61 protein-coding genes, 1 tRNA gene and 1 pseudogene (1 of these 63 cut by a window edge) are annotated in these 54770 nt (G+C 56.9%); 19 read left to right on the plus strand and 44 right to left on the minus strand.

All coding sequences use genetic code 11. The features are described from left to right. The 5 genes from tsf to ACR0JX_RS03695 form a co-directional block, all read right to left on the minus strand. Positions 1 to 288: the 5' portion of a translation elongation factor Ts gene (tsf, locus tag ACR0JX_RS03675; protein WP_480541479.1), read on the minus strand. It extends 588 nt beyond the left edge of the window; only the first 288 of its 876 coding nucleotides appear in the window; it begins with the start codon at positions 286 to 288; its stop codon lies off the left edge, out of view. A 76-nt stretch (positions 289 to 364) separates the two neighbouring features. Further along, positions 365 to 1165 (minus strand): 30S ribosomal protein S2, encoded by an 801-nt coding sequence (rpsB, locus tag ACR0JX_RS03680; protein ID WP_480541481.1) that lies wholly within the window; start codon positions 1163 to 1165, stop codon positions 365 to 367. 166 nt (positions 1166 to 1331) lie between these two features. After that, complete coding sequence (gene olsA / locus ACR0JX_RS03685; protein WP_480541483.1) at positions 1332 to 2207, minus strand: lyso-ornithine lipid O-acyltransferase; 876 nt, start codon at positions 2205 to 2207, stop codon at positions 1332 to 1334. Continuing rightward, a complete protein-coding gene (gene olsB, locus ACR0JX_RS03690) occupies positions 2173 to 2928 on the minus strand; it encodes an L-ornithine N(alpha)-acyltransferase (protein ID WP_480541485.1) in 756 nt (251 codons plus the stop codon). The genes olsA and olsB overlap by 35 nt, the downstream gene beginning before the upstream one ends. A gap of 100 nt (positions 2929 to 3028) precedes the next feature. Continuing rightward, positions 3029 to 3211, minus strand: coding sequence for a DUF3553 domain-containing protein (locus ACR0JX_RS03695; RefSeq protein ID WP_480541487.1), 183 nt, complete (start codon positions 3209 to 3211; stop codon positions 3029 to 3031). A gap of 43 nt (positions 3212 to 3254) precedes the next feature. Here ACR0JX_RS03695 and ACR0JX_RS03700 point away from each other — a divergent pair, with 43 nt between their 5' ends. Continuing rightward, positions 3255 to 3851: a histidine phosphotransferase family protein gene (locus ACR0JX_RS03700; protein ID WP_480541489.1), complete on the plus strand. Its 597-nt coding sequence runs from the start codon at positions 3255 to 3257 to the stop codon at positions 3849 to 3851. Here the strand turns inward: ACR0JX_RS03700 and ACR0JX_RS03705 are convergent. The 9 genes from ACR0JX_RS03705 to ACR0JX_RS03745 form a co-directional block, all read right to left on the minus strand. Then, positions 3848 to 5110: a glutamate-5-semialdehyde dehydrogenase gene (locus ACR0JX_RS03705; RefSeq protein WP_480541491.1), complete on the minus strand. Its 1263-nt coding sequence runs from the start codon at positions 5108 to 5110 to the stop codon at positions 3848 to 3850. The two genes, ACR0JX_RS03700 and ACR0JX_RS03705, sit on opposite strands and share 4 nt — an antisense overlap. 21 nt (positions 5111 to 5131) lie before the next feature. Then, positions 5132 to 6238 (minus strand): glutamate 5-kinase, encoded by a 1107-nt coding sequence (gene proB, locus ACR0JX_RS03710; protein ID WP_480541493.1) that lies wholly within the window; start codon positions 6236 to 6238, stop codon positions 5132 to 5134. Further along, on the minus strand, positions 6226 to 7260 hold the full coding sequence (gene obgE, locus ACR0JX_RS03715) for a GTPase ObgE (protein WP_480541495.1): 1035 nt from the start codon (positions 7258 to 7260) through the stop codon (positions 6226 to 6228). The genes proB and obgE overlap by 13 nt, the downstream gene beginning before the upstream one ends. Positions 7261 to 7297: 37 nt before the next feature. Next, entirely contained in the window at positions 7298 to 7834 is a 537-nt protein-coding gene (locus tag ACR0JX_RS03720) for a GNAT family N-acetyltransferase (RefSeq protein ID WP_480541497.1), read from the minus strand. Then, a complete protein-coding gene (locus ACR0JX_RS03725; RefSeq protein ID WP_480541499.1) occupies positions 7831 to 8439 on the minus strand; it encodes a LysE family translocator in 609 nt (202 codons plus the stop codon). The genes ACR0JX_RS03720 and ACR0JX_RS03725 overlap by 4 nt, the downstream gene beginning before the upstream one ends. A 93-nt stretch (positions 8440 to 8532) precedes the next feature. Further along, entirely contained in the window at positions 8533 to 8802 is a 270-nt protein-coding gene (rpmA, locus tag ACR0JX_RS03730) for a 50S ribosomal protein L27 (RefSeq protein ID WP_039535512.1), read from the minus strand. A gap of 11 nt (positions 8803 to 8813) precedes the next feature. Next, positions 8814 to 9473, minus strand: a complete 660-nt coding sequence (locus ACR0JX_RS03735) for a 50S ribosomal protein L21 (RefSeq protein ID WP_480541501.1) — start codon at positions 9471 to 9473, stop codon at positions 8814 to 8816. Between the two features lie 208 nt (positions 9474 to 9681). Further along, entirely contained in the window at positions 9682 to 10482 is an 801-nt protein-coding gene (locus tag ACR0JX_RS03740; RefSeq protein ID WP_480541503.1) for a DUF2059 domain-containing protein, read from the minus strand. Continuing rightward, on the minus strand, positions 10482 to 11324 hold the full coding sequence (locus ACR0JX_RS03745) for a DUF2059 domain-containing protein (protein WP_480541505.1): 843 nt from the start codon (positions 11322 to 11324) through the stop codon (positions 10482 to 10484). The genes ACR0JX_RS03740 and ACR0JX_RS03745 overlap by 1 nt, the downstream gene beginning before the upstream one ends. Positions 11325 to 11447: 123 nt before the next feature. Between ACR0JX_RS03745 and ACR0JX_RS03750 the strand changes: the two genes are divergently transcribed. From ACR0JX_RS03750 to ACR0JX_RS03790, 9 genes are all read left to right on the plus strand, one after another. Beyond that, positions 11448 to 11537: transfer RNA gene (locus tag ACR0JX_RS03750), tRNA-Ser, on the plus strand. A gap of 217 nt (positions 11538 to 11754) precedes the next feature. Continuing rightward, positions 11755 to 12300 (plus strand): hypothetical protein, encoded by a 546-nt coding sequence (locus ACR0JX_RS03755; protein ID WP_480541507.1) that lies wholly within the window; start codon positions 11755 to 11757, stop codon positions 12298 to 12300. Positions 12301 to 12496: 196 nt separating this feature from the next. Beyond that, the gene (locus ACR0JX_RS03760) at positions 12497 to 13525 is read left to right on the plus strand and encodes an alcohol dehydrogenase catalytic domain-containing protein (RefSeq protein WP_480541509.1); all 1029 of its coding nucleotides are present in this window, start codon (positions 12497 to 12499) and stop codon (positions 13523 to 13525) included. Positions 13526 to 13563: 38 nt separating this feature from the next. Then, positions 13564 to 14439: a branched-chain amino acid ABC transporter permease gene (locus tag ACR0JX_RS03765; RefSeq protein WP_480541511.1), complete on the plus strand. Its 876-nt coding sequence runs from the start codon at positions 13564 to 13566 to the stop codon at positions 14437 to 14439. A 3-nt stretch (positions 14440 to 14442) separates the two neighbouring features. Beyond that, positions 14443 to 15540, plus strand: a complete 1098-nt coding sequence (locus ACR0JX_RS03770; protein WP_480541513.1) for a branched-chain amino acid ABC transporter permease — start codon at positions 14443 to 14445, stop codon at positions 15538 to 15540. Further along, entirely contained in the window at positions 15537 to 16301 is a 765-nt protein-coding gene (locus ACR0JX_RS03775; RefSeq protein ID WP_480541515.1) for an ABC transporter ATP-binding protein, read from the plus strand. The genes ACR0JX_RS03770 and ACR0JX_RS03775 overlap by 4 nt, the downstream gene beginning before the upstream one ends. Beyond that, a complete protein-coding gene (locus tag ACR0JX_RS03780; protein WP_480541517.1) occupies positions 16298 to 17071 on the plus strand; it encodes an ABC transporter ATP-binding protein in 774 nt (257 codons plus the stop codon). The genes ACR0JX_RS03775 and ACR0JX_RS03780 overlap by 4 nt, the downstream gene beginning before the upstream one ends. A 5-nt stretch (positions 17072 to 17076) precedes the next feature. Further along, a complete protein-coding gene (locus ACR0JX_RS03785) occupies positions 17077 to 18963 on the plus strand; it encodes an AMP-dependent synthetase/ligase (protein WP_480541519.1) in 1887 nt (628 codons plus the stop codon). A 26-nt stretch (positions 18964 to 18989) separates the two neighbouring features. Beyond that, on the plus strand, positions 18990 to 20150 hold the full coding sequence (locus ACR0JX_RS03790) for an ABC transporter substrate-binding protein (protein WP_480541521.1): 1161 nt from the start codon (positions 18990 to 18992) through the stop codon (positions 20148 to 20150). 38 nt (positions 20151 to 20188) lie between these two features. On the opposite strand, the gene ACR0JX_RS03795 is transcribed toward ACR0JX_RS03790, so the two are convergent. The 5 genes from ACR0JX_RS03795 to ACR0JX_RS03815 form a co-directional block, all read right to left on the minus strand. Then, entirely contained in the window at positions 20189 to 20908 is a 720-nt protein-coding gene (locus ACR0JX_RS03795; RefSeq protein ID WP_480541523.1) for a class I SAM-dependent methyltransferase, read from the minus strand. A 212-nt stretch (positions 20909 to 21120) separates the two neighbouring features. After that, positions 21121 to 21606, minus strand: a complete 486-nt coding sequence (gene rpsI, locus ACR0JX_RS03800; protein WP_010440030.1) for a 30S ribosomal protein S9 — start codon at positions 21604 to 21606, stop codon at positions 21121 to 21123. Between the two features lie 6 nt (positions 21607 to 21612). Further along, positions 21613 to 22071 (minus strand): 50S ribosomal protein L13, encoded by a 459-nt coding sequence (rplM, locus tag ACR0JX_RS03805; protein WP_039536983.1) that lies wholly within the window; start codon positions 22069 to 22071, stop codon positions 21613 to 21615. A 152-nt stretch (positions 22072 to 22223) separates the two neighbouring features. Continuing rightward, a complete protein-coding gene (locus ACR0JX_RS03810) occupies positions 22224 to 22745 on the minus strand; it encodes a GNAT family N-acetyltransferase (protein ID WP_480541525.1) in 522 nt (173 codons plus the stop codon). 13 nt (positions 22746 to 22758) lie between these two features. After that, positions 22759 to 24162, minus strand: a complete 1404-nt coding sequence (locus ACR0JX_RS03815) for an aminotransferase-like domain-containing protein (RefSeq protein WP_480541527.1) — start codon at positions 24160 to 24162, stop codon at positions 22759 to 22761. Positions 24163 to 24261: 99 nt separating this feature from the next. Between ACR0JX_RS03815 and ACR0JX_RS03820 the strand changes: the two genes are divergently transcribed. Further along, the gene (locus ACR0JX_RS03820; protein ID WP_170536815.1) at positions 24262 to 24489 is read left to right on the plus strand and encodes a YjiS-like domain-containing protein; all 228 of its coding nucleotides are present in this window, start codon (positions 24262 to 24264) and stop codon (positions 24487 to 24489) included. A gap of 61 nt (positions 24490 to 24550) precedes the next feature. Here the strand turns inward: ACR0JX_RS03820 and ACR0JX_RS03825 are convergent, their stop codons facing one another. Beyond that, a complete protein-coding gene (locus tag ACR0JX_RS03825; protein WP_480541529.1) occupies positions 24551 to 24994 on the minus strand; it encodes a PaaI family thioesterase in 444 nt (147 codons plus the stop codon). Between the two features lie 49 nt (positions 24995 to 25043). Between ACR0JX_RS03825 and ACR0JX_RS03830 the strand changes: the two are divergent. The 4 genes and pseudogenes from ACR0JX_RS03830 to gluQRS all read left to right on the plus strand — a co-directional run. Beyond that, a pseudogene (locus ACR0JX_RS03830) lies at positions 25044 to 25838 on the plus strand (enoyl-CoA hydratase); the annotation flags it as partial. Positions 25839 to 26095: 257 nt separating this feature from the next. Next, positions 26096 to 27436 (plus strand): methylenetetrahydrofolate--tRNA-(uracil(54)-C(5))-methyltransferase (FADH(2)-oxidizing) TrmFO, encoded by a 1341-nt coding sequence (trmFO, locus tag ACR0JX_RS03835; RefSeq protein WP_480541531.1) that lies wholly within the window; start codon positions 26096 to 26098, stop codon positions 27434 to 27436. A gap of 37 nt (positions 27437 to 27473) precedes the next feature. Beyond that, positions 27474 to 28088 carry a class I SAM-dependent DNA methyltransferase gene (locus ACR0JX_RS03840; protein WP_480541533.1) on the plus strand — a complete coding sequence of 205 codons (615 nt, stop codon included), beginning with the start codon at positions 27474 to 27476 and terminating at the stop codon, positions 28086 to 28088. Continuing rightward, the gene (gene gluQRS, locus ACR0JX_RS03845) at positions 28085 to 28966 is read left to right on the plus strand and encodes a tRNA glutamyl-Q(34) synthetase GluQRS (protein ID WP_480541535.1); all 882 of its coding nucleotides are present in this window, start codon (positions 28085 to 28087) and stop codon (positions 28964 to 28966) included. The genes ACR0JX_RS03840 and gluQRS overlap by 4 nt, the downstream gene beginning before the upstream one ends. Positions 28967 to 29020: 54 nt before the next feature. On the opposite strand, the gene hisI is transcribed toward gluQRS, so the two are convergent. Then, positions 29021 to 29410 (minus strand): phosphoribosyl-AMP cyclohydrolase, encoded by a 390-nt coding sequence (hisI, locus tag ACR0JX_RS03850; RefSeq protein ID WP_480541537.1) that lies wholly within the window; start codon positions 29408 to 29410, stop codon positions 29021 to 29023. Positions 29411 to 29458: 48 nt separating this feature from the next. Between hisI and ACR0JX_RS03855 the strand changes: the two genes are divergently transcribed. Continuing rightward, positions 29459 to 29911 (plus strand): iron-sulfur cluster assembly scaffold protein, encoded by a 453-nt coding sequence (locus ACR0JX_RS03855; RefSeq protein WP_480541539.1) that lies wholly within the window; start codon positions 29459 to 29461, stop codon positions 29909 to 29911. Positions 29912 to 29971: 60 nt separating this feature from the next. Beyond that, positions 29972 to 30610, plus strand: a complete 639-nt coding sequence (locus ACR0JX_RS03860; protein WP_480541541.1) for a MarC family protein — start codon at positions 29972 to 29974, stop codon at positions 30608 to 30610. A gap of 186 nt (positions 30611 to 30796) precedes the next feature. Here the strand turns inward: ACR0JX_RS03860 and ACR0JX_RS03865 are convergent, their stop codons facing one another. The 5 genes from ACR0JX_RS03865 to sciP form a co-directional block, all read right to left on the minus strand. Beyond that, the gene (locus ACR0JX_RS03865) at positions 30797 to 30919 is read right to left on the minus strand and encodes a hypothetical protein (protein WP_353007504.1); all 123 of its coding nucleotides are present in this window, start codon (positions 30917 to 30919) and stop codon (positions 30797 to 30799) included. A gap of 112 nt (positions 30920 to 31031) precedes the next feature. Next, positions 31032 to 33122: an ATP-dependent DNA helicase RecG gene (gene recG / locus ACR0JX_RS03870; RefSeq protein WP_480541543.1), complete on the minus strand. Its 2091-nt coding sequence runs from the start codon at positions 33120 to 33122 to the stop codon at positions 31032 to 31034. Next, on the minus strand, positions 33119 to 35245 hold the full coding sequence (gene ligA, locus ACR0JX_RS03875; protein WP_480541545.1) for an NAD-dependent DNA ligase LigA: 2127 nt from the start codon (positions 35243 to 35245) through the stop codon (positions 33119 to 33121). Before ligA ends, recG begins: the two co-directional genes overlap by 4 nt. Positions 35246 to 35368: 123 nt before the next feature. Further along, positions 35369 to 36085: a response regulator transcription factor CtrA gene (gene ctrA, locus ACR0JX_RS03880; RefSeq protein ID WP_480541547.1), complete on the minus strand. Its 717-nt coding sequence runs from the start codon at positions 36083 to 36085 to the stop codon at positions 35369 to 35371. Positions 36086 to 36170: 85 nt separating this feature from the next. Next, entirely contained in the window at positions 36171 to 36464 is a 294-nt protein-coding gene (gene sciP, locus ACR0JX_RS03885) for a CtrA inhibitor SciP (RefSeq protein ID WP_480541548.1), read from the minus strand. A 128-nt stretch (positions 36465 to 36592) separates the two neighbouring features. Between sciP and mnmA the strand changes: the two genes are divergently transcribed. Continuing rightward, positions 36593 to 37738 (plus strand): tRNA 2-thiouridine(34) synthase MnmA, encoded by a 1146-nt coding sequence (mnmA, locus tag ACR0JX_RS03890; RefSeq protein WP_480541550.1) that lies wholly within the window; start codon positions 36593 to 36595, stop codon positions 37736 to 37738. Here the strand turns inward: mnmA and ACR0JX_RS03895 are convergent. From ACR0JX_RS03895 to ACR0JX_RS03980, 18 genes are all read right to left on the minus strand, one after another. Continuing rightward, complete coding sequence (locus ACR0JX_RS03895; protein ID WP_480541552.1) at positions 37735 to 38316, minus strand: cadmium resistance transporter; 582 nt, start codon at positions 38314 to 38316, stop codon at positions 37735 to 37737. The genes mnmA and ACR0JX_RS03895 overlap by 4 nt on opposite strands. Continuing rightward, a complete protein-coding gene (gene lpxB / locus ACR0JX_RS03900; protein ID WP_480541554.1) occupies positions 38316 to 39473 on the minus strand; it encodes a lipid-A-disaccharide synthase in 1158 nt (385 codons plus the stop codon). The genes ACR0JX_RS03895 and lpxB overlap by 1 nt, the downstream gene beginning before the upstream one ends. Beyond that, positions 39473 to 40267 (minus strand): LpxI family protein, encoded by a 795-nt coding sequence (locus ACR0JX_RS03905; RefSeq protein ID WP_480541556.1) that lies wholly within the window; start codon positions 40265 to 40267, stop codon positions 39473 to 39475. Before ACR0JX_RS03905 ends, lpxB begins: the two co-directional genes overlap by 1 nt. A gap of 4 nt (positions 40268 to 40271) precedes the next feature. Continuing rightward, positions 40272 to 41057: an acyl-ACP--UDP-N-acetylglucosamine O-acyltransferase gene (gene lpxA, locus ACR0JX_RS03910; protein WP_480541558.1), complete on the minus strand. Its 786-nt coding sequence runs from the start codon at positions 41055 to 41057 to the stop codon at positions 40272 to 40274. Then, positions 41054 to 41527, minus strand: a complete 474-nt coding sequence (fabZ, locus tag ACR0JX_RS03915) for a 3-hydroxyacyl-ACP dehydratase FabZ (RefSeq protein ID WP_480498222.1) — start codon at positions 41525 to 41527, stop codon at positions 41054 to 41056. The genes lpxA and fabZ overlap by 4 nt, the downstream gene beginning before the upstream one ends. A gap of 77 nt (positions 41528 to 41604) precedes the next feature. After that, the gene (locus tag ACR0JX_RS03920) at positions 41605 to 42087 is read right to left on the minus strand and encodes an OmpH/Skp family outer membrane protein (RefSeq protein WP_480541560.1); all 483 of its coding nucleotides are present in this window, start codon (positions 42085 to 42087) and stop codon (positions 41605 to 41607) included. Between the two features lie 108 nt (positions 42088 to 42195). Next, positions 42196 to 44556, minus strand: a complete 2361-nt coding sequence (gene bamA, locus ACR0JX_RS03925; RefSeq protein ID WP_480541562.1) for an outer membrane protein assembly factor BamA — start codon at positions 44554 to 44556, stop codon at positions 42196 to 42198. A gap of 127 nt (positions 44557 to 44683) precedes the next feature. Continuing rightward, entirely contained in the window at positions 44684 to 44812 is a 129-nt protein-coding gene (locus tag ACR0JX_RS03930; protein ID WP_480541564.1) for a hypothetical protein, read from the minus strand. Between the two features lie 79 nt (positions 44813 to 44891). Next, positions 44892 to 46244: an RIP metalloprotease RseP gene (gene rseP / locus ACR0JX_RS03935; RefSeq protein ID WP_480541566.1), complete on the minus strand. Its 1353-nt coding sequence runs from the start codon at positions 46242 to 46244 to the stop codon at positions 44892 to 44894. 4 nt (positions 46245 to 46248) lie between these two features. Beyond that, positions 46249 to 47421, minus strand: coding sequence for a 1-deoxy-D-xylulose-5-phosphate reductoisomerase (gene dxr, locus ACR0JX_RS03940; protein WP_480541568.1), 1173 nt, complete (start codon positions 47419 to 47421; stop codon positions 46249 to 46251). Beyond that, positions 47421 to 48218, minus strand: coding sequence for a phosphatidate cytidylyltransferase (locus tag ACR0JX_RS03945; protein ID WP_353007471.1), 798 nt, complete (start codon positions 48216 to 48218; stop codon positions 47421 to 47423). The genes dxr and ACR0JX_RS03945 overlap by 1 nt, the downstream gene beginning before the upstream one ends. Further along, positions 48215 to 48946 carry an isoprenyl transferase gene (locus ACR0JX_RS03950; RefSeq protein WP_353007469.1) on the minus strand — a complete coding sequence of 244 codons (732 nt, stop codon included), beginning with the start codon at positions 48944 to 48946 and terminating at the stop codon, positions 48215 to 48217. The genes ACR0JX_RS03945 and ACR0JX_RS03950 overlap by 4 nt, the downstream gene beginning before the upstream one ends. A 9-nt stretch (positions 48947 to 48955) precedes the next feature. Then, entirely contained in the window at positions 48956 to 49519 is a 564-nt protein-coding gene (gene frr / locus ACR0JX_RS03955) for a ribosome recycling factor (protein ID WP_170536861.1), read from the minus strand. A 178-nt stretch (positions 49520 to 49697) separates the two neighbouring features. Further along, entirely contained in the window at positions 49698 to 50693 is a 996-nt protein-coding gene (acuI, locus tag ACR0JX_RS03960) for an acryloyl-CoA reductase (RefSeq protein ID WP_480541570.1), read from the minus strand. A 105-nt stretch (positions 50694 to 50798) separates the two neighbouring features. After that, entirely contained in the window at positions 50799 to 51902 is a 1104-nt protein-coding gene (locus ACR0JX_RS03965; protein WP_480541572.1) for a dimethylsulfoniopropionate demethylase, read from the minus strand. After that, on the minus strand, positions 51903 to 52430 hold the full coding sequence (locus ACR0JX_RS03970; RefSeq protein ID WP_480541574.1) for a DinB family protein: 528 nt from the start codon (positions 52428 to 52430) through the stop codon (positions 51903 to 51905). Further along, positions 52430 to 53134, minus strand: a complete 705-nt coding sequence (locus ACR0JX_RS03975; RefSeq protein WP_480541576.1) for a DUF1326 domain-containing protein — start codon at positions 53132 to 53134, stop codon at positions 52430 to 52432. Before ACR0JX_RS03975 ends, ACR0JX_RS03970 begins: the two co-directional genes overlap by 1 nt. Before the next feature lie 4 nt (positions 53135 to 53138). After that, positions 53139 to 53930, minus strand: coding sequence for a DUF2182 domain-containing protein (locus ACR0JX_RS03980; protein WP_480541578.1), 792 nt, complete (start codon positions 53928 to 53930; stop codon positions 53139 to 53141). A gap of 86 nt (positions 53931 to 54016) precedes the next feature. On the opposite strand from ACR0JX_RS03980, the gene ACR0JX_RS03985 reads away from it, so the two are divergent. Then, complete coding sequence (locus ACR0JX_RS03985) at positions 54017 to 54748, plus strand: FadR/GntR family transcriptional regulator (RefSeq protein ID WP_480541580.1); 732 nt, start codon at positions 54017 to 54019, stop codon at positions 54746 to 54748. Positions 54749 to 54770: the final 22 nt, after the last annotated feature.

A 54770-nucleotide genomic window follows, 5' to 3' on the forward strand; every position in this document is an offset into this window, starting at 1 on the left:
TGCGATCTTGCCGACCATTTCCTGGAATTCAGCGTTTTTCGCAACGAAGTCGGTTTCCGAGTTCACTTCGACTGCAACACCGGTGCCGCTGTTGACGTGAACAGCAACCAGACCTTCTGCTGCGGTACGGCCCGATTTCTTCGCCGCTTTGGCCAGACCTTTGGTGCGCAGCCAGTCAACGGCCTCGTCCATGTTGCCGCCGGTTTCGGTCAGCGCTTTTTTTGCGTCCATCATGCCTGCGCCGGTCGAGTCGCGCAGTTCTTTAACCATTGCTGCTGTGATTGCCATCTTTAGGCTCTCCTCAATTCAAACGGATTTGGGGCAGGTCTACCCTGCCCCATATGTCAGTAACGTGACGGGCAGCTTACGCTTCGGCTTTGGCTTCCGGCGCGGCTTCTTCCGTAGGCGCTTCTTCGGCAACGGCTTCTTCAACCGGAGCTTCTTCGAACGCACCCAGGTCAACGCCTGCTGCACCCATCTGAGCGGTCATACCGTCCAGAGCGGCACGTGCGGCCAGATCGCAGTACAGAGCGATGGCGCGCGCTGCGTCGTCGTTGCCAGGGATGATGTAGTCTACACCGTCAGGCGAGCAGTTGGTATCGACAACAGCCACAACCGGGATTCCCAGCTTGTTGGCTTCGGCGATGGCCAGTGCTTCTTTCTTGACGTCGATGACGAACAGCAGATCAGGAACGCCACCCATCTCACGGATACCGCCTAGCGAAGCTTGCAGCTTGGCCTGGTCACGTTCCATGCCCAGACGCTCTTTCTTGGTCAGGCCTTCTGCGCCCGATTCCATTGCTTCGTCAATCTGGTTCAGACGGTTGATCGACTGCGAAACGGTTTTCCAGTTGGTCAGCGTGCCGCCCAGCCAGCGGTGGTTCATGAAATACTGAGCCGACTTTTCGGCTGCCTCAGCGATCGGTTGAGCCGCCTGGCGCTTGGTGCCAACGAACAGGACACGGCCGCCTTTTGCAACGGTGTCACGAACAGCCTGCAGCGCCTGATCCAGCATTGGAACGGTCTGGGTCAGGTCCATGATGTGGATGCCATTGCGCGAGCCGTAGATGAACGGGCCCATGCGGGGATTCCAACGCTGTGTCTGGTGACCAAAGTGAACGCCAGCTTCCAACAGCTGACGCATGGTGAACTCGGGAAGAGCCATGCTATTTTCCTTTTCCGGTTTACGCCTGGGCGGGGGTGAAAGAAGCGGATGCTCCAACCGGCGGGCCTGATAAGGATGTCTCCCTCAAAAAGCCCAAACCCCGCCTGCGGGTTTGAATGGCGCGCGTATACGGCAGGTTTTGGGGTAGTGCAAGCGTCAAATGCCCTTATTTTTCAAGCCGCGCCAAGCTGTGTGCGTGACGAACGGCTTGCTCACACCAGGCCGCCAGCGCTTTGCGGTTTTCAAAGTCGCGGACCTTGGCTGGTGCGTGGTAAATCAACTCGACCGCTCCCTGTCGCCGCGCACCCAATGTCTTGAGCAGATGCGGACCGAACTCCATATCTCCCCACCAGCCATAAAAGCGGGCTGGTTGTCCATCTGGCGCGTGGAACACCGCTGTAACGGGCTGTACATACATGAAATCGCGCAACTCTTCTGTAAAGAACGCGGCGAAAAGCGTTGTTTTAAATGGCAAAACCCGCAACCCGTCGGTCGAGGTGCCTTCTGGAAAAAACAACAGCTTATGTCCGGCTTTCAGCCTATCTTCGAAAATCTTGGTCTGTTCTTTTGCTTTTTTGGGGTTCCGCTCGATAAAGACCGTGCCCGTTGCCCGCGCCAGCCAGCCAATGCCGGGCCAACGCGCCACTTCGGCTTTTGAGACAAAATAAATCCGCTTACGTGCATTGAGGGCAAAAATATCCAGCCACGAAGTATGGTTGGCCACAACAGCCCCGCAATGCTGCATTAACGCACCCGATGTCGTGAACGTAATTCCGAGGATGCGAAAGGCGTTGCGGCAGACGAATTGGGTGATGAATGGCGTGACCGGGCGGTGTAGTCCATAAAGTGGCCGTTCAACAAGGCGCACCAGCAGCAAGATGATCAGCCCGCCAAAGACCAGAACGGCCAAGGGCACGCCGCGAAGCAGGACCAGAACCCAGCCAACCGGCCCCAACTCAATCGGGTCCGGCGCGTCTTCGCTGTTCCAGAGGGGATCGCTCACCGCGTTACGCTCCACCGTAGATGCGCCTTTGGCGTTCATTCATGCGCGCGGTGTCGAGGATCAGGCAAACATCCGTCGTGTTAAAGTTGTGGTCGATAAATGCCCCCTCGCCCACAAAACCGCCCAACCGCAGATAGGCTTTGATCAGCGCCGGCACCTGAACCATTGCGGCGCGGCGATCCAGATCCTGAGGCGCGACAAGATCCATGGATTGGAACACATCCGCCTGCGCCCGCACGCGCAGATCAGGCGGAGCAAGGTGGTTGTGATGCAGCATCGCCAAGGGCTGGGCCAAGGCGGCCACATCCGTGCCGTGAAAGCTGGCCACACCAAACAGAACTTCGATCTGGCGCTCTGCGACATAACCGGCCAGCCCGTTCCAAAGATGATACATCGCCGAGCCGCCGCGATAATCTTTGTGCAGGCAGGATCGACCTAGCTCCAACAGCCGGCGTCCGCTGTTTTTCAGCACGCTCAGATCATATTCATCTTCGGAGTAAAATTGCCCGATATCTGCTGCCCGTTCCCCAGGCAACATCCTGTAAACGCCGATGATTTCCCCGGTGCCGTCGTCATAAGCCAGCATATGGTCGAAATACGGATCGAACCTGTCTTTCTCGAGCCCGGCTTCGTGATCTACCAGGTCACCACCACCGCCCAGTTCACTCACAAAGACGTCATAGCGCAGCTTCTGTGCGGCGCGCAGCTCAGCCTCGGTCTCGGCGAGCTTTACTGTAAAGGTGGGGCCAGTATCTGGCATAAGGTGATCCGTTCTCGTTTAGGGGCTGATACCGCAGTCTTTCGACCAGGCGCAACTGTTGCACCTTTGGTCAGGGTTGTTAACCTTTCCTAAACCAGTTTCACGGATCAAAGACGGGCATCAGGGCGATGCGCGTTCCATTGATTACCACTTTCCCCTGCTCGCGGAAGTTTACGGTGATCTTGCCTGCGATGTTGGACTGTACCTGTCCGACACCCCATTCGGGGAAATCCGGGTGGCGAACAAACATGCCCGGTGCAAGAATAGCATTCATGTCTGTCATGCGGGTCCCTTGTATCCTGCGGCAGATACAGCAGGAGGTACGCATGGGCGCATCAGACGTCAACCTGGCCGAATTGATCGGATCGAGGATCTGTCACGATCTGATCAGCCCGATCGGCGCAATCACCAACGGGTTGGAACTGCTCGAGATGGTGGGCGCGGTTCAAGGCCCCGAGATGGAATTGATCTCGGGCAGCGTCGGCAGCGCTGGTGCGCGCATCCGGTTTTTTCGCGTGGCCTTTGGTGCGGCCAGCGATCAGCCCTTGGGCAAGACCGAAATAGCAGAGCTGCTGAACGATATCGAACGTGCCGGGCGCGTTCGGGTCAGGTGGAACCTGACGGAGCCGGTGCCGCGCAATCAGGTTAAGCTGGCCTTTCTGGCACTGATGTGCTGCGAAAGCGCGATGCCTTTGGGGGGTGAAGTCGAAATCTCAACCATTGGCTCGGGCTGTCAGGTTGTCGGAACCGCTGATAAACTGAATGTTGACAGCGACTTGTGGAAAAGTGTCGCCACAGGACACCCCTTGGGCAAAATCACGCCTGCACAGGTGCAATTTGCACTATTGCCCGAATCGGCAGCAACGATGGGACGGCGGGTCGCGGTCGAAACCAGTTCGACCCGTGTAGCGCTGAGGTTTTAGCTCCGGACCGTGCCGTTGCCGCGCACCAGATACTGAAAACTAGTCAGCTGTGCCGCACCTACCGGGCCACGCGCATGCATCTTGCCGGTTGCGATCCCAATCTCTGCGCCCATCCCAAACTCGCCACCATCGGCAAACTGGGTCGAGGCGTTGTGCATCAGGATCGCACTGTCGAGCCGCTCAAAGAAACGCGATGCCGCCTGATTATCCTCGGTCATGATGCAATCGGTATGGTTCGAGCCAAACTGCTGGATATGCGCGATGGCGGCATCAATATCGGCTACCGGTTTGGCGGCAATGATGCTGTCTAGAAACTCTTTGCCCCAATCATCGGCCGTCGCCTGGAGCGTTCCATCAACGGCCAACGCGCCCTCGGCATGGACTTCGACGCCTGCGGCGATCAGAGCAGCGATCAGGTCACGCCCCAGAGTTTCGGCAATATCCTGATGGATCAAAAGGCATTCCGCCGCACCGCAGATACCTGTGCGTCGAGTTTTGGCGTTCAGCACCACCTCAAGCGTTTTCTGCGGATCAGCGGCTTTGTCGACATAGATGTGAACAATACCTTCCAGGTGCGCAAAGACAGGCACACGCGCCTCACGTTGCACCAACCCGACCAGCCCTTTGCCCCCGCGCGGCACGATAACGTCCACATATTCGGTCATGGTCAGCAATTCCTGAACCGCAGCACGATCACGGGTCGGAACGAGTTGAATGGCATCTTCCGGCAGGTTTGCCGCTTTCAGACCTTCGATCAGACAGACATGGATCGCAGTCGACGAATGGAACCCTTCAGAACCGCCGCGCAAAATCACCGCATTGCCGGATTTCAGACAGAGCGCGCCTGCATCTGCAGTCACGTTCGGGCGGCTTTCATAGATCACCCCGATCACACCCAAAGGCGTGCAGACCCGCTGGATATGCAGGCCCGAAGGCATATCCCATTCGGTCATCACCTCACCCACAGGGTCAGTCTGTTCTGCAACGGTGCGCAGCCCATCGACCATGCCCTGAATGCGGGTCTCGTCCAGCATCAGGCGGTCCATCATTGCGGGGCTGAGGCCTTTATTGCGACCGAACTCCAGATCCTTTTTGTTGGCCTCGATGATATCGGCACGATTTGCCCAAACCGCATCGGCGGCGGCGATCAGGGCGGCATGTTTACGCTCGGCACTGGCAAAGGCCAGCTCTCGTGCGGCATCCTTAGCGCGTTTGCCGAGATCGGCCATCAGAGCGGGGATATTGTCGAGGTCTTTCATCTTGTGCACCTTTCTGCGCCGCTAAAGCGCCAAATCGTCCCTGTGGATCAGCGCCGCACGCCCAGGATAGCCCAGTGTCGCCTCAATCTCCGAGGACTTGCGCCCCTTGATGGCGTCCGCCTCTTGCGCGGTATAGCGACTGATCCCTTGGGCCAACCGCCGCGCCTGAGGATCCAGAACCGCGACCGGATCGCCGCGACCGAAATCCCCGGTCACTTCGGTAATTCCAGCAGGCAGCAAGCTGTTGCCGTTTGCAAGAGCCTTGGCCGCGCCCTCATCCACGGTGATCTCGCCCCGAGGTTTCATTGCTGAAATCCACCGCTTACGCGCCGCGTGCGGGTCCAGCTTGGCTGTAAACCATGTACAGTTTGCGCCATTCTCAAGCGATTGCAGAGGTTTAAGCGTTGACCCTTCGGTAATCGCCATATCGCATCCGGCGGCTGTTGCCATCTTGGCCGCCAACAATTTGGTTTTCATCCCGCCTTTGGACAGGCCAGACCCGGCATCACCCGCCATTGCTTCAATCTCAGGTGTGATGTGATCAATGGTTTCATATCGTTTAGCCGAGGCATCTTCGTTCGGATTGCCCGAATAGAACCCATCCACATCAGATAGCAGGATCAGTTGATCCGCGCCTACCGTCACCGCGATCTGGGCCGCCAGACGATCATTGTCGCCATAGCGGATTTCATCTGTCGCTACAGTGTCGTTCTCATTGACAATCGGCACAACGCCGAGACCCAACAGAGTTTCTAACGTTGCGCGCGAGTTCAAATAACGGCGGCGGTCCTCACTATCTTCCAAAGTGACCAGCACCTGAGCCGTTGTGATCTCATGCGGGGTCAGCGCTTCTTCGTAAGCGCGGGCCAGTCGGATTTGACCCACCGCTGCGGCAGCCTGAGATTGCTCCAACGGCAGTGTAGCGGAGGGCAGGCCCAAAACGCCACGGCCCAAGGCGATTGAGCCCGAGGATACTAGAATGACATCAGCCCCCTGCCCCTTCAGCCAGGCCACATCCTGTGCAAGCGATTTCAACCAGTCCGAACGCAGCACGCCGGAATGCCGGTCCACCAACAAGGCCGACCCGATCTTGACCACCAAACGACGGGCTGCGGTCAGGGTTGCCACGATTGGGCCTCCTCCGCGGGTTTCTGGCGCAGCCGGTTTTCATCGATCTCGGCCCGCAGCGCACGCAACACCTCGGTCACGCCCAGATGGGCAACGCCTGACATGGTCATGACAGGGCCGCCAACCGCCTCTTCCAATTCGGCCTTGGTGAGGTCGCGTTCTTCTTCATCCAACGCATCCACCTTGTTTAGCACGGTAATGCGTGGCTTATCAGCCAGTTCACCGCCATAGGCTTCGAGTTCATGGATGATGGTGCGATAGTCTTCGGCCACAGTTTCTGAGGTGCCATCGACCAGATGCAGGAGCACAGCGCAGCGTTCCACATGTCCCAGAAACCGGTCGCCAATCCCGCGCCCTTCGTGCGCACCTTCGATCAGACCGGGAATATCGGCCACCACGAACTCAACATTGTCGACGCCGACAACGCCCAGATTGGGATGCAAGGTCGTAAACGGATAATCGGCGATCTTGGGTCGCGCATTTGATGTGGCGGCCAGAAAGGTCGACTTGCCCGCATTCGGCATGCCCAGCAGGCCCACATCCGCGATCAGTTTCAGCCGCAGCCAAATCGTGCGGTCGATCCCTGCCTGCCCCGGATTGGCGCGGCGTGGCGCCTGATTGGTCGCCGATTTGAAGTGCAGGTTGCCGAACCCGCCATTGCCGCCCTTGGCCAGCGAAAACCGCTGCCCGACCTCTGTCAGGTCGCAGATCACGGTTTCTTCGTCCTCATCCAGGATCTCGGTCCCGACCGGCACACGCAGGATGATGTCATCACCATCCTTGCCAGTGCGCTGCTGACCGCGACCAGGCTGTCCGTTCTTGGCAAAGAAATGCTGCTGATAGCGAAAGTCGATCAAGGTGTTCAGCCCATCGACAACTTCGGCCCAAACTGTACCACCTTTGCCGCCGTCCCCGCCATCAGGGCCGCCATATTCGATGTATTTTTCGCGTCGAAAGCTGACGCAGCCGCTACCTCCGGCCCCGGACCGGATGTAGACCTTTGCAAGATCGAGAAATTTCATGACTGTCCCCTACTGCAAAGGCCCCATCGGCCACAAGTCAGAGTTTTTTGCTATATGTCCAGGTGGGCACATTTGCGTCGCGTGCAACCGAATAGGTCTCGGCATCGCCAAGATATTCAAACCCGCAATGCGTCAGCACTCGCGCCGAGGCTGGATTGTCCTGAAACACACTGGCGAACATGCTGGAATGCTGTAGGGGGTTGGCCAGAACCAAAGCCTCTACCGCCAATGAGGCGATGCCGGTGTTCCAGTAAACCGGTGCGACCCAATAGCCGATTTCGGCCTGGTTACGATCCAACCGCTGTAGCGAGATCAGGCCGATCAATTCCGGCCCGCCATCCTTGGTGGCATCCAGCGCCCATACGTCCTCATCCCGTTCATCCGCCATGGCACGGGTTACAAAAGCCTCGGTCGAACCGGGTGGCAGCGGATGTGGAATCGTTGTGGTCATGCGCGCCACGCGCTCATCGCCTGCATAATGTTCAATGAGACCCATATCCGAACGGCGCAGTGGGCGCAGGTCGAACCGCTCGGTTTCGATGACCGGCTGGTTGATTATCGTCTCAAGTTTCATGTCTGTGCTCCTCCTCCGAACAACACGAAAAGTACGGACGCAACTGTGACACTCGCTAACGTCCACATCAGATATTTTTCCATAGGCCGTCCTTCAACCGCATGGGCGATTCTATCGCCCGCAAAAGTCCAGATCGGATGAAGAATTACCTGACAAAACAACAAACAAAGTGCGATTGTTAAAGTCGCCTGAAAGGCCGAAGTCCCCGCAGCGACAAAACCAGTGAAGCCTGCGATGATCATGGCCCAGGCCTTGGGGTTCAGCGGATGCACGATCAGCCCTGACCAAAAGCCCGGCACCGCAACATCGCCCTGACCGCGCGACAGGCGCAGATTGGCGATTTTCCACGCGAGCCAGATGATATAGGCCGCCGAGGCGTATTTGAGCACCTCAAACACCATGGGCACCCGATCCGCCAATTGCATCAGGCCAAAACCAACGGGCCAAATGATCAGCTGCTTGCCCAGGATGACCCCTGCAACAAATGGTAAGGCCGCCCGAAAACCATAGCGCGCACCTGTTCCCAGCAGGACCATATTGGCTGGTCCCGGCGTGCCGACCTGACTGGCGGCGAACAGGAGGAAACTGGTGGTTGCGACTGTCATCGGGTTTTGTTCACGACTGGGTTAAAACGAAAAAGGGACCGGCACTTTCTGCCGGTCCCCTGTGAAATTTTTATTAACCTTCTGGGTCTCGGCTTACTCTGCGGCCTCCGCCACTGGCAGGACCGAAATAAAGGTGCGGTTTTTAAGTCCCTTATGGAACTTCACGGCGCCATCGGTGGTTGCAAAGATGGTATGATCTTTGCCCATGCCAACGCCTTCGCCCGGCCAGAACTTAGTGCCGCGCTGACGTACGATGATGTTGCCTGCGATGGCGGCCTGGCCACCATAGAGTTTCACGCCAAGGCGACGACCCGCTGAGTCGCGACCGTTACGGGAGGAACCGCCAGCTTTTTTATGTGCCATTCTCTCTCTCCTTAGCCTTTAGCCAGTTCTTTGGCCTGTTCGATCCAGCCTTCACGCTCGATCCGACCTTTGAACGACAGTTTCTCGTCCATAGCAGCAACGTCTTCTTCCGTCCATGCCGCAATCTGGGCAAAGGTGGTGATGCCAGCTGCAAGAAGCTTCTTCTCAAGCGCGGGGCCAACACCGGACAGTTTCTTCAGATCGTCTGCGCCAGCGTCAACAGCGGGTGCTTCAGCCTTGGGTGCCGCGTCTTTTTTTGCAGCAGCTTTCTTGGCCGGTGCTTTCTTCGGCGCAGCTGCTTCGACAGCCGCTGCGGAAACCGAACCGGTCGCCGCTTTGATGCCCGACTTTTCAGCGCCCGACGACAGGATATCGGTGATTTTGACCAGGGTCAGCTTCTGACGGTGGCCAACGGTGCGCTTCGAGCTGTGTTTACGACGACGTTTGACGAATTTGATGACCTTGTCACCTTTGATCTGGTCGATCACTTCGGCTTGTACGCCCGCGCCTTCAACGAAAGGTGCACCAACAACCGGAGCGTCGCCGCCCAGCATCAGAACATCGTTGAATTGAACTTTTTCACCTGCGTCGGCAGCCAGTTTTTCAACGCGGAGCACATCGCCCGCCTGAACCTTGTACTGCTTGCCGCCAGTCTTGAGGACCGCAAACATGCGTCTTTCCTTTTCCAAATCGCGTTCTGCGGTCCCCGCATGGGTGTTGTCGGCTTTCGCCACCTCGAACAGCGCGCCCTTTTCGGGCTGTGATGAATGACCTTTGAAGCAAGTCCAAGGGTCAAATAATAACGATACCCGGCGCGGTATACCGGCCGGGATGCGCGCTTATCTATGGATTAAGGGCCAAAGTCAACACCAAAGCGTGTCAAAGATCGGACCCGTTCAAAACCTGCGCCACAGCCTCGCCCAACTGGAACGAGATCGTATTAAACATCTGGTCAAACCCGTCAAACAAGGCGGTATTCAGCGCCTGCCCGGTCTTGGTTCTGGAAAAGGCGATGTATTCGCGCATTTCAGCCTCATCCAGCGGTGCATAGGCCATTAGCAGAAAGGAATAGAGCCATTCGGTGGTGTCTTCTGTTTTGGCGTCCTGTTCGGCCAAAAGCTGCGCCAACAACTCGGCGTCGTCGCCGGGCTGGCCTAGTGTCATCCCTTTGAAGAAGTTATATTGGGCGCTCAGCGTACCCTGCACATTCTGCTCGACCAAATCATTGACCCCAATGAACTCTGTCACGAGTTCGACCAACATCGAGTCAGGTAATGCGCCCTTGTATGTCGCGCGCGCCATTTCCTCGATTTCGGGGGTTAGAAAGGCGCGACGCGCCGAGTTTTCAAGCGAAACGACCGTCTGACCCAGATCGCTGTTATAGAAGACGATGGCCTGATCCATCTGTGCGTCTGACATTTGGGCGGCAAACGCGTCACGCATCTGGTTGCGCATCCAGGTCGGATCATAAATGTCCTGCACCTGAGCCTGGAAGAAATCTCCACCCGCATTATCCAGCAGCGTTTCATCCACTTCGCGCCGATATATGTCACCCTCTTCCGCAAGAATTTGCGCCACTTGGTCAAGCCGCATGGCCTCGGCCAATTGTTCGGCATTCTCACTGGCGAACGCTGGCAAGGCCCCGACAAATAGCGCTGAAAACAAGGGCAGTAGGCGCATCAGATATCCTGAGCGGGGTGCAGTTCAGCCATGCGGGCGGCTAGCACTTCGAAGCGCATGGCCATGATTTCATACTGAATGGCATTCAGCAGCTCATAGACTTCCTGCATAAGCGGATGTTCCAAAGCGTCCACATAATCGTCAACTTCGGTGTCCGAGAACGCCTGATAGGTATAGGCCGCCCCCGCCAAACCAGAAAGCTGCAAGGATTGTCGCATCCCGGCTTCGTTGCTTTTCAACATCTGCCTCAGCTCATCAGCGCTCAACTGCAATTCGATCACGCCGGACGCGCTTGCAGCCAGCAAAAACCTCACCTGAATTTCCTGCAACGCCCTCAAGGACGTGCCCGAGGAATCAACGGCCGCATTCATGCGTTTGTAGCTTTCTACCCGCGGCGATCCAGCCTGCACCAGCGCGGCAAAAATCTCCTGCCCTTGCTGTTGTTTGACATCGTCATCCTCTTCCATGTGCGAGGCGTTTTCAGCCTCGACCAGACGCTGACCCAGATCTGATGCGTAGAAATCGACTGCGTGGTTCAGGGCATCGTCGCTTAGCGTCTCTTCCAGGATCGAAACGGCAGTTTCATGCATGCCCTCGGTGTCGAACACCTCTTCTGTCAAGCGCGTCCAATCAGACCCGAACCCTTCTGGATCAATCCCCAGCATTTGCGGTGCTGAACCGGATGCCAAAGCGATACTTTCTAATGCAACGTCAAATCCGGTTGTGGTCAGAAACGCCTCAATCCGATCCCGATTGGCGGCAATAACAAGCGACGGCAACAGGATCAGCGCGACAAACGAGGCGAAAAAGGCGATGGCGAAGCGGCGTGGTTGATGTGTCATATGGATGAGCCTAGGTGTTTTACCCCTTTAGGCAATGGAAAAACGCGGCTTTGCCGAATTCCGGAATTTTCTGCTTGCACCCCTGCCCGTTCCTAACTAAATCCCCCCCTCACAGACCCCCGCGGAGAGGTGCCGGAGTGGTCGAACGGGGCGGTCTCGAAAACCGTTGTGGGTGCAAGCCCACCCAGGGTTCGAATCCCTGTCTCTCCGCCAGCTTGTTTTGCCCAGCAAAATCGATCGTTCTTCTCAATACAAAACCATGGTTAAACCCATTCCCATCTCGCATTGGGCGTGTTCTTGCCACGCGGGTGGCGCGGGATCAGCGTAGCTTGGCCCATATCTCGCAGTTGCAGAAAAACACAAAGAATTCCCCTTTGAGAACAGATAGTTTTGCCCCATCTCGGCGACACATATTTCAAAGGAGAACCACATGTCGCGTACACTAATTCTGGCCATTGTCATCGCTGCAATCGGCGCTGGCGGCTATTTCTATTTTAACCAGGCAGAGAAAACTCCGGGTGAGCAATTGCAGGACGCGGCGCAAGATACTGCCGATGCTGTAAATGATACTGCCGATGCTGCTGGCGACGTAGCAAATGACGCGGTTACTGACGCGCAGGAGGCTGTCAGTGATGCCGTAGACACCGCTCAGGATGCCGCCTCGGACGCGTTGGACGCGGCCGCAGATCAGGCCAGCGAAGCCGCTTCATCGGTTTCGGATGCCGCGGATCAGGCCGGCGAGCAAGTGGCCGCCTTGGCCAATCAGGGGCAGGAGTTGTTCAATTCCTGGCTGCAGGACGGGCTGCTGACCGCCGGAGAATTCGACTATGACGCGATGGTCGCTTCTGTTCAGGACAGCGACCTGACGCAAGAGCTAAAAACGCAGGCGATCCAGATCTTTGACGAAATCAAAGCATCACCAGAAACCCTGCTGCAGAAGATCCAGGACCTGCGCAACCTGCTGACTCAACAGTAAAAGATATTGGGTCAGCCTTATCGGCTGGCCCTGCCTCTGTGTAAGAAGTTGCCAATTCCGCTACGTCAGCGCGACACGCGATTGACGCCGCACCGCCCATTTGTTTGGCTTGTCTTCAAACCAACCGCGTTGCGTTCCCTTGACGTCATTTGATTTCGGAACTCACTGGAAAGCGCGCTGAACCGAGGGCGCATCTGTGACTGAAATTCCCAAAACGATGTTCGCGACTATTCTCAAACATGATGGGTATTCCGGCACCATGACCGGACCGGTGATCGAGAATGCTGGTGACTGGCTTGCCGAAGCGGAACTGCCTGTTCCCCAACCTGGCCCCGGGCAGGTTCTGATCCGCTTGCGCACCGCATCGGTGAACCCGTCTGATCTGCATTTTATCAAGGGCGAATATGGCCAGCCTCGGGTTAAAGGTTCTGCGGCCGGGTTTGAAGGATGCGGAGACGTCGTGGCCAGCGGCAAAGGTGCCGAGGCCACGCAAGGGAAGCGTGTGGCGTTTGTCGCCGCAGGCTCTGGCGCATGGGCCGAATATGTCGTGACCCAAATGCAGATGTGCATCCCGCTGCGCCCCGATATCTCGGACGATGACGGCGCGGCGCAAATCGTCAATCCGCTGACCGCGATGGCGATGGTCGACATGGCGAAAGAGGCAGGAGACGCCTTTGTCCTCTCGGCCGCGACCAGCCAGTTGGGCAAACTGATGTGCAGCCTGGGGCGCGATCTGGGTTTGAAACCCATTGCTCTGGTCCGACGGGCCGAGGCGGTTGATATGCTCAAAGACCTTGGCGCGACTGAGGTGTTGGTGACCACCGATGGAGATGTTGTGCAGAAATTCTCCGAACTGAGCGCCACACTCAAACCTCGCATGTTCCTGGATGCGGTGATGGATCAACTCTCGGAACAGATCTTCTGCGCGATGCCAAACCGGGCGCGCTGGGTCTGTTATGGCAAGCTGGGCAGCGAAGCCCCTACCCTGACACAAACCGGCCAGCTGATCTTTATGGGCAAGCAGATCGAAGGGTTCTGGTTGACCCAATGGATGATGTCCACGCCACCCGCCGATCAAATGCGCGTTGTGGCTGAAGTGCAAGCGCGCTTTGCCGACGGGCGGTGGAAAACCGATGTATCGGAACGGCTTACACTCCGCAATCTGATCCCAAATCTGGCCGATGCGCTGAAAAAGAGTGACGGGAAGGTGATTATCACGCCATAGTAGAACAAACGCTGGATCACCAGCATGGGGAGGAAAGCTTGGATAACGCGCAGCTGCTGATCAGCGGGCTGGCGAACGGGTGTGTGTATGGCCTGATCGCGCTTGGTTTTGTTCTGATCTACAAGGCGACCGAAGCCGTAAACTTCGCCCAGGGCGATTTCATGATGCTGGGGGCCTTTGTCACCATTGGCCTGACGAATACCGAATATATGGGATTACCCTTCTGGATGGCGCTGCCGATCTCACTCGGGATCATGGGGGCGCTAGGGTATCTGCTGGATCGGCTGATCATCCGCCGCATGTTTGGGGAAAGCCAGACCGCCGTTGTGATCCTGACCATTGCTTTGGGCTTTGTGATCCGCTTTGTCGCCGGGCTGATCTGGGGGCATGAACCTCATACCCTGCAAAACCCGCTGGCGGGGAAAGAAGTTCGTTTTGGCGGGCTTGTACTGGGGATGGAGGATGTGGCCGTCATCGTCGTAACCATCCTGCTGACCTGGGGGCTTTACGTGTTTTTCAGCAAAACCAAGCTTGGGTTGGCAATGCAGGGTGCCTCGCAGAACCAGTTGGCGGCCTACTATATGGGCGTTCCGGTCAAGCGCGTGCAGGGCTTCATCTGGGCGCTTGCCGGAGTTGTTGCAGGGATTGCGGGCATTCTCTTCGCTGCCAAAGGATCAGTGGACCCAACCACCGGCCTGCTGGGGATCAAAGCCTTCGCCGCAGCCGTGATCGGAGGGTTCGGCAGCCTGCCCGGCGCACTTGCGGGCGGGTTGATCGTCGGCGTGATCGAACCCTTTGCCAGCCGCTATATCGCTGCTGGCTACAGCCAGATCGCCCCCTATGCGCTGCTGCTGGCCGTGCTGATTTTCCGACCGAATGGCCTGTTTAGCCAGGTTCGGGTCAAGAAGGTCTGAGCCATGCGTATCGTTTTCAAAACCGATTACATGCAGGATATCCGCCCTTGGAAAGACAGCTATCAGCTGAGCCTCTATCTGATCTTGCTTGTTGTCGTCGCAGCGGCCCCATGGTGGCTTGATGATTTCTATCTGGGTGAACTGACCAACGTTCTAATTTGGGCTATCGCTGGTTTGGGCCTAATGATCCTGACCGGCCACACCGGTCAGGTCAGCCTGGGCCACGCTGCGTTTCTAGCGTTTGGCTGCTATGTCAACGTGATCCTGATCGAAGCGGGGGTGCCCTTTTTGATCGCCTTCCCGCTTGCCGGTGTGTTGACCGGCATAGCGGGAGTAACCGTCGCCATCCCTGCCCTGCGCCTGCATGGCATTTACCTCGCGATCTTCACGATGGCGCTGTCGATCCTGATGGATGACGTGATTGTTCTAAGCGAACCTTTGACCGGCGGCGTGGCGGGCAAGTTCATAGGTGGCGTCGATATCTTCGGGCTGAGCGTGGATCGTTGGGGTACGCCCGCACCGTTCTTTTGGCTGGTGCTAAGCGTCGCCGTGCTGGTTACGCTGGGTTATATCAACCTGCTGCGCGCGCCATTGGGGCGCAGCTTCATCGCAGTGCGGGATTCCGAAGTTTCCGCGCAAGCCATGGGCGTGGATATCGCGCGCACTAAGATGATCTCTTTCGCGCTGTCTTGCGCGGTGACCGGCTGGGCGGGTGCGCTGATGGGCATGTTCTCCGGGGCGTTTAACAACGAGACCTTCTCTGTCCTGATTTCGATCCAGCTGCTGATGATGATCGTGATCGGCGGGTTGGGCTCGATCCATGGCGCGTTTCTGGGGGCCATCGGAATTGGCTTCCTGCCGCAATTCCTGTCAATCTCAAAGGAATACGTCGGTGCGGTCTTCGGCGGCAACACGGTCGCCATTCCAGGACTCGAATTCGGCATCTTCGGTATGATCCTGATCGCCTTCATCCTGTTCGAACCCTTGGGCATGTATGGCCGCTGGCTGAAAATCCGCACCTGGTTCGAGCTGTTCCCGTTCTACCGCAAAGACATGTTCAAACGGCAGAAATCCTATCTCAAGACAGAGCGTCTGAGATGAGCCTGCTTGAGTTTGAAAATGTCACCCTGAAATTCGGCGGTGTCACGGCGGTCGATAGTCTTTCCTTCGAGGTTGAAGAAGGCGAAGTTTTTGCCATCGTCGGCCCCAATGGCGCGGGCAAGTCGACGGTATTCAACCTGATCTCACGCTTCTACGACCCTGTCGCGGGCTCGATCCGGTTTGACGGTCATGATCTGTTGCGGGTGAAACCTTCTGGCGTGGCCGCCTTTGGCGTGGCGCGGACCTTTCAGAATATCGAGCTGTTCGAACATGCCACGGTGCTGCAAAACCTGCTGGTCGGTCGGCACCGGCATCGCAAAACCAACCTTCTGTCCGAGGTTTTGTTTCTGCCCTCTGCCCGCAGGCAAGAGCTGGAAAACCGCGAGAAGGTCGAACAGATCATCGACTTCCTTGATCTGCAGGCTTACCGCGACAAGATGATCTCGGGCCTGCCCTATGGGGTTCGAAAAGTGGTCGAGGTCGCCCGTGCGCTGGCCACCGATCCCAAACTGCTGCTGCTGGACGAACCGGCCTCAGGCCTGTCGGTCGAGGAAACCACCGATATGCGCTGGTGGATCGATGACATCCGGCGGCAGATGGAGATCACCGTTTTGATGGTCGAACATGACATGGGGCTGGTCTCGGGTGTGTCCGACCGGGTTCTGGCGATGGCGGATGGGGCCAAACTGGCCCTTGGAACACCCGCCGAGGTGCAATCTCACCCCGCCGTGGTCGAGGCCTATCTGGGGAAAGCCTCATGAGTGAGCCGATCCTGAAAATCCGCAATATCGAAAGCTTTTATGGCCCGATCATGGCCATTCGCGGTGTCTCGCTCGATGTGTATCCCGGTCAGATCGTCTCGATCCTTGGGGCCAATGGCGCGGGCAAAACCACGCTGATGAAAACGGTTTCGGGTGTCATGGACCCCGAAAAAGGCAAAATCACCTTCGACGGGCAGGATATTCAGGGATCTGAGCCTCATAAGGTCGTGCAACAGGGTATCGTGCATGTCCCCGAAGGACGCGAAGTGTTTCCCCTGCTGACCGTCAATGAAAACCTCAGCCTTGGAGCCTACACCGCCAAGGACAAAGCCCAGATCGAACAAGACCGCGAGATGGTGTTCAGCTACTTCCCGGTCCTGAAAGACCGGCGCGAGCAAGAGGCTGGAACGCTTTCGGGCGGCCAACAACAAATGCTGGCGATCGGCCGGGGGCTGATGGCCAGCCCCAAGATCATGCTGCTGGACGAACCTTCGCTCGGCTTGTCGCCGCTGTTGGTTCAGGAAATCTTTGGCATTCTGAAACGTCTGAACGAAGAGCAGAAGATGACAATGATGCTGGTTGAACAGAACGCTCACGCCGCGTTGGAATTGGCCCATCATGGTTATGTGATGGAGGTTGGGCGGATCGTCATGGACGGTGCTGCTGACAAGCTTTTACAATCCGAGGACATCCAGAACTTCTATCTGGGCGTGCAGGAAGAAGGTGCGCGGGAAAACCGCCGCTGGAAACGCAAAAAGACGTGGAGGTGACGCGGATGGACAGCACGCCTCTGCCCCCTCAGATCGACATCAACGGTGTCCGGTTCAACGCGACTGCAGGTCAACGGCCCGTTCGTGTAGACGGGGCTATCACGATTTCGGAACTGTTTCAGAACCGCTGCGCTGATCTGGGAGATCGCACGGCGCATCGGGAAAAAGATCTGGGGATCTGGAGATCCTACTCATGGACCGATTATTGGCAGCACGCCAAATGGATCGGGCTTGGCTTGCGTAAGTTAGGGCTTGAGCGCGGTCAGGTCGTCTCGATCCTGTCCGAGGACCGCAAGGAATGGGCCTGGTTCGATATGGGCATTCAATGTGTCGGCGGGATTTCATCCGGCATCTATACGACCGATGCGGCCAGCCAAGTACAATATCTGATCAACGACAGCACCAGCCGCTTTCTGATTGTTGAAAACGAAGAGCAACTGGACAAGTTTCTTGAGGTCGAAGACGTGGTTCCTGACCTTCAAATGGTGATCATCCTTGAAGATGAAGGTTTGCATGACCTCGACCATCCGCGCTGCATGATGATCGATCAGCTCTATGCCCTTGGTCAGCAGGTCGAGGCAGAGGACCCGGGCCGGTTCGAAGCTGAAATCGCTCAAGCCCGACCATCGGACACCGCCTTGCTGGTCTACACATCGGGCACAACGGGCCAGCCCAAGGGTGCGATGCTGAGCCATGAGAACATTCTGGCCGCCATGGAAAGTGGCGCGCGGGCCCTGCCTGCCAAGGCCAGCGATGAACAGCTGTGTTTCCTGCCGCTGTGTCATATTCTGGAGCGCGATGTTTCGGTCTATTTCCCTTTGGCCTCCAAATGCACGGTGAACTTCGCGGAAAGCCCGGAAACGGTGTTTGCGAACCTGCAAGAGGTCTCGCCCACCACCTTCACCGCCGTGCCGCGCGTGTGGGAGAAGATCTATGCTCAGGTCCAGATCATGTCACAGGACGCAACGCGCTTTGGGCGGGTTGCATTTGGTCTGGCGGTTAAGGCCGGTTTGGCGCGGGCTGAGTACCTGAGCAGAGGACAGCCTGTCCCGGCGGGTATTGCCGCCCAATTCTGGGTTTGGGATCATCTGGTCCTGCGCAACCTGCGGCGAATGCTGGGCATGGACAAGATGCGCCGAGGCGGGTCTGGTGCGGCCCCAATCTCGCCTGACCTGTTGAAATGGTACTGGGCGATTGGTGTACCGCTGGTCGAAGGGTTCGGCATGACCGAAACCGCGGGTCTGGCATCACTGAACACCACCGATGAGAACCGTATCGGAACCATCGGTCGCGCGGCAGAGGGTTGCGATATCCGGGTCTCGGACGAAGGTGAGTTGCAGATCAAAGGTCTGAACATCTTTCAAGGTTATTGGCGCAACAACGCCAAGACGGCTGAAAGCTTCACCGATGATGGATGGCTGCGCACAGGCGATGTCGGAACGATTGACGCGGATGGCTATGTCTCGATCACCGGTCGAATGAAGGACATCATCATCACGGCAGGCGGCAAGAACATCACCCCTGCCGAGATCGAAAGCCGGCTGAAGTTCAGCCACTATGTCTCGGACGCCGTGATTGTTGGCGATCAGCGCAAGTTTCTGACAGCGCTCATCATGATCGATCAGGAGAATGTCGAGAAATTCGCGCAGGACCGAAAGATCCCTTTCTCGAATTTTGCCTCGCTTTGCGCAGCACCTGAGATCAAAGAGCTGATCGGGGCCGAGGTCGCTTCGGTAAACGCGGATTTCGCCCGCGTCGAACAGGTCAAGGATTTCAGGCTGATCGACGTGTTGTTGACCGCCGAAGATGAAGAACTGACCGCGACGATGAAACTGAAACGCGGCGCCGTGGAAAAGAAACACGCACATCTGATTGAAGACATGTACACTTAACCAAAGCACGAAACGGGAGGAGAACTATGAGCAAGCTGATAAACCGGCTAACGGTCGCTGCGGCTTTGACAGCGTCAGCCACGATGGGTTGGGCACAAACGCAGGGTGTGACCGATGATGAGATCGTGATCGGTGCGGTCAATGACCTCAGCGGTATTTTCGCCGCCGTGGGCGTTCCGGCGACCAAGGGCGCGAATGTGGTCTTTGACCGGGTCAATGCGACAGGCGGCGTGCATGGTCGCACGATCCGCTATGTGGTCGAAGACAACGGCTATCAGATGCCGCGCGCGATGCAGGGCTATAACAAGCTGCTGAACCGCGACAAGGTATTCGCCATGCTGCAATCGCTGGGCACGCCCATGAACCTAGCCGGGTTTAAACTGCTGGACCCGAAAGGCATTCCCAACGTTGCCCCCCTGACCGCTGCACGGCAAATGCTGCAAGAGCCGGTCAGGAACAAGTTCACGTCGTTCTCAACCTATTACGACCAGGCGCGGGTTGGCGTGAAATACCTCGCCGGCGAGTTCGGGTCGCAGGCTGTTTGCACTATGTATCTGCCAACCGATTTTGGTGAAGAAATACTGGAAGGTAGCAAATCGGGCGCGGAAGAGGCAGGTATCTCATTTGCTTCGGAAACCACGCACAAACCGGATGAAACGGATTTTGTCGGCTCGTTGAGCAAACTTAAGGAAGATGGCTGTGACATCGTCACCATAGCGCTTGGGGTGCGTCAGGCTATCACCGTTGTTGGGACTGCCAAGAAGATGGGCCTGACGGATATGAAATTCCTGGGTACATCGGCCAGCTTCCTGACCGTTGTGGCACAGGTTCCGGGTGGTGTGACCGATGGGTTCTACGCCGCAGCATCCTGGCAGGACCTATGGGCGCGCGCGGATGAACCCGTCCCTGCCGCGTTTATCGAGGAATACAAGGCCGCAACGGGCGAAGATCCGGTTGGCTTTGCAATGCTGGGCTATTCCGCCGCTGAGATGATGGTCAAAGCGCTAGAGGCCGCCGGCCCAGACCTGACCCACGATAGCTTTATCGCCGCGATGGAATCGCTGGACTACACGGATGAGCTGGTCGGCAACCACATCTCGTACAGCGCGGATGATCATCAGGGCGCCGATACGGTCTTTGTGAATGTGGTGGAAAACGGAGCCTGGAACCTCGTCTACGAGGAGTAGGCCATCCAATGAAAGGGGCTGCGGCCCCTTTCGCACTCTCAGGCCCTAAGCAATTTCTTTAGTCTTTTCCGCAATTTCTGCGCTCTGGGCCGGGCATAGATCTGAGCTGGCGTCAGAGTTGCATACCCACCGTGATCGATGACGCGAAATCCCGTCTGGGCATTGACGATCAGAAACTGGTTGAACGGAAGCGTATAGATCGGAAGCCCCTGCGCCTCGCAGAAATAAATGGCATAGGGAAAAACCTCGCTGGGGCTGTATTCTTGGCTATGCTGCCAGATCGTCTTGGTGAAATCATCGCCGCCAATGAACCCATCCTTGCGGATCTTCGGTAGCATCGCATGAAGATCAATGGTGATCCCACGCAAGGTGTGATCGCCGTCGATATACGCCAAGTCCAGCGAGCGGTCTGGTATCTGCGACTGTGCGTTGCGTGTTGTGTCGCGAATTTCAGTCACCTTGTCCAGAAACGGGCTGACCCGTCTGAGCGCTTCGTTTCGGATTTCTTCGAACTCGATATCGGTTTTGTTGGCGGGTTTGTTCCAGTCCGGCAGATTCCGCCATGGATCGATCAGGGTATAGTGTTCAATTTGCGCGACCTGTGTCAGCAGGGTTTCGGCAAACTGGCCTTTCCAGACCCCAACCTCACAAACAGATCTACACTTCAGCCGCGAGATGAGATTGACCCACAATTGATGCCGGTCCTGACTGATCCCGATCGCCTGTTCAATAATTTCGTCAAGCTCTGCCGTGTCCATGGGTGCCTCGAACTACGCGACAACCTTAGGCCACCGCTTTGAAAGGAAACTACGGTCTTCTAACAGTCTGTACTCTTCGAGATCAGGTTTACACGAATTGGCAGCGCTGGTTTCAAAATTTGAGACAGGCAGCGCATTGTTGCCTATCAGCACAAAAAAAAGGGCGCCTGCGATTGCAGACGCCCGATTTGAAATCTGGAAGCAGTTGGTGATTAACGCTTCGAGAACTGGAACGAACGGCGGGCTTTGCGCTTACCGTATTTCTTACGTTCCACAACGCGGCTGTCGCGGGTCAAGAAGCCAGCGGCTTTCAGGGCGCCACGCAGGTTCGGATCATAAAGCTGCAGCGCTTTCGAGATGCCGTGCTTGACCGCACCGGCCTGACCGGTCAGGCCACCGCCTTTGACGGTTGCGACAACGTCAAACTCACCTTCTACACCGGCAACCTGGAACGGCTGGCGCAGGATCAGCTGCAGAACGGGACGTGCGAAGTACTTGTCCTGGTCCTTGCCGTTTACGGTGACTTTGCCGGAGCCCGGCTTGATCCAAACGCGGGCAACAGCGTCTTTACGCTTGCCGGTGGCGTAGGAGCGGCCCAGCTCGTCACGCACGGGTTCGCGCACGATGACTTCTTCGGCCACGGTTTCAACGCCTGCGACGGCGCTCAGCTCTTCGAGAGTATTGATCTGATCAGCCATCGGTCATTAGCTCCGGGTGTTTTTCTTGTTCATGGACTTCACGTCCAGAACTTCGGGCGCTTGCGCCTCGTGGGGATGCTCGGCACCGGCATAAACGCGCAGGTTGGTCATCTGCTGGCGCGCCAGACGGTTGCCCGGCAGCATGCGCTTGACCGCTTGGGTCACGACGCGCTCGGGGTGTGCACCCTCAAGGATCTGCTGCTTGGTGCGCGACTTGATGCCGCCCGGGTGGCCAGTGTGCCAGTAGAAGTTTTCTTCGCGCTTCTTGCCGGTCATCTGGATTTTGTCAGCGTTGATCACGATGACATTGTCGCCCATGTCCATGTTCGGGGTGAACGACGCTTTGTGCTTGCCACGCAGGCGCATGGCGACGATCGAGGCGAGACGGCCCAGAACAACGCCCTCGGCGTCGATCAGGATCCATTTCTTGTCGATGTCTGCAGGTGTTGCAGAAAAGGTTTTCATGGCAGGATAGTCCTGTTTGATGTGAAAGACCGCCCTAATACAGAGCGGCCCGAATTCGATGGACGGGTTTTATGGGGTGAAAGCATGCAGGTCAAGCGCGCAAAGATAGATTAACTTGTTAGATATCAATGCTTTAAAAAATAGGTATTATTTTACCCCATATTACTCCATACATCTTTCAGCAAAACCCAGCGCATCCACATCGTAGGACCATTCCCCAAGTCAAGTGATTGGTTATCCACGTGTCGTGCCCCTAGTTTTGCTGTCGCTTTTTGCGATCGAATATTGGAAGGGTCGATATGAAACCAGACTTGGTCCCAATCCTGAAAGGCATAATCAAGCATCAGCGCCTTTACCGCCCGATTACTGTCGCCGCCCCAATGATCCACAGTCAGAAAACTATACCCAATCGCGATCCCACCAGGAACCTCGGGGGGCTCGTAATACTTTGAACATCCCACAACCCGACCACCTACGTCGCGGATTATCACAGCACCTTCTGTCGAAAGCAGGAACTCAAAATACGGGCCAAAGACATCTCTTTTATGCCTCGTCGTTGCCGGGTGACCGGCCCAGATCACAGGGTCGCTAGCGGCAGCATAGAGCGGCTCGAAATCGGCTTCTGTCATTGGGTCAATTACAAACCCACCGCCGCGCAATTGGGGGATATGCATTAACCTATTCACCTTAGACCGAGATCTGTTCCGGTGGATTGTCCAGCAAAGACCGCAGGCGCATCATGGCGTCTTCAAATCGTTGCAGCGAGACATGCCCGTTCATGGCAATGCGCACCGCATTTGGTGCACGACCATCCCGCAAAGCGAATTCATCCGCAGACCGCAACTGTATCCCCTCTCGCTCAGACGCGCGGCTAAAGGCAGCGGCGCGCCAACCCGACGGCAGGTTCAACCAGACAAACGGAACATCGGGGGCCCAGTTCAGATCAAACCCACCCAGAGCGTTTACCGTGATGTGAACATATTCCGTCATCCTACTACGTACGTCTTGTGCAATCTGACGCGTTCTAGGGTCAGACAGAAGCAGGCGGGTTAACTCGGCCAAGGGCTGAGCCAAGCCAAAATACCCATATTCGGCAGACCGGCGCAAACCCACGCTGCGTTCACGCGGAGCGATGGCAAAGCCAACCCGCAGGGCTGGGGTCAGAATCTTCGAGATCGAAGACACGTGCCACCCACGCTCGGGCGCAAGGGCGCGGAAACTGGGTTCTTTGGCATCCCCCATTCGATAGCAATCATCCTCAACGATCTGGACATCAAATTTCCGCGCGATCTCAACGATTTCTTTGCGCCTTTCCAAAGGCGTGTGCGTTGCGGTTGGATTTTGAACTTCGGGTGACACGCACACCGCCTGCGCCGGGGTTTGGCGCAGAACATGTTCCATTGCGCCGGGATCGATACCCCATTTGTCCATTCTGATGCCGACCACCTCGGCGCGCATCAACTCACCGGCACGACGGAAACCGGCGTAAGACAGGTCCTCGACCAAAACGACCGGCTTGGGCCCTTGCAGGATGGTTTGAAACACCAGGCATAGCCCATTCTGCCCCCCATGGGTCAGGACAATGTCATCATCGTTCAGCGGGCCCAGCGGAAGATTCGACAGCCAATCAACCACAGCCTGTCGCATCGGCTGATACGCATCGCGTGTGGGGTAGTTCATGAATAATGCGGGATCGGATTGAGAGACTTTCTGCAAGCACTCTCGGATCAACGACACCTGCCCCATATCCACCAGCCTGGGGCTGAACAGGCTAACATGGTGGGTGTTCTGCGCCTCGGCCAGATGAAGTTGCCGGGACCAGACATCATCCAGAATCGGAGATTTTGGCGGGGCTACGAATGTACCACGTCCGACCTCGGCTTGTAGCAACCCCTCATCGGTGAGAATCGTATAGGCGCGTGCGACAGTGCCGGGTGTAATTTGCAATCGATACGCCAGTTCCCGCACCGGCGGCAGTTTGGTGCCGATATCTAAAGTTTTGTTATCAATAGCTTTTCGTATTGTGTCGGCAACCAGAGTATACTTTGGCCCCTTGGACTTTGGCAGCGTGCTTGGCCAAATTGTATCCATTACAATTCTTCCTTTGCGTTTGACACAATCTTGAATGTATCAAGTACACATATCGAACATCAATGCTTTGTGTCAATACAATTGGAAAGGAATACTCGGATGACACGCACAATGCACAACCCCGCCCTCTTGCTGCTGAACGACAGCCCCCGGTTGCCGCTGATCGCTGCGCTGGCCGTGCGGTTTGCGGCGGCGGTCACTCAATGGGAACGCCGTCGTCGCAGTCGCATTAACCTGAGCTATCTGGATGACAGGCTTCTTGAGGATGTTGGTCTGACCCCAATGCAGGCCAAACGTGAGGTAAGCCGCCATTTCTGGCAGCTCTGATTGATCCCCAGTCCCATTTTTTGGGACCTCTTCCTGGGCCGGGGTTTATCCCCGGCCTTTTTTATCCAAACTTGGCCGCAGCCGACCCCGCCGGTGGTAACGAATAGGTCATACTGGCCCGAGCAACCGGCTGATCTGAGCCTTCGGAGTAGATCAGCACATCCCCGACAGCCAGGCTGCGCCCAAGTTTCAGCAACCGACAAGTTGCAACCAGATCTTTGCCGCCTTCCGGTTTTCGCAGAAAATCCAGCGAACTGTTGGTGGTTACGGCAAGCGACTGGCGACCTTTGCGCGCCAGAACCATCGCGTAAACACAGACATCTGCCAGCCCGAACATCGAAGGCCCAGACACTGTTCCACCGGGGCGCAAGTGACGATCTGCCACAACAAGGCGCATGGTGATGCTGTCTTCATCCAGCGCCTCGACCACGAAGTCCTTATGGACCTGTGGGAATACCTCGGCCAGGTATTGTGACAGTTCGTCTTTGTTCAGCGCCAATCCCATGCTTCCCCTCCTGTATCTTGCGCCCTAGAGTTGGCCCAACAGCCAGCAGGAGGGCAAGATGGCAATTTTGGAACGTAACGACACTGGCGCGGTCGCGCAGCTTCGATTGAATGCGCCGGATCGGTTGAACGCCCTGAGCGATGAGATGCTGGCGGCCCTGCAAGCTGAGTTCGACAAACTGCGCGAGGACAGATCGATCCGCGCCATTACCCTGTCGGGTGCGGGCAAAGCCTTCTGCGCCGGGCATGATCTGAAACAGATGACAGCAGGCCGGCAATCCGAGGATGGCGGCAAAGCTTACTTTCAGGATCTGTTCAATCGCTGTGCCAAGATGATGATGTCAATCCAGTCCCTCCCGCAGCCCGTTGTCGCGCAAGTGCACGGCATTGCGACAGCGGCGGGATGTCAGTTAGTGGCGACCTGCGATCTGGCCGTTGCGGCTGAAGGCACACGTTTTGGTGTGAATGGTGTGAATATTGGGCTGTTCTGTTCGACGCCCATGGTCGCACTTAGCCGCAACATCCCCAGAAAACTGGCCTTTGAGATGCTGACAACTGGTGATTTCATCACCGCCGAACGCGCAGCGGAACTCGGCTTGGTCAATCGCGTGGTGCCTGAAATGCTGCTGGAACACGAGACAATCTCGCTTGCAGAGCAGCTGGCCAGCAAGTTGGGAAGTGCGGTGAAAATCGGGAAAGAAGCGTTTTATCAACAGCTTCAGATGCCACTGGATCAGGCCTATTCCTATACCGGAGAGGTAATGGCGCAGAATATGCTGCATCGGGATACAGAAGAAGGCATTTCCGCCTTTATCGAGAAACGCCCCCCGAATTGGACCCAATAACGCAATTGTGGGGTATATTTTTTGCCACTGTTTTCATTTTTGCACTTTTCAAAAGGGCAGCACTGTGGCAAAGCTGAGACGAGGCTAAGGCCTCGGACATACTTTTGGGTCGCCGTGGGCGGAAGGTCCCTCCAAGCTGGTTTCTCTCACCGGCGTTGACATTCCCGCAGCGGCGACCCCAAGACCTCCCGTAAAATCAGCGCTACATTCCTACGGGTGAGTTGCGTCCACTTGCCCCCTGCCCTATGTGGCAGCGCATGACACAAGTTTTGCATATCGTGGGCGGCGGCATGGCCGGGTCCGAGGCCGCATGGCAAGCCGCAGAGATGGGCGTGGATGTAGTTATCCATGAAATGCGCCCCACTATCGGCACCTTTGCGCACCAGACAGGCAACCTTGCCGAAATGGTGTGCTCAAACTCTTTTCGCTCTGACGATGATGAACAAAACGCCGTTGGTTTGCTGCATTGGGAGATGCGCGCCGCGAACGGGCTGATCATGACCACGGCTGATGCGCACCGCCTGCCCGCTGGTGGTGCGCTGGCGGTTGATCGCGATCCGTTTGCCGAAGACGTCACCGCCAAGCTACGCGCCCATCCCCGCGTGAGCGTCACCGATGAAGAGGTCACGACGCTGCCTGATGATGGGCATTGGATCTTTGCCACGGGTCCTTTGACCTCGCCGGCTCTGGGTAAAGCGATCCAGGCTGAAACCGGGGCTGAGGCGCTGGCCTTCTTCGATGCGATCGCGCCGATTGTCTATGCCGACAGTATCGACATGAGCCAGGCCTGGATGCAGTCTCGCTATGACAAAGGCGAGACCGAGGAAGAGCGGACGGCTTATCTGAACTGCCCCATGGACCGCGATCAGTACGAAGCCTTTATCGATGCCCTGCTGGCCGCCGACAAAACCGAGTTCCACGAAGGCGAAACCGCGGGCTATTTCGACGGCTGCCTACCCATCGAGGTGATGTCGGAACGCGGACGCGAAACCCTTCGCCACGGCCCGATGAAGCCCGTTGGCCTGACCAACCCACATCAGCCGGATGTAAAACCGCATGCCGTTGTGCAATTGCGCCGCGATAATGCCCTGGGCACGCTGTTCAATATTGTGGGCTTCCAGACCAAGATGAAATACGGCGCCCAGACCGAGGTGTTCCGCATGATCCCTGGCCTGGAAAACTCCAGCTTTGCGCGTCTGGGTGGTATCCATCGGAACACGTTCATCAACTCGCCTACCCTTTTGGACGGGCAGATGCGTTTGAAATCGAAACCGAACATCCGCTTTGCCGGTCAGATCACCGGAGTCGAAGGCTATGTTGAAAGCGCTGCGATGGGTCTGCTGGCCGGGCGACTGGCCGCAGCAGAAATTCTGGGGCACTCGCTGCCCGAGGTGCCGCAAGACAGTGCGATGGGTGCTTTGATCCACCACATCACGGGCGGGGCTGAGGCAAAGACCTTTCAGCCGATGAATGTGAATTTCGGCCTGTTCCGTCCGGTCGACGGCCTGAAAGGCGGTCGTCGGGGACGCAAGGACCGTTACAAAGCCTACACAGATCGCGCCAAAACGGAATGGAACAACTGGTTAGCCGCTTGCTGACTGGACGAAGCGTAGAGGTTCAGCCTACCATCGGCATATGAGCGACGAATTCTTCAAAAGCACCTACGATCTGGAAACCCCCGAACAGACTGAGGCCCACTACCAAAAATGGGCCGCAACTTATGAGGCCGAAGTGGCCGAGCAAGGTTATGCTACACCGGATCGCGTGGCTCAGGCGCTCTGGTCGCAAAAGCCCGAATCTCAGATGCCGGTTCTGGACTATGGTTGCGGCACCGGTCTGTCAGGGGTCGCGTTGCGAAATGCCGGTTTCGCAGTCATCGACGGCATGGATCCAACCATCAATATGCTGGCAGTTGCAAAAACCAAAGGCGTCTACAGAACACTGTCCAGTTTTGAGATCACCGATCCTGCGCCGCTTACCAGTGACGCCTATACCGCGATCACGGCAATCGGTGTCATCGGAGCGGGTGCAGCCCCGCCTGAAACGCTGGATATGCTGATGCACGCGCTGCCCAAAGGTGGAATGCTGTCGTTTTCCTTCAACGATCACACACTTGCGGATCACACGTATACAGCGCGGCTGAACGACTGGTTGGATATGGGCGCTGCACGACTGTTGTTCCGTGAACACGGTCCTCATTTGCCGGGTCTGGACATGAACTCCGACGTGTATGTACTAGAAAAAACGTGACATTCACCACGCGCTTTGCGCCATCTCCGACGGGTCCTTTGCATCTGGGGCACGCCTATTCGGCGTTGCTGGCCCATGATATGGCGACGTCTGAAGACAGTGAATTCCTATTGCGTATCGAAGATATCGATCAATCCAGATCGCGCCCACACTGGGAAGAACAGATCTATGACGACCTCACATGGCTTGGCCTACGCTGGCCCAAACCCGTCATGCGTCAATCCGAGCGTCAGGCAATCTACGATGCAGCGCTGGATGAACTCTGGCGGCGTGGCTTTCTGTTCCCGTGCAGCTGCAACCGAAAAGATATTGCTGCAGCGGTCAGCGCCCCGCAGGAAGGCGCACCGCTATTGGGCCCTGATGGCGTGATCTATCCGGGCACATGTCGGCACCGCGTACCAAAATCAGAAGATACACCCCGCCCACAAAACGAAGCGCTGCGCCTGGATATGCCCAAAGCGGCGCAACACGTTTTTCACAGTGACGCCTTAGCCGGACAGTTCACCGAACATGGCACAGGCCCCAAGGGCGAAACCGGAACGGTCAAGTTTACGCCGGAAGAGTTGATCACAACGATCGGTGACGTTGTCCTCGCCCGCCGAGGCATGGGGACGTCGTACCATCTGTCCGTCGTTCTGGATGATGCAGCACAGGGCATCACGCGGGTTGTGCGCGGTCAGGATCTGTTTGACGCCACGCGCATCCATGTCCTGCTACAGGCCCTTCTGGAGCTGCCAGTCCCCGAATACTTCCACCACGATTTGATCCGTGACGACGCAGGCAAGCGCTTGGCGAAACGAGACGATGCCCGTGCGATATCGAAATACCGATCCGACGGTGCAAGCCCCGAAGACATCCGTGCGATGGTTGGTCTTTGACCACGCTGATTAGAACCAGGAATACGCTCACCCAAGGCAGACCGCCCTGGCCGTTCACTCCATAGGTTTCATCAACTCGGTCTCATCCCCGTCCCGGATGGCGGTATAGAAACAGCTGCGCCGGTTCGTGTGACAGGCAGGACCTTTCTGATCGACCAGAACCAGCAGGCAATCCCGGTCACAATCAACGCGGAAATCGATCAACGCCTGCGTATGCCCCGAGGACTCACCTTTGATCCAGAAGGATTGCCGCGACCTTGACCAATAAGTTACCCGACCTGTTTCCAAGGTGCGCTCAATCGCCTGCGCGTTCATCCAAGCCATCATCAGGACCTCGCCCGATGCATGGTCTTGCGCGATGGCTGGAACCAGCCCTGCCTCGTTGAATTTCAAGGTTGCGGGGTCAAACACAATTGGATCAGACATCAGAAAAACCTTTTGCATCCCAAGGGCTGGCCACTATGTATGGGGAACACGCAACGAGGGAAAGCCATGAGTGGCGAAAACGATCTGATAAAGCTGTACTCGGCAAGAATTCTTGCGCTGGCCGCAGACATCCCCCATCTCGAACGGCTGGATAACCCCGATGCATCGGTGAAAAAGCGCTCACCTCTGTGCGGATCAACGGTATCCGTGGATGTAAAAATGCAGGATGGGTGCGTCAGTGCGTTTGGGCAGGATGTCAAAGCCTGCGCATTGGGTCAGGCTTCGGCTTCTATTGTGGGTGACGCGGTGATCGGCGCGACGCGCGCGCAGATCGAAACAGCGCGGGATCAGCTTGCAGCGATGTTGAAAAAGGACGGCCCGGTTCCGGATGCACCGTTTGACGGGCTTGAGGTTCTGATGCCGGCGCGCGAGTACAAAAACCGTCACGCCTCGATCTTGCTGTGTCTGGACGCCACGGCCGAAGCCATAGCACTTGCCGAACAGGCCAACTGCGCCTGAGCGTAGCTTTTCCACACTTTCCCGTCTAACCTCGCCAACAACTGGTTAGAGGGGTTCGATGTGGACAATTTACTAGAGCATTTTGTAACCCTATGGGTCGTGATCGACCCGATCGGTACGATCCCGGTTTTCATCGCAGTGACCGCAGGTCTTGCGGCATCGGCCCGCAGACGGGTCGCCATTCTGGCCGCAGTGATCAGCGCCGGGGTCCTGCTGTTCTTCCTGATCTTCGGCCAATTGCTGATCGAAGCGCTAGATATTGGGTTGAACTCGTTTCAGGTCGCTGGCGGCATCATCCTGTTCTTGTTCGCGCTGACCATGATCTTTGGTGAAAGCAAGCAGGATATCGAACAACGCGCAGCCGAAGATGACAAAGACGACAAAACCCATAAGCACAACCCAGCGATCTTTCCGTTGGCGGTGCCGTCACTCGCCTCGCCTGGCGCGATGCTAGCAATCGTCATTCTGACCGACAACAACCGCTACAGCGCAGCAGACCAGGGCATCACAGCCTTGGTCATGCTGTCTGTGCTCGTGATCGCATTTATTCTCATGTTGCTGGCCGAGCCGATCATTCGTCTGATCGGTCATTCCGGGGCTGCCATCATCAGTCGCGTGATGGGCATGATCCTGGCCTCAGTCGCCGTCAATTCGGTTTTATCGGCCATGCTGGAAATCATGAAAACTGGTCAGCTATAAAAAAACCGCCGCTCCTTCCGGGCGGAAAGGGCGGCGGCAGTCTATGCGTGTCTCGCGTGGGGTCCGGAACGCCGCGCGGGGCCGAGGCAAGGCCCCTTCAAGGGGTTTGGGACAGGCAGGTCACCCTTGATCGTAATGGGGATGACAGGCGCGGGTTGATCGGCACGAGATCGCAGGCAGAAAGGCTTAGAATCCAACGGGAAGGTGAAGGGCAACCATCAGCATGACAACCAAGGACGCAACCCCCGCGACATCCTGCAGGATGGTCGTGTGCGAACGGCTAAACGCGGTCTTGATCTGGGTCAGCATTGGGTCACCTCCGGTCGAAGATTTAATCCTTTGTTGACCTTTTGTTCTCATATTTCCTCAAGTCAGTAAAGAACTTTTTAAGAACATTTGTGAACTTTAGGAGATTATTTACTTAACCCACTGAAATCAAACGGATCGCTTGATCTTGCTTCATCAGCCATAACAGAACACGCGCGGCTTTCCCTCGGTCCGAGGTCAATTTCGGGTCCTTGTTCAGCAGCGCGCGGGCATCCGATTGCGCCACTGCCATTAACCCGGCCTGCCGTTCGAGATCGGCAATGCGAAACTTTGGCAATCCTGACTGCGCGGTCCCGATCAGGTCGCCCGCGCCGCGCATTTGCAGATCGGTTTCCGAGATACGAAAGCCATCCTCGGTTTCTCGTAGCACTTCTAATCGTTTGCGCCCCCCTTCGCTGAGCGGCGGTTGATACATCAACAAACAGGTTGACTCCGCATCACCTCGACCAACGCGTCCCCGCAATTGGTGTAATTGTGCCAGCCCGAAGATCTCGGCCCGTTCGATCACCATGATCGTGGCATTTGGCACGTTTACACCAACTTCGATGACGGTCGTGGCCACCAGAACTTTGGTGTCACCGCTCTGAAAAGCTGCCATGGCCGCGTCTTTCTCGGCTGGCGGCATCTGGCCGTGAACAAGACCGACAACTCCTTCACCTAGAATAGCACGCAGGCGTTTGAACCTTTCTTCTGCAGCGGTCAGGTCCGATACCTCAGATTCGTCCACCAAAGGACAGACCCAGTAACACTGCCGCCCCTCATCAATCGCACGACGTAAATGTGAGACAACCTCATCCATACGGTCCGTGCTGACAATGGCTGTCTTGATTGGCTTCCGACCAGGCGGCTTTTCATCCAGCACCGAGACATCCATGTCGCCATATTGCGCCAGTGCCAGACTGCGCGGAATCGGAGTGGCTGTCATCACCAGCACATCCGCACCCTGCCCCTTTTCTGACAATTCCATCCGCTGGCGCACGCCAAACCGGTGCTGTTCGTCAACGATGCCAAGACGCAGCGCGTGAAACTCCACATCGCTCTGGAACACCGCATGTGTGCCAACCAGAATCTGAATGTTCCCGGCCTTCAAAGCTGCCAGCTTCGCCCGCCTCTCGGCCCCTTTGTCGCGCCCTGTCAGGATTTCCAGCACCACGCCGGCTTCTTCAGCCAGCGGGCGCAATCCCTCCAGATGCTGCCGCGCCAAGATCTCTGTCGGGGCCATCATCACGCCCTGCCCGCCGGCTTCGACCGCAATCAGCAGCGCCATCAAGGCAACCAGCGTTTTCCCGGCACCGACATCGCCCTGCAACAGGCGGTTCATCCGCGCATCAGAGGCCATATCAGCAGAAATCTCTTCGATGGCGCGAGTCTGTGCACCGGTTGGACGATAAGGCAGGCTTCCCAAGACCTTCGATTGCAACGCTCCGGTTCCAACGCTGACGACACCCCGCGCTTTACGCTCGATCTGGCGCGCCAAAGCCAGCGTCAACTGATGGGCCAGAAGCTCATCATAGGCCAGACGCTCTCGTGCGGGTGAAAACGCCGCCACATCATCTGCGCCCTGTGGGTTATGGGCCGCCTCGACGGCCCCCTTCCAACCTGACCACTTCTGTCGTGCCACCTGGACCAGATCGATCCATTCCGCCAGGTCTGGCGCGCGCGCCAAAGCGCTGCGGGCGGCTTTGAAGGCCGTCTTTTGGGTGACGCCATGGGTCAGGTGATACACCGGTTCGAATTCCGGGATATCCTGTGCCTGCTCAACCGGCAGCATATGATCGGGATGGACCATCTGCGCCATACCATCAAACAGCTCCAATTTGCCCGAGATCACACGGCGCGATCCCTGCGGCAGCAGTTTTTTCAGATAATCGCCCCGCGCGTGAAAGAACACGAGTTGGAAATCGGCCTGACTGTCTTCGACATGAATCCGATACGCACCACCTTTATTGCGTGGTGGTCTGTGTACGCCAACGGTTACCTCAACTGTCAATGTCGCAGGTAGATCAACACCCTGAATGGTCTCACGCCTGCGCCGGTCGACCACCGCATAAGGCAAACCAAACAGTACATCTCGTGGGCTTTCGACCCCGCTTTGTGCCATGGCCTGTGCCGTTTTTGGGCCGACACCCTCCAGTGTTTCCAACCCGGCAAACAGCGGGAACAGCTGTTCGGGCCGTCCACTCATGCGCCGTCAATCAGCTGTAGCCAGCCATCCTCATCCAGTGTTTCGATCCCCAGCTCAGCTGCTTTCTTGGCCTTGGACCCGGCACCTGGACCAGCGACAAGCAGATCGGTTTTCTTGCTGACCGAACCAGAGACCTTGGCGCCCAATGCCTCAGCCCGGGCTTTGGCTTCGGCACGGGTCATCTTTTCCAGCGTTCCGGTGAAGACGACGGTTTTACCCGCAACCGGGCTGCCTGTTGTATCCGGGCGCTTTGCCTCCTCTACCTGCAACTGGGCAACAAGATCATCGATGCTGGCTCGTTCCGCTTCTTGTGCAAAGGCCGAAACCAGCGCGCGGGCCATGACTTCGCCCACTCCGTCGATACCCAGCAGATCCTCCCATTCTGGCCCTTCGAAAGCGGCCGCTGCGGTCACGGCGGATTCGAATTCGGCCCAACTGCCATAGTGAGTAGCAATCAGGTTCGACGCGGCCTCCCCCATGTGGCGAATGCCCAAAGCGAACAGCAAACGCCCGAACCCGATATTGCGTTTTTCATCTATTGCGGCCCACAGGTTGCCCGCACTTTGCGCGCCCCACCCTTTGCGGTTGGCCAGTTTGGTCAGATTGCCCGCATCGCGCTGTTGCAGCGTGAAGATGTCGACCGGCGTTTTGATCGGCAACTCGGGATCGTCATAGAACATCTCAATTTGCTTGGCACCCAGACCTTCGATGTCAAACGCCTTGCGCGAGACGAAATGCTTCAGTTTCTCAACAGCTTGCGCAGGGCAGATCAAGCCACCTGTGCAGCGCCGAACCGCATCGCCTTCTTCCCGGATTGCCTCGCTGCCGCATTCGGGGCATCGCGTTGGAAAATCGTAAGGCACTGCGTCATCTGGGCGTTTGGAGATGTCGACATCTGCGATCTTGGGGATCACATCGCCGGCGCGGTACACCTGTACCCAATCACCGACCCTAATATCCTTGCCATCGCGGATTTCACCGCCCTTGGCGTCACGGCCCGCGATATAATCTTCGTTATGCAATGTGGCGTTTGAGACAACGACGCCGCCCACCGTAACCGGATGCAATCGTGCAACCGGACTAAGCGCGCCGGTCCGACCAACCTGAATGTCAATTGCTTCAAGCCGAGTCCAGGCCAGTTCAGCAGGAAACTTGTGGGCAATCGCCCAGCGGGGCGTGGTTGACCGGAACCCCAATCGCGCCTGCAGCGCCAGATCGTTGACCTTGTAGACGACACCGTCGATATCATAGCCCAGCGTGGCGCGCTGTGCTTCGATTTGTCGGTACTGGGCCAACATTTCATCCGTGGTTTTGCATTCTTGAGTTAACTCATTCGTTGAGAAACCAAACGCATTTAAGCGGTCAATCGCGCCTTTCTGAGTATCAGAAAGCGGTTCTGACACCTCACCCCAAGCATAGGCGAAGAACCGGAGCGGCCGCGCGCGGGTGATTTCCGAATCCAACTGCCGCAACGACCCGGCCGCTGCATTTCTAGGGTTGGCAAAGGTCTTCCCGCCGCTTTCGGTTTGACGCTGATTGAGTGCGTCGAAATCTGCGTGCGACATGTAAACCTCACCCCGAACCTCGAGGATCGCGGGTGCGTTTTCGATGGTTTGGGGAATATCGGCCAGCGTTCGGGCATTGGCCGTGACATTCTCACCAACCTCCCCATCGCCGCGCGTTGCTGCCTGAATTAATTCACCGTCTTCATAGCGCAGCGAAAGGGACAGGCCATCGATCTTGGGTTCTGCGGTATAGGCGAGTGGTGTTGTGTCATCCAGCCCTAGGTATTTGCGGATCGACCGGTCAAAATCAGCCACATCCTCATCGTCGAACGCATTGCCCAGTGACATCATGCGCACGGCATGGGTGACCTTTGAAAACCCGTCTGCGGCCCGGGCGCCGACCTGATCACTAGGGCTGTTGGCGCGTTTGAGATGTGGGAATCGCGCCTCGATTTCGGCATTGCGCCGTTTCAGCGCATCGTATTCCGCGTCAGATATCTCGGGCGCATCTGCGCCGTGATACAGTTGATTGGCCTGCAAAAGCACCTTGGCCAGTTGAGCAAGTTCGGCCCGGGCCTGGTCTTCGGTCAGGTCTGCTGTTGGAATTGAATTGCCCATGGCCTCGCCCTGTCACGTCTTCTTGGACATCAGTGATAGGGCGAGGCCACGGCTAGGTCCAGACGTGCTGAGCCGTGAGTGTGGGTGCCGCCCTGGACCAACAGCGGCACAAGTGTTCGGATGTCAGGCGCCGACTGCGATACGGGTATCGTCCATGCTGTCGGATTGCGGATCACGCAGCACATAGCCGCGGCCCCAAACCGTTTCGATATAGTTGTCGCCACCGGTTGCATTGCTGAGTTTCTTGCGCAACTTGCAGATAAACACATCGATGATTTTCAGTTCTGGCTCATCCATGCCGCCATAAAGGTGGTTCAGGAACATCTCTTTTGTCAGGGTTGTGCCCTTACGCAGGCTCAACAGCTCCAGCATCTGATATTCCTTGCCAGTCAGGTGAACAGTCTGGCCATCAACCTCAACCGTCTTGGCATCCAGATTTACGGAGACGCGTCCGGTATGAATCACCGATTGTGAATGCCCTTTCGAACGCCGAATAATCGCATGGATACGGGCAACCAGTTCTTCACGATGGAACGGTTTGGTCAGATAATCATCTGCGCCAAATCCAAAGCCCTTTATCTTGCTTTCCGTATCGTCGGCCCCTGACAGGATCAGGATCGGAGTTTCCACCCGCGCGATCCGCAATTGGCGCAGTACTTCATGCCCGTTCATGTCCGGCAGGTTCAGGTCCAGCAAAATGAGATCGTAATCATAGAGTTTTGCCAGATCGATCCCTTCTTCCCCCAAATCCGTCGCATATACATTCAAGTTTGCATGCGTCAGCATCAATTCGATGCTTTTGGATGTGGTTGGATCATCCTCGACAAGAAGTATTCTCATTTCACTGCTCCAATTCAGGTCATAAAACTTCAATTCAATTCAAACCTGATCAAAAATGGTTAATCTGACGTTACCGTTGAATCATTTATTCACTTTCATCTTTAGGTTGTCGATATTTTTTTAGGGCTGTTACTTTCAATGCCTCGATTCCGTGTTCGGCGACGGCAGATACCCATGTGTTGAACTCTTCATCGCTGATGCCATATCGTTTCTTGGCGTCCGACAGAGTGATCAGGCCGTAAAGAACGCCACGCACAACAATGATTTTGCGAGACGCGACCCAGCGTCGTGTGTCAGCGGGTGGAAGATCTGCGCGCGACAGAACCGAGCCATCCGGCAAGGTAACAGATCGCGGCCCTTCAACTTTGTGCAAATACATCTTTCTACCCTTTTCCTGCTGCGACAAAGCTGACATCAGCCTACTTAATGCCGCGTGAAACCGCCCCTTGAGAGTGTGTAGAATTTTCCTATATTCTGCCGGTCTTTCTTAATCCGAACGGAATCGCCATGGCCGTCGCCGCCGAGACCCAACTCAATTCGCTTGGCTTTGCCAAACCGCCCTCGGAAACGCGGGTGGTTGTTGCCATGTCCGGTGGTGTCGACAGCTCGGTCGTTGCTGCCTATCTGGCGGACCAAGGCTATGACGTGGTCGGTGTGACACTACAGCTTTATGACCATGGCGCGGCGCTGGCCAAAAAAGGCGCGTGCTGTGCCGGGATCGACATTCATGACGCGCGGCGCGTGGCCGAGGAGCGTGGTTTCCCGCATTACGTTCTGGACTATGAGAACATCTTCAAAGACGCGGTGATTGACGAATTCGCCGATAGCTATCTGGCAGGCGCGACCCCGGTGCCCTGTATCCGCTGCAATGAGCGGGTGAAATTCAAGGACCTGTTGGAAACCGCCAAAGATCTTGAAGCCGATTGCATGGCCACTGGGCACTATATTCAGCGCATGATGGGCCCTAATGGGCCTGAGCTGCACAGCGCCGAGGATGCGAACCGCGATCAGTCCTATTTCCTGTTCTCGACCACGCCCGAGCAGCTGGATTTCCTGCGCTTCCCTCTGGGGCACCTGCCTTCGAAGGATGCAACCCGCGAAATGGCGGCACAATATGGGCTGGCAGTGGCGGACAAACCCGACAGTCAGGACATCTGCTTCGTGCCCAATGGCGACTATGCCAGCGTGATCGAGAAACTGCGCCCGGGTGCTGCGGAACCGGGTGAGATCGTGCATGCCGATGGCCGCGTTCTGGCGCGGCACAATGGCGTCATTCACTATACGATCGGCCAACGCCGCGGCCTGGGCATTGGCGGCCTGAGTGAGCCGCTTTATGTGGTCAAGCTGGATGTGGACAAGAAACAGGTTGTCGTCGGCCCCAAAGAAATGCTGGCCACCCGAACTATTCCAGTGCGTGAAATCAACTGGTTGGGGGATGAGCCCTTCACCGCGCGCAGCGAATGGCATTTGTCGGTCAAGGTCCGTTCGACCCGTCCCCCGCGTGAAGCGATTATCCGCCCCCTGTCCGACACGACCGCCGAGGTGGAGTTGTTGACGCCCGAGGAAGGTATCTCTCCGGGTCAGGCCTGTGTGTTTTATGCGAATGAAGGCAGCCGCATCTTTGGCGGTGGCTGGATCTGGCGCGGGTACTAGATCGCGTCAGTCCATGAGTTACTGAGGATGTAGATCCCAGCGCAGATCATCACGTAAGGTACGAGCGTCTCAAGCCGTTGCGCCAATCCTCCGGTCATGATTGGTGCGCGAGCGCCCAAGAGTGCAAGCACACTCAGGGTGAGCGCCGCTGCTATGGCCCCAGCAACCCCGGCAAAGCGATAGCTTGGGGTGGAATCCGCCAAGAGCGGCGCGAGAACCGCAAACGTGTCCATCGACATACTGACAAACAGCAGCATGGTCACCAAGGTCGAAGCACCTGCAGATAAGCGCGCAGCCTGCTGCATCTCCTCCCCCCGGAATTGACGGAGTATTCCGATGATGCCAAGCCCCAAAGGGATCAATCCCAAATAGCCCGTCCAGTGCGGCACCACGTCATCGATCCCCAATGCCAGTAGGAAAGCGATGGTGATCACGATTATCTGCGCAAACAGGAACCCTGCAATGGCGCGACGTGGACCAGATACCATCATCAGCGCAACCAACGCGGCAAGATTGTCGAGATTGGTCAATATCTGCGCCGCAAAGGCCGAAGCAGCAAAGATCACATGATCCAGCATCACGCGTTCATTCTGTCCAAAACGGCCCTTGCTGCGCGCAGACCCGGTGCCTCGCCACCGCGCCCAAGACGCTCCATGGTTGTTGCCATGGCCCGGTTCTGAGCATCCGGTGCGCCGGCCACTTGCTTTAACGAATCCGCGATCTTCGTTGGATCACAATCCTCAAGCAGGCATTCGGGCACGGCATGGCTGTCCGAGACCAGATTAACCAGAGTGACCGTATCCAGCTTGACCATACGTTTGGCGATCTGCGTGGTCAGCCAGTTCAGATTATAGGCGATCACCATGGGCGTCGCCTGCGCTGCCAATTCTAACGAGACCGTACCCGAGGCTGCCAATGCCAGATCGGCGGCGGCAAAGGCCGCCCTTTTCTGCAACTGCGCCTCGTCCGAGGGCAGTTTACGCGGATCAACAACAACCGGCTGACCGGGCCAATCTGTGATGTGATCCGTAACGACATCAACCATATGCGCAACCGCCGGAACCACGACGCGGGTGTCGGTACGATCTTTCAGGAACTCGTCTAGTGCCGCACCGAAGATCGGGGCCAACCGTTCGACCTCACCCCGCCGAGAGCCGGGCAGAGCGAGCACGATTGGCGCATTGCCCAGATCATGATCCGCGCGAAATTTCTGGATGTCCTGATCAGAGGCAATCGGTTCGTTCGCCACGGGATGGCCAACGAAATCACATTCCATCCCCGCACGTTCCATATAGGGAGGCTCAAACGGCAGAAGGGCCAGAACGTGATCAATCACCTTGGCCATCTTATCCGCCCGCCCCGGACGCCAGGCCCAGACGCTTGGGGCCACGTAGTGTACGGTGCGAATATCGCTGGAGGCTTTGACGATCTTGGCCACACGCAATGAGAAGTCCGGACTGTCAATGGTGATCAGCACATCCGGCTGCGTGTCCAAAACCGCCTGCGCGGTTTCAGAGATCCGGCGCTTTAGGTGAAAGAACTTGGGTAGGACCTCGACAAGGCCCATAACGCTGAGCTCGGACATCGGGAACTGACTGTTCAGGCCCTGTGCCTCCATCAATGGCCCGCCAACCCCACTGAATTCAACGTTTGGAACAAGGGACTTCAACCCTTCCATCAGCGCACCGCCCAACCGGTCGCCCGAAGGTTCACCGGCGACCAGAAAGACGCGCATCAAACCGCCCTTTCGCGGACGAACAGGAACAGGCCCAGACGGTTGCACTCGGCGATCACCTGGTCGCGCTGCAACACCATGACGCCGCCCTTTTCGATGACAATACCGGTCAATCCGGCTGCCACGGCGCTGGCCACGGTTTCGGGGCCTATTGCAGGCAAATCCACCCGCCGATCCTGAGCTGGCTTTGGCGCTTTGAACAGAACGCCACCACCTGCATCCGGACGTTGGGTCAAGGATTGCAACATCCAGGCGGTGCCAAAAATGCTTTCGACAGCCAAAGCCTGCCCTTTGGCCACGGCGCAAGCCTGCCCGATATCGGCGCTGCCCATGGCACGTAGAATACCGGCCGCACGGTCTGCATCGACCAAATCGGCGTCAGATGGTTGCGCCTCGGTCAGGCAACCCACAGACGGCAATAAGTCCGGTGCTATCTCATGAGCGGCTTTGACCGACAGGCCCGCATCCTCAAAGATACCGATGACCGCGCGCAACGCCCCGTCGTCGCCAGAGGTCATCGCCTTTTGCAAGATCGGAACCAATGGCAAGGTCGCCGCATCAATGCGCGCGGGATCAACCCGCGGTCGCCGAACTGCCCCGGCCATGCAAAGCTCGGTCACACCGCGCACTTTCAACTCAGCAATAAAGCTGCCTAGCTGTTCGAGCGGAAACACGATGTCTGGTCCTAGCGTATCCGGCCCAAACCCTTCCATCGCGCAGATCAACGGGCGCTCTGGCAAAGCGGCGACGACCTCATCCGGCAAGACACCTGTGCCTGCGATCAATGCCAGCATGCGCTTACTTCCTTGGTGTTAGGAAAGAACGATCCGTGTCACCGGTCACAAACTCGACAATGCGCCGGACATATTCGCTGTCGGTGCCTTCACCTGCCCGATGGGCACGTTCCTGAAACGTACCCTCTCCACCGGTCAGTTCCTTGAACGCAGCCCGCAGCGCGGAGATGTCTTCGCGCGATACGCCCCGCCGTTTCAGGCCAACGAGGTTGAGCCCGTCCAGTTCCCCTCGCGGTGCCTGGACCAGACCATAGGGAATGACGTCGTTCGGCACCATGGTCAGCGCGCCGATGATGGCGCCGCGACCAACCCGCACCCATTGATGCAGGCCCGAGATCCCGCCGATTATCACATCATCCTCAATGACACAGTGACCGGCCGCGCCCGCGTGATTTACCATGATCACCCGATCGCCCATCTGAACGTCATGGGCCACGTGCACGCCCGCCATCAGCAGGCAATCATCACCGATACGCGTCACGCCACCACCGCCATCGGTGCCGGTGTTGATCGTCACATGTTCCCGAATCCTGTTGCGCTGGCCGATTTCCAGCCGCGTGTTTTCACCCCCGAATTTTAGATCTTGAGGGATCTCACCGATGACCGAGAAGTTGAAGATGACCGTATCTTCACCGACCGAAGTGTCACCCATGACAACTACATGCGATTTCAACTCGACCCGGTCGCCCAAACGCACCTGAGGCCCGACATAGCAGAACGGGCCGATCGAACAGCCCTGCCCGATCTGAGCGCCCTCTTCTATGATTGCGCTGGGATGAACACCGCTCATGCCGTTTTTTCCATGTCCCAATCAACATAGGCCGAGAACTCGGCTTCGGCGGCGACTTCTCCATCGACGGTAGCCCGGCCATTGAACTTGAACAGCTTTCCGCCTTTCTTGCCACGCAGGGTTTCCACATGCATCTCCAGAACGTCGCCGGGCACAACCTTGCGGCGGAATTTGCACTTGTCGATGCTCATGAAGTAGATCAGCAGTTCCGTGTCGATCACATCCATGCCGACACCCAGCATGACGCCGGCCGTTTGCGCCATCGCTTCGACGATGGTGACACCTGGCATGATCGGAGTACCGGGGAAATGGCCCTGAAAATGAGGCTCGTTCATGGTGACATTCTTGATGCCTATGGCAGATTGATAGCCTTCGATATCAACCACCTTGTCGACCAGTAGAAACGGATAGCGATGCGGCAATATGCGCTGAATCAGCTGAATGTCGGCGCTTTTGGTTTCCGAGGTCATAAGTCACGAATCCCGTCTTGGAAGTCTCAGTTCTCGCGTGGTTAGCAATACAGGCGCGTAAGGGCAAGCAAACCTGTTTATTCGCCTTGTCCGTCCTGCAAGCCGGTTCCATCCCCGATGACCGCATTGATCCGGTCTATCGCAACATCGGTGATGTCCGATGCGTCCGAGCTGAGCAGCACACTTGAGCGTTCCAGAATGATCGAGCCGCCGCTTTCCCGCAGAATATCGATCAGAACCGGGCGCGCCAGTTCGTAAAACTGTTGCCGACTGTCTTCGCTGAGACGGGCCAAAGCGTCCAGTTTGGCCCGCTGACCTTCGCGGTGAGATTGCACTTTGATATCAAACGCTTCAGCCAAGGGGCGAAACTCTTCCGGCGTCAGTTCGCTACGCTTCTCAGTCAGAGTTTTTTCTTCAGTGCTCAGTTCAGCGACGATGCGTTCATTTTCCTCGCCCAGCAACGCGCCTTCCTGTTCAATCTCGCGTAGGACGCGCTGACCAAATTGGGATTCCGTAAACAAGCGATCACTAGAGATCGTTACGACTTCGCTTTGGGTCACACCCAACTGCTGTGCAAAACCGGGGATAGACCAAGCGCAGGCTAGAAAAACACACAGGGCCCGAAGGGGGCCCTGTAGGAGGTTGAAACCGTAATCAGCCATGAAAGATCAGAACCTGGCCTGAACGGTCAGATCAAAGCTGCGTTCTTTATCGAACTCTTCTTTCTTCAAAGCATGCGAGAAGTTGAATCGCAGCGGACCGAAGGGTGTTTCCCACAGGACGGACACGCCGATAACCTGACGGATCGATCCGTTTGCACCGACGATATCCGCGCCGGCGGTGTTGACGTTGCTGATATTGTAGAGATTGCCAATATCGTAGAACACACCCCCGCGCAGACCCAATTCTTCGGGCAAGCCCAATGGGAAGTCCGACTCGAAGCGCGCAACCCAGTAATAATTGCCACCAATGGCGTCATCCTGACCATTGGATAGATCACGGGGGCCAAGGCCGGCGGGTTCAAACCCACGGAAGACGCTGGGCCCCAACAAGAAACGGTCAACTGTGCGGCTAAAGTCGTCCCCTCTCCAGTGTAGTGCACCCATTTCAAGTGTGGCGCGCAAAACGACCTCTTCGCTTAGGATGCGCGTCTGCGCGATACCGCGTGCCGTCGTCTTAAAAAACTCATTGTCGCCACCCAGACCCGCCGCATCCACACCGACCTCGAACAAAACGCCTGCATTTGGGTTCAAACCACCGATGCGGCTATCATAGATATACGACACGCCAATCGAACTGCTGGTTCGTTTTCCCTGTGCGATTTCAGACGAAATAACAGCACCGTTGATCTCATCATCCTGCTGCGTCATCTCGCTGCGTTCCCAGCCATAGCGAAGGCGCAATGCGGACAGTTCCCCTATCGAGTAGGTCAACTGGGGATTAAAGAATAGGCGCTGGGTGTCGTAGCTCGCAAAACCGGAGTTGGTCCCTGAGAGACCAAGTCCAAGATCAAAGCGTAATCTACGACCTAACAGGTAAGGTTCTGTAAAATTGATGGTGTACTGTTCGGATTCCTGCGCGGTCGAGATGGAAAAACCAAGATTCTGACCACGGCCAAGGAAATTGGATTCGTTCAATGCAACAGCAAGTCCGATACCGTCCGATACCGAGTAGCTACCGCCCAGCGAAAGCGAACCCGTGGGCTGTTCTTCAACATCCACGTCCAAAATAACCTGGCTTGGGCTTGACCCTTCGCGCGGCTCAACACTCGCTGTGGCAAAGAAACCCAAAGCGTTGATGCGCTCTGACGCCTGACGGATCGCTCGCGGATTGAACGGATCACCTTCGACAGTGTCAAACTGACGACGGATCACCTGATCCAGCGTTGTTGTGTTCCCTTCGATATCAATCCGTTCCACAAAGACGCGCGGGCCTTTGCTGAGTACGAATTCGATATCCAGTGTCAGGTCGCGATCATTCCGGGTGACACGTGGCTCGACCCGAAGAAAATCGACGCCCTGTTTCACCCCTAACCGTTCCTGCCGAGCGATCGAATTTTCGATCAGCGTAGGTGAATACGTTACGCCCGGCTTGATCTTTAGTGCGTCCTGATAGGGTGCCGGGTCCACGCCAGGGATTTCACTTACAGTTGTGATCTTGCCGAATGAAAATTTCTGCCCTTCGGTCACGTTCATGACCAGGAAAAACGCATCGCGTTCGCGCGTGAACTCTACATTGGCACTGTTTACACGAAAATCGATATAGCCGCGCGATAGGTAGAAATCACGAATGACCTGCTTGTCGAATTCGATCCGGTCGCCGATGAATGTATCGCTGCGGAAAAAGGTGCGCAGGATGGTGGCCTGTTTCGTCTCCAACACGCGGCGCAAGCGGCGATCAGAGTAAGCGCGGTTGCCGACAAAGCTGACACGTTCGACTTCAATCGTAGTGCCTTCAGAGATTTCAAAAACCAGATCGACCCGGTTGTCGCTACGGCGAATGATACGGGGGATCACGGTCGCAGCCACACGACCTTGTGCCGAATAGACTTCAGCGATCAGATCGGAGTCGGCCTCGGCGGCCTGAGGCGTAAACACCCGACGGGGCTGCGATGAAATCACTTCGAGCAAGACGTCGTCTTTGACACGCCGATTCCCCTCGATGCTGATCTGGTTGATTGTCGGGTATTCCTGAACCTCGATCACCAGGGTCGTGCCGCGAGGTGTCAATTCGACTGTTTCAAAAACACCACTGTCAAGCAAACGCTGATAGGCGTCGTTCAGCTGACCGCTTGTCACCGTCTGGCCCGGTTCGATCCCGGTTCTGGCGATGATCGTACCGGTCTCGATACGCCGGTTTCCATCTACGTCAAACGAATTGATCGTGAAACTTTGCGCGGTCGCAACGTTTGGCAGTGCCAGTAAACTTGCCGCAACAAAAAGGAAAAGAAACGTGAGCGTTTGCCACAAAATCTTGTTTGAAGACTTACGCCCCCCGCAGGATGTGCCCGCGCCTCGCCCGTCGGTCATTTTTATCTCAACCCAGAATTCTAAGACTTTAATGCTGAGTAACGGGTCTGGATGTGCTTGTCAAAAGGCCAAAATGCCCAACTGGCATTTGATTACCTTTGTCTTGCGCCGATACGCTGGGCCAGAATCAGAAACCGGCCAGATAAGCACCTAAACCAAGGGCCAAAGCGGTGACTGCAAAACTCAGCAACACATCCCAGTTCAGCATGAACAGGAAACTGAAGCTTTTATATGATTTGCGCAGTGCTTGTGTCATGGATCGCCCTCAATCTGGCGAAAATACTAACGTCAGATTGAGGCAAGAATGCGGCTTTGTTGTGCGCGAGACGTCACAATCAGCAGAACAAATCGTTTGTTACCGAAAACAGCATCAGGCTAAGAATCAGGGTAATTCCCACCGTCATCAAAATTCGCAGCGCTCGGTCACTGGGTGGCTTTCCAGCGACGGCTTCATAGGCATAAAAGACAAGGTGCCCGCCATCCAAAGCCGGAATTGGGAACAGGTTCAGCAAACCAACCGCGGTCGACAAAACCGCGATAAAGAAGATGAAGTTCTGCGCACCCTGACTGGCCATGGCACCCGAGGTTTCGGCAATACCAATCGGGCCAGAGATATTGCAGGTGCTGATCGCGCCAGTAATCATATGCCACATCCCCGACAGCGATCCGTCGATAATGCGGATGGTCTGCCTAACACCTCCGGTCAGCGAATCCCAGATGCCAGCGGGTTGGGTCGCAGGTTCCAGCATCATGCCGCCTACGATCCCGATACGCCAATGGGTGACAAAGCCGCCTTCGGATTGCGGTTCATCTGTGCGTCGCGGGGCCAGAGCAAATTCCAGATCAGCCCCATCGCGCCAGACGTTCAGCAGCAATACGCGTCCATCCGAACTTTCGACAAATTCCTTAAGCTGGTCGAAGGCAAAGATTGGCTGTCCGTTGACGGCGGTGATTACATCCCCCTGTTCCAACTGGATATCCATCGCGGCACTGCGCGGTGCAACCTGACGGATCAGCGGCGGGAACAACCAAGGCGCTTCGACATCCAGCGTCTCACCATCGCGGATTACGGTATAGTCCAGAACAGGTTCAACAGGCAGCGATCCGGTGAATTCGCTCCAGTTGCTTTCCTCATCGAAATCAGGCGTGGTGATACCGGCAATCGCGACGATCTCATCGCCAACCTGAAGGCCCTGAACGGTTCCCGGCAACGGTTGCAATTCACCCACTGTCAGAGGTTCACGCGAGACGCCTTGCGACCAAAAGATCATCCCGAAGACGATGATCGACATGGCAAAGTTGAATACCGGACCCGCTGCAACGGTTGCAGCACGGGCCCAGAGCGGTGCGCCATGCATGGTACTGCGCAGCTCTTCCGGGCTTTGTTCGGCGATTTCTTCCATCGCCTCTTCGTCCTTACCCGAGGCCGCGTTGGAATCGCCCTTGAATTTGACGTAGCCCCCAAACGGCAGCAGCGCGATCTGCCATTTTGTGCCACGCTTGTCGAACCGGCTCCATAACACCGGGCCGAACCCTATGGAAAACACGTCTGCATGAATGCCGGACCAGCGACCAACGATATAATGCCCGTATTCATGCACAGCCACGATGGCGGACAAAGCGATCACAAAGGCCACAATCGTCCAAAGCAAATTGCCGAATTGCGGGATCAGGGAAAGTACGTCCAATATTCTATCCTGCTCGTTTGTGCACGGCGTCATCTGCCCATTGCCGTGCCAGATGGTCCGTTTGCTGTACGTTATCAAGTGTCAAAGGGGCATCAATAAGACATTGTTCCGCATCAAATCTGTCCAGAACCATGGCGACACAATCTGCCATGTCCAGAAATCCGATCCGACGCGCGATGAAATGATCCAGCGCCCGCTCTTTAGCGGCGTTGAAAACCGCGCCCGACAATCCTCCGCGTTCCATGACATCCCACGCCAGCCGAAGCGCGGGGTAACGGGCCAGATCGGGCTTTTGAAAGTTCAGCTGGCCAATCGCCGCCAGGTCAAGCCGTTCGACCGGCAGGCCTTGCCTGTCCGGCCAGTGCAGCGCATAGCCAATCGCGTGGCGCATATCGGGCGCGCCCATATGGGCCATCACCGCGCCATCCCGGAACCCAACCAGCGCATGCACGATAGATTCGGGATGCACCAGAACTTCGATCCGCTGCGGGTCTAACCCAAAGATTTCTTTGGTCTCGATCACTTCAAGCGCCTTGTTGAACATCGAGGCGCTGTCGATGGTGATCCGCTGCCCCATATCCCAGTTCGGGTGGCTTGAGGCCTGTTCAACCGTCGCTTTGCCCAGATCTGAGACGGGCCAGTCCCGAAAGGCCCCGCCACTGGCCGTGATGATGATCCGCTCAACCGCGCTCATGTCCTCGCCCACAAGCGCTTGAAAAACCGCTGAATGCTCACTGTCCACCGGAAGCAGGCGCGCGCCATGCGTTTTGGCTGTGTCCAGCACCAAAGCCCCGGCACAAACAAGCGTTTCTTTGTTGGCCAGCGCCAGCGTCGCGCCTTGCTTCAGCGCCTCGATCCCTGGTGCCAGCCCGGCCGCGCCCACGATGGCCGACATGACCCAATCTGCAGGCCGCGTCGCTGCTTCGGTCAGGGCCTGCGCACCAGCGGCCGCTTCAACACCTGAGCCTTCCAGCGCATCACGCAGGTCGGGCAACCGATCCTCATAAGCCGTCACAGCGATATCTGCACGCAACTGACGGGCATCTGAAGCCAGCTGAGCGATATTGGCGCCCCCGGTTAAGGCGACAACGTCATAGTGATCCGGCGCACGCGCGATCAGATCAATTGTGTTCTGGCCGATCGAACCGGTCGCACCGAAAATCGAAACCTTGCGCATCACATCGCCCCGGGTGAATAGATCAAACCCGCCAAAAGCACGAACAGCGCCGCACCCATCATTCCATCAAACCGGTCCAGAAATCCACCATGACCGGGGATCAGATTCGAGCTGTCCTTGACCCCAAACCTGCGTTTGACCGCGCTTTCAGCAATGTCGCCAGCCTGACTGGCCATCGAAGCCAGAACCGAGATCACCACAAACATCACGCCAAACCCGCCCTGGACGGCGAACAGGATGCCAACCAAGGCAGCTGCTACCCAGCCCCCTGCTGTACCTGCCCATGTTTTTTTGGGGCTGACCTTGGGCCAGAATTTCGGGCCACCCACGGCCTTGCCGACAAAATATCCCGCGACATCGGTTGCCACGACCAAGGCAATCAGCCAGATCATCGCGGTAAAACCCATCGTCTCGCGGATCGAAATAAAGCCCAGCCCTGCCCCGGCAATCCACAGCATGAACACAGCGCACAACCCGCGAGATTGGTTGACCTGCCCGGCTGAAACCAAAGCAAGCGCGGCAACGATTGGCAGAGTATAAACCTGAGAAAACTCAAAACGCCAAAGCTCTGCGACGCCAAACACCACCGCGCAGGTCAGGATACCCAATTGCACAGCAATGCTTGTGCGTTGTGGCTCGATCATCCGAACGAGTTCCCAGGCCATCAGCCCACAGGCCACCGCGATGAAGGTTTCGAACCAGATACCACCCAGCCAGACCTCAATCGCACCAATGGCGACAAGCACAATGGCAGACAGAACGCGCGTCGTCAGATCAGACCATCGGCCATCGCTCATGCGATAACTGCCCCGAAACGCCGCTCACGCGATCCAAAGTTGTTACACAGGCGTTCCAGCTCGGCGGCGGTGAAATCGGGCCATAACGTGTCGATGAACTCGTACTCAGAATAGGCCGATTGCCACAGCAAAAAGTTCGAGATGCGCGCCTCACCACTGGTGCGGATCACCAGATCAGGATCCGGCAGAACCCGCGTATCCAGATATCTGGGCAGCGTTTCTTCGTCCACGTCATCGGGATGCAAGCGCCCGTCGGCCACATCACGGGCCAGTCGTTTGGTCGCGCGGGCCACCTCATCCCGACCGCCGTAGTTCAGCGCGACGGTCAGATGCACCAGATCGTTGTTCTTGGTCTCTTCTTCCAAAGAATCCATAAGATCGGTCAGCTTTGAATCCAAACGCACCCGATCCCCAATAAACCGCACGCGGATGCCATTTTCGGCCAGCGTCTTGGTTTCCTTGATGATATAGCGGCGAAACAAGCTCATCAGCCCTGCTACTTCGACCTGAGTGCGTTTCCAGTTCTCGGTCGAAAAGGCAAAGACGGTCAGGTACTTGATCCCCAGCCCCGGACAGGCTTCAACCACCTCGCGTACGCGACGCGCACCTGCGTGATGACCGAACAACCTAGGCCGCCCACGTGCCTGCGCCCAGCGACCGTTACCATCCATGATGATCGCGACATGGCGCGGGCCAGACCCTGGCTCGGTTTGGGGATCTTTGGGCATAAGACCGGCTCAGACCTGCATGATTTCGGACTGTTTCGTTTCAAGCGCAGTATCGACGGCCTTGATCATCTCATCCGTCAGGTCCTGCACTTCGCTTTCCCAGAACTTCTGGTCATCCTCGGACATGCCATCCGATTTGGCCTTTTTGATCTGGTCCATCCCATCGCGGCGTACATTTCGGATCGAAACCCGCGCGCTTTCGGCATATTGCCCAGCAACCTTGCCCAGCTCGCGACGGCGTTCTTCGTTCAATTCAGGGATCGGCAGCATAATGATCGTGCCATTCAGCTGGGGATTGATCCCCAAACCACTTTCGCGGATCGCTTTTTCGACCTTGCCCACAAGGCCCTTGTCCCAGACATTCACCGTCACCATCCGCGGTTCCGGAACATTGACCGTGCCAACCTGATTGATCGGTGTCATCGCGCCATAAGCGTCGACCATTACCGGCTCCAGCATCGAAGCCGAGGCCCGACCGGTCCGCAAAGAGGCAAATTCGGTTCTGAGGTTGGACATCGCGCCATCCATGCGGCGCTTTAGATCATCGGTGTCCAGTTCGAAGTCGTCAGACATGCTGCTCACTCCCCGTCTTCAAGTCTGTTTGGATGGGTCTTACGCCATCACATATGGGATGTATAGCAATCATGGGCAGGAATTGCGGCAATGACCAGCAGAGTTTCGGTCCTTTTCGCCGGCTTTTGATCAGCAAGGGCAGGCAGATAACCTGACCCGCCCTTGCCGTGGTATCAAATCAGGCGTTTACGTCGACCACAACGCGCCCTTTGACCTGACCTTTCAGGATATCTACGCCAAGTGTTGGCAGATCAGACAGGGTCGCGGGATGCACCATCGCCTCCAGCTTTTCCATCGGCAGATCGGTTGCGATCCGCTGCCAGGCGCGAACGCGGTTGTCATAGGGCTGCATCACACTGTCGATCCCCAACAGGTTCACACCACGTAGCAGGAAGGGAATCACCGTTGTTGGCAGCGCCGCACCGCCTGCTAGACCCACAGCCGCAACCGAGCAGCCATATTTCATCTGACCCAAAACACGCGCCAGCATGTCACCGCCAACGGCGTCAACACACCCGGCCCAGGTTTCGCTTTCCAACGGGCGTTTGGTGGTTTCATTGAGCTCTTCGCGCGGAACAATCGTCGTTGCCCCCAGCGATTTCAGATAGTCGCCGGTCTCAGGTCGCCCGGTCACAGCCGCGACCTCATAGCCCAGATGCCCCAGAATCGCGGTCGCAACCGACCCAACACCCCCGGCGGCCCCGGTTACCAGCACAGGCCCGCGATCAGGTGTGAGCCCATGATCTTCCAGCGCCATAACAGCCAACATCGCGGTAAAACCCGCCGTACCCACTGCCATCGCCTGCCGGGCATCCAAACCATCGGGCAAGGGAACCAGCCAATCGGCCCGTGCATTGGCTTTTTGCGAATACCCGCCCCAATGCGCCTCTCCCACGCGCCAGCCGGTCAAAACAACCTTGTCGCCCGGCTTGTAGCGCGCATCCGACGAGGCCTCGACCGTCCCGGCATAGTCGATCCCGGGTACATGAGGGTAATTTCGGACCAGACCACCGCCTTTGGGTGACAGGCAAAGCCCGTCTTTGTAGTTCACCGTCGAGTATTCCACTGCAACGGTCACTTCACCATGCGGCAGATCCTCGGTTGAAAGCTGTTTAACCGACGCGCTCGCCAGCCCGCTTTCTTCATCCTTGTCCATAACCAACGCATTGAACATGTTCATAATCCTTTCGCTTTCTCTCGACCGGCACATCACTTCACCTGGCCCAAAATATCCCGGGGGAGTCGCGCAGCGACGGGGGCTGAGCCCCCTTCCCCCATGTCAGATCCAAAAATGACCCTGTACTGTTGCGTTCCGCATCCCGTCAGGCGTTTCCACTTCAAGCTTGGTTCCAGTGTCCCAATGGCTCAATCGCATCATCCCAATCGAAACATTGGTCGTGAAATCAGGCGACCAGGCGGAAGATGTCACCTGACCAACCTGTTTTCCCTCTGCATAAACCGGCCACGGTTCAACGCAAGGCGGCACTGCATCACCCTCAATCGCAATCGGGCGAATCTGCTGCACCGGGCCTTCCTTGGCGACACGCAACAAAGCGTCCCTGCCCACGCAGCCAATCGCCGTATGGGTGTTGCAGAATTTGCCCAACCCGCATTCATGCGGCGTGTTGTCGTCCGTCATGTCATTGCCATAAGATAGCAACCCGCCCTCGATCCGTTCGATCAGGTTCGGGCAACCGGCGCGAACCTGCAGGTCTTCGCCCGCGTTGAACAACGCGTTCCACAACGGCATCCCGATATCGCCGCCTTCGACATAAATCTCGAACCCGCCCTGCTTGGAATAGCCCGAGCGGGCGACGGCCAAATCGCGCCCCTCGAATTCGAACATATCGAATTTGAAGAACCGAATATCACGCACCCGGTCCCCGAACACCCGTGCCATCAGCTCGTCTGCCTTGGGCCCCTGAATGGCCAAAGGCGATACGTCGGGTTCATCCACCAGCACGTCCAGCCGATAGCCATTGGCCAAGCCTTTGACCCACAACAGCAAATCGCTGTCGGCAATGGATATCCACCAACGATCTTCAGACAGTTTCACCGCCACCGGATCGTTCAGCATACCGCCAGTCTCATCCACGATAGGCACATAGTAGCACTGCCCCGGCAGCATACCCCGCAGATCGCGCGGCGTCAGCATCTGCATCAATCGCGCAGCATCCGGCCCGCGCAGTTCCACTTGTCGCTCACACGAGACATCCCAGACTTGAACATGGGACTTGAGATGACGGTAGTCTGCCTCGACGCTTTCGAACACCGTCGGCAACAGCATACGGTTGTAAACCGTATAGCCTTTGACCCCTGCAGCCGTGACACCTTCCGAGAAGGGTGTGCGCCGCAGACGGCGAGACAATGATATTTGCGGCATTCAGCCCTCCGTTGGCATGAAACACAGATCGCTGACCGGCGCGCCAGAGCCGGTCTCGGTCAGCATTTTGTGTAACTGACCACGGTGATGCGTCTGATGGTTGAAAAAGTGCATGATGCATTGCGCATAAGGCAATGTGACTTCGGCCTCTTTTGACGCTGAATACCAGATAAATGGCCCTGATATGGCATCATCTCCAAGCGTCTCTGCCCAGTCTGAGATACGGGTATCCATAGGGTTTCGCAGGCTCAGCCAGCTTTCCAGATCAGGGCACAGATACACGCTTTCATGTATGCCACCGCCGGCACGATGGATATTGGCCTCGGGTCCATCGCCCTTATCAAAACGTGACATCCAGATCCAATCGCCCCAAAGAAGATGGTTCGCTGTGCCCAAAATCGAGCCGAAGAAAGCGCCGCGTTCGCGAGTCAACTCTTCTTCGGTCAGCGCCTCAAGGAACTCTGACAACTGGTTGTTTTGCCAATGATTATACCGCGCCATTTCGCGGGCATAGGCTCCGGTGATCATCACTTTGGTCCGTGCCAGTCGATCGGGCAAATCTCGGCGGATTTGCCACCGAAATCCCACACGCGACCATAGTCCCGAACCTTGGATTTGACACCGCGCGCAACGATGATGTCGGGACCCATCCAGTATTTCGAATTCGAGACCATCACCGGGTGTTCGGGATCTTTCCCGGCCAGCATTTCAATCTCGCCCTGAATTTTACGGCCGATCACAATCCGGCGCTTGGTGCCATCGCGTTCGATCTGGACCGGCGCACGCTCAGCACCGATAATCTCGCTCACCAGCATGGTAAACAGACCCGTGGTGCCACCTGCCTGACCGCTGAAGATTTGCAGCAACCCGTTATAAGCCTTGCCGCTGGCGCGTTCGTCGACATAGGCGGCAACCTTCCATTGCCCCTCACCCATACGACCGGGAATATCGACCAGCAGACCCACGTTCAGTCCGCTGAGGTCTTCGCCCTCGTAATGGCCTTCGTCGATGATCACACCCATCCACGCATGACAATGCCCCTCGGTCGGGGGATGCGCGCCTAGCGACACGACACAGGGACAAAACACATCGCAGGAACAGTTCAGGATCAGCTCGCCTTTGATACCCCACTCCGTCGGGCTCATATCGCGCCGCTTGGGATTGGGCATTCGACTGTCGATCCGCTGGCTGATCGGCAGCCTGTCGGCATCAATCTTTCTGTTCTTAGCCATTCGCTTATCCTCCGTAGTTCAAGGGGAACGCCAGCAACAGCACACCACCTGCAATCAATAGAAACCCCATGGGCCGCGTCACGCGATGCCCGATCTGGGGCAGTTTCTCCAACACCATGAACACAGTCGCCAGACCCATCCAAAGTAAGCTCATGACGCCGCCCACAAAGCCAAGCGCCATGAATCCCCAGCAGCATCCGACACAGAACGTGCCCAGGCCCAAGCCCATGCGCAAACCGCCGGTGAAGCCGGTTTTCCAATGTCCCAGAAAGTAAGTCATGGGCGCGTGGCACACCCCATGGCACACCTCTTTCACGCGCGAGAACTGGAATGTGCCAACAACAATCATTAGCCCACCGGCGACCCAGCCGGATTTGGCAATCCCCAGCATATCGACCACCCCGCCGAACAGCAAAACAAGTTGAACCCCGGTGATCAAAGCCGCAAATCCGACCCAGACGACCGCATATCCAGCCAGCACGCCCAGCCATCCGGCGCGCGTTCCATTGGCGCTGTGTATCAGATCATCGTAGCTGCGCAGGGTTGGCACCAGGGTCGGCAGCATCATCGCTGCCATCATGATGGCCCACATCCAAAACAACGGCCCGAACTCGGCCATGGGCATATACATGTCCATCCGCGGGTCCATCGCCGCCATGGCCTGCCCCATTGGGCCGGGCCGACCGATCCAATCAATATCCATGCTGCGGCTCATCGAGAACATCATCCACCACGCCCACAAGATGGCTGCGTAAAAGCCCAGCCACAATCCAGTGCGTAGAACCGCGCGACTCATGCGCCCCTCCCGACTCAGTCCTTGCTTTTCAAATGTCAGACTTTTAAATGTCAGACAAATAAAATCTGACTATCGGGCAAGTAATTATGAAAATCGATCCTCAGAAACCGGCTGATCTATCTGCCCAAATCGCGCAGGCCATACGGGACGCTATAATCTCAGGCCAATTGATCGTCGATGAACGCCTGCCGTCTGAGGCGGAACTTGCCGAGCAGTTTCAGGTGTCGCGCCCCACAGTGCGTGAGGCATTGAAACGACTAGCAGCACAGTCACTGATCCGCACGCAACGCGGGGCGACGGGCGGAGCCTTTGTCAATCGGCTCAGCTTTGAGGATGCGTATTCTCAGCAGATCACCACCTCGACACTTCTGCTGTCGATGAATGCTGTCCGGTTCGATACGGCGTGCGAGGCGCGATACGCGCTGGAACGCGCCTGTGCGCCCTTGTCGGCCAAACGTCGAACAGCGGATCAATTGGCCACGATGCGAGCCGAGATTTTCCGACAAGCCCAGCCGGGTTTAACAGACGAAGCGTTCTGCGCCTCGGATGTGGCGTTCCACCGGGCGCTTGTAGATGGGGCCGACAATCCGGTTCTGTCTTATCAACTGGCCGGTGCGGTTGAGGCCATGCAGCCCCTGATGAATATGATCACTTTCACGGCCCGATCCCGCGAAGCGATCATCACCTACCACACAAAAATCGCAGATGCGCTAGAAGCCAGGGATGCCGAAACCGTCGATTCCGCATTGGTTGAGTTGGAAACCTATACACGGCAACTGGCTCAGGATGTGGCCGAACGCAAGCGCAAGCCAGCCTGAACAAACAATACCTTTCCTTTGC

Source organism: Ruegeria sp. AH7 (genome assembly GCF_056541325.1).

Excerpts from the sequence above, each read along its gene's own strand:
- ACR0JX_RS03775 (WP_480541515.1), top strand. The coding sequence starts at position 15,537 with ATGAGCCTGCTTGAGTTTGAAAATGTCACCCTGAAATTCGGCGGTGTC.
- ACR0JX_RS03905 (WP_480541556.1), bottom strand. The coding sequence starts at position 40,267 with ATGCTGGCATTGATCGCAGGCACAGGTGTCTTGCCGGATGAGGTCGTC.
- ACR0JX_RS03725 (WP_480541499.1), bottom strand. The coding sequence starts at position 8,439 with ATGACAGTCGCAACCACCAGTTTCCTCCTGTTCGCCGCCAGTCAGGTC.
- fabZ (WP_480498222.1), bottom strand. The coding sequence starts at position 41,527 with ATGACCTCGGAAACCAAAAGCGCCGACATTCAGCTGATTCAGCGCATA.
- ACR0JX_RS03985 (WP_480541580.1), top strand. The coding sequence starts at position 54,017 with ATGAAAATCGATCCTCAGAAACCGGCTGATCTATCTGCCCAAATCGCG.
- mnmA (WP_480541550.1), top strand. The coding sequence starts at position 36,593 with ATGGCCGTCGCCGCCGAGACCCAACTCAATTCGCTTGGCTTTGCCAAA.
- obgE (WP_480541495.1), bottom strand. The coding sequence starts at position 7,260 with ATGAAATTTCTCGATCTTGCAAAGGTCTACATCCGGTCCGGGGCCGGA.
- acuI (WP_480541570.1), bottom strand. The coding sequence starts at position 50,693 with ATGTTCAATGCGTTGGTTATGGACAAGGATGAAGAAAGCGGGCTGGCG.
- ACR0JX_RS03950 (WP_353007469.1), bottom strand. The coding sequence starts at position 48,946 with ATGCCCAAAGATCCCCAAACCGAGCCAGGGTCTGGCCCGCGCCATGTC.
- ACR0JX_RS03970 (WP_480541574.1), bottom strand. The coding sequence starts at position 52,430 with ATGATCACCGGAGCCTATGCCCGCGAAATGGCGCGGTATAATCATTGG.
- ACR0JX_RS03815 (WP_480541527.1), bottom strand. The coding sequence starts at position 24,162 with ATGGATACAATTTGGCCAAGCACGCTGCCAAAGTCCAAGGGGCCAAAG.
- ACR0JX_RS03840 (WP_480541533.1), top strand. The coding sequence starts at position 27,474 with ATGAGCGACGAATTCTTCAAAAGCACCTACGATCTGGAAACCCCCGAA.
- rpmA (WP_039535512.1), bottom strand. The coding sequence starts at position 8,802 with ATGGCACATAAAAAAGCTGGCGGTTCCTCCCGTAACGGTCGCGACTCA.
- ACR0JX_RS03945 (WP_353007471.1), bottom strand. The coding sequence starts at position 48,218 with ATGAGCGATGGCCGATGGTCTGATCTGACGACGCGCGTTCTGTCTGCC.
- bamA (WP_480541562.1), bottom strand. The coding sequence starts at position 44,556 with ATGACCGACGGGCGAGGCGCGGGCACATCCTGCGGGGGGCGTAAGTCT.
- frr (WP_170536861.1), bottom strand. The coding sequence starts at position 49,519 with ATGTCTGACGACTTCGAACTGGACACCGATGATCTAAAGCGCCGCATG.
- ACR0JX_RS03700 (WP_480541489.1), top strand. The coding sequence starts at position 3,255 with ATGGGCGCATCAGACGTCAACCTGGCCGAATTGATCGGATCGAGGATC.
- ACR0JX_RS03865 (WP_353007504.1), bottom strand. The coding sequence starts at position 30,919 with ATGCTGACCCAGATCAAGACCGCGTTTAGCCGTTCGCACACGACCATC.
- ACR0JX_RS03705 (WP_480541491.1), bottom strand. The coding sequence starts at position 5,110 with ATGAAAGACCTCGACAATATCCCCGCTCTGATGGCCGATCTCGGCAAA.
- ACR0JX_RS03820 (WP_170536815.1), top strand. The coding sequence starts at position 24,262 with ATGACACGCACAATGCACAACCCCGCCCTCTTGCTGCTGAACGACAGC.
- ACR0JX_RS03755 (WP_480541507.1), top strand. The coding sequence starts at position 11,755 with ATGTCGCGTACACTAATTCTGGCCATTGTCATCGCTGCAATCGGCGCT.
- ACR0JX_RS03825 (WP_480541529.1), bottom strand. The coding sequence starts at position 24,994 with ATGGGATTGGCGCTGAACAAAGACGAACTGTCACAATACCTGGCCGAG.
- lpxA (WP_480541558.1), bottom strand. The coding sequence starts at position 41,057 with ATGAGCGGTGTTCATCCCAGCGCAATCATAGAAGAGGGCGCTCAGATC.
- hisI (WP_480541537.1), bottom strand. The coding sequence starts at position 29,410 with ATGCAAAAGGTTTTTCTGATGTCTGATCCAATTGTGTTTGACCCCGCA.
- ctrA (WP_480541547.1), bottom strand. The coding sequence starts at position 36,085 with ATGAGAATACTTCTTGTCGAGGATGATCCAACCACATCCAAAAGCATC.
- ACR0JX_RS03695 (WP_480541487.1), bottom strand. The coding sequence starts at position 3,211 with ATGACAGACATGAATGCTATTCTTGCACCGGGCATGTTTGTTCGCCAC.
- lpxB (WP_480541554.1), bottom strand. The coding sequence starts at position 39,473 with ATGCGCGTCTTTCTGGTCGCCGGTGAACCTTCGGGCGACCGGTTGGGC.
- ACR0JX_RS03770 (WP_480541513.1), top strand. The coding sequence starts at position 14,443 with ATGCGTATCGTTTTCAAAACCGATTACATGCAGGATATCCGCCCTTGG.
- dxr (WP_480541568.1), bottom strand. The coding sequence starts at position 47,421 with ATGCGCAAGGTTTCGATTTTCGGTGCGACCGGTTCGATCGGCCAGAAC.
- rplM (WP_039536983.1), bottom strand. The coding sequence starts at position 22,071 with ATGAAAACCTTTTCTGCAACACCTGCAGACATCGACAAGAAATGGATC.
- ACR0JX_RS03785 (WP_480541519.1), top strand. The coding sequence starts at position 17,077 with ATGGACAGCACGCCTCTGCCCCCTCAGATCGACATCAACGGTGTCCGG.
- sciP (WP_480541548.1), bottom strand. The coding sequence starts at position 36,464 with ATGTATTTGCACAAAGTTGAAGGGCCGCGATCTGTTACCTTGCCGGAT.
- rpsI (WP_010440030.1), bottom strand. The coding sequence starts at position 21,606 with ATGGCTGATCAGATCAATACTCTCGAAGAGCTGAGCGCCGTCGCAGGC.
- ACR0JX_RS03810 (WP_480541525.1), bottom strand. The coding sequence starts at position 22,745 with ATGCATATCCCCCAATTGCGCGGCGGTGGGTTTGTAATTGACCCAATG.
- olsB (WP_480541485.1), bottom strand. The coding sequence starts at position 2,928 with ATGCCAGATACTGGCCCCACCTTTACAGTAAAGCTCGCCGAGACCGAG.
- rpsB (WP_480541481.1), bottom strand. The coding sequence starts at position 1,165 with ATGGCTCTTCCCGAGTTCACCATGCGTCAGCTGTTGGAAGCTGGCGTT.
- ACR0JX_RS03895 (WP_480541552.1), bottom strand. The coding sequence starts at position 38,316 with ATGCTGGATCATGTGATCTTTGCTGCTTCGGCCTTTGCGGCGCAGATA.
- ACR0JX_RS03735 (WP_480541501.1), bottom strand. The coding sequence starts at position 9,473 with ATGTTTGCGGTCCTCAAGACTGGCGGCAAGCAGTACAAGGTTCAGGCG.
- ACR0JX_RS03965 (WP_480541572.1), bottom strand. The coding sequence starts at position 51,902 with ATGCCGCAAATATCATTGTCTCGCCGTCTGCGGCGCACACCCTTCTCG.
- ACR0JX_RS03855 (WP_480541539.1), top strand. The coding sequence starts at position 29,459 with ATGAGTGGCGAAAACGATCTGATAAAGCTGTACTCGGCAAGAATTCTT.
- olsA (WP_480541483.1), bottom strand. The coding sequence starts at position 2,207 with ATGAACGCCAAAGGCGCATCTACGGTGGAGCGTAACGCGGTGAGCGAT.
- ACR0JX_RS03790 (WP_480541521.1), top strand. The coding sequence starts at position 18,990 with ATGAGCAAGCTGATAAACCGGCTAACGGTCGCTGCGGCTTTGACAGCG.
- ACR0JX_RS03780 (WP_480541517.1), top strand. The coding sequence starts at position 16,298 with ATGAGTGAGCCGATCCTGAAAATCCGCAATATCGAAAGCTTTTATGGC.
- recG (WP_480541543.1), bottom strand. The coding sequence starts at position 33,122 with ATGAGTGGACGGCCCGAACAGCTGTTCCCGCTGTTTGCCGGGTTGGAA.
- ACR0JX_RS03720 (WP_480541497.1), bottom strand. The coding sequence starts at position 7,834 with ATGAAACTTGAGACGATAATCAACCAGCCGGTCATCGAAACCGAGCGG.
- ACR0JX_RS03745 (WP_480541505.1), bottom strand. The coding sequence starts at position 11,324 with ATGACACATCAACCACGCCGCTTCGCCATCGCCTTTTTCGCCTCGTTT.
- ACR0JX_RS03740 (WP_480541503.1), bottom strand. The coding sequence starts at position 10,482 with ATGCGCCTACTGCCCTTGTTTTCAGCGCTATTTGTCGGGGCCTTGCCA.
- ligA (WP_480541545.1), bottom strand. The coding sequence starts at position 35,245 with ATGGGCAATTCAATTCCAACAGCAGACCTGACCGAAGACCAGGCCCGG.
- trmFO (WP_480541531.1), top strand. The coding sequence starts at position 26,096 with ATGACACAAGTTTTGCATATCGTGGGCGGCGGCATGGCCGGGTCCGAG.
- ACR0JX_RS03980 (WP_480541578.1), bottom strand. The coding sequence starts at position 53,930 with ATGAGTCGCGCGGTTCTACGCACTGGATTGTGGCTGGGCTTTTACGCA.
- ACR0JX_RS03795 (WP_480541523.1), bottom strand. The coding sequence starts at position 20,908 with ATGGACACGGCAGAGCTTGACGAAATTATTGAACAGGCGATCGGGATC.
- ACR0JX_RS03975 (WP_480541576.1), bottom strand. The coding sequence starts at position 53,134 with ATGGCTAAGAACAGAAAGATTGATGCCGACAGGCTGCCGATCAGCCAG.
- ACR0JX_RS03930 (WP_480541564.1), bottom strand. The coding sequence starts at position 44,812 with ATGACACAAGCACTGCGCAAATCATATAAAAGCTTCAGTTTCCTGTTC.